The 55,999-nt window shown below is 64.6% G+C and carries 54 protein-coding genes and 2 pseudogenes; 28 read left to right on the forward strand and 28 right to left on the reverse strand.

The genetic code is table 11. The features are described from left to right. Positions 1-543: 543 nt before the first annotated feature. Entirely contained in the window at positions 544-1,386 is an 843-nt protein-coding gene (locus AWB83_RS31640; RefSeq protein WP_087049571.1) for an EamA family transporter, read from the reverse strand. Positions 1,387-1,497: 111 nt separating this feature from the next. Between AWB83_RS31640 and gcvA the strand changes: the two genes are divergently transcribed. The 4 genes from gcvA to AWB83_RS31660 all read left to right on the forward strand — a co-directional run bounded on the left by gcvA (position 1,498) and on the right by AWB83_RS31660 (position 4,591). Then, the gene (gcvA, locus tag AWB83_RS31645; protein ID WP_087049572.1) at positions 1,498-2,403 is read left to right on the forward strand and encodes a transcriptional regulator GcvA; all 906 of its coding nucleotides are present in this window, start codon (positions 1,498-1,500) and stop codon (positions 2,401-2,403) included. A 136-nt stretch (positions 2,404-2,539) separates the two neighbouring features. Next, positions 2,540-3,265, forward strand: coding sequence for a haloacid dehalogenase type II (locus tag AWB83_RS31650; RefSeq protein WP_087049573.1), 726 nt, complete (start codon positions 2,540-2,542; stop codon positions 3,263-3,265). Between the two features lie 48 nt (positions 3,266-3,313). Continuing rightward, on the forward strand, positions 3,314-4,039 hold the full coding sequence (locus AWB83_RS31655) for a haloacid dehalogenase type II (protein ID WP_087049574.1): 726 nt from the start codon (positions 3,314-3,316) through the stop codon (positions 4,037-4,039). A 57-nt stretch (positions 4,040-4,096) separates the two neighbouring features. Beyond that, positions 4,097-4,591: an Lrp/AsnC family transcriptional regulator gene (locus tag AWB83_RS31660; RefSeq protein ID WP_087049621.1), complete on the forward strand. Its 495-nt coding sequence runs from the start codon at positions 4,097-4,099 to the stop codon at positions 4,589-4,591. Positions 4,592-5,022: 431 nt separating this feature from the next. Here the strand turns inward: AWB83_RS31660 and AWB83_RS31665 are convergent, their stop codons facing one another. Together AWB83_RS31665 and AWB83_RS31670 are read right to left on the reverse strand one after the other, a co-directional pair. Beyond that, the gene (locus AWB83_RS31665; protein ID WP_087049575.1) at positions 5,023-5,559 is read right to left on the reverse strand and encodes a YbaK/EbsC family protein; all 537 of its coding nucleotides are present in this window, start codon (positions 5,557-5,559) and stop codon (positions 5,023-5,025) included. A gap of 165 nt (positions 5,560-5,724) precedes the next feature. Further along, positions 5,725-7,689 (reverse strand): oxidoreductase, encoded by a 1,965-nt coding sequence (locus AWB83_RS31670; protein ID WP_087049622.1) that lies wholly within the window; start codon positions 7,687-7,689, stop codon positions 5,725-5,727. 207 nt (positions 7,690-7,896) lie between these two features. Here AWB83_RS31670 and AWB83_RS31675 point away from each other — a divergent pair, with 207 nt between their 5' ends. Beyond that, positions 7,897-8,694 carry an SDR family NAD(P)-dependent oxidoreductase gene (locus AWB83_RS31675; protein ID WP_208636829.1) on the forward strand — a complete coding sequence of 266 codons (798 nt, stop codon included), beginning with the start codon at positions 7,897-7,899 and terminating at the stop codon, positions 8,692-8,694. Between the two features lie 18 nt (positions 8,695-8,712). Here AWB83_RS31675 and AWB83_RS31680 read toward each other — a convergent pair whose 3' ends face one another. The 4 genes and pseudogenes from AWB83_RS31680 to AWB83_RS31695 all read right to left on the reverse strand — a co-directional run bounded on the left by AWB83_RS31680 (position 8,713) and on the right by AWB83_RS31695 (position 13,068). Beyond that, complete coding sequence (locus AWB83_RS31680; RefSeq protein ID WP_244197953.1) at positions 8,713-9,645, reverse strand: LysR family transcriptional regulator; 933 nt, start codon at positions 9,643-9,645, stop codon at positions 8,713-8,715. A gap of 79 nt (positions 9,646-9,724) precedes the next feature. Then, positions 9,725-11,014 carry an acetyl-CoA hydrolase/transferase family protein gene (locus AWB83_RS31685; RefSeq protein ID WP_087049576.1) on the reverse strand — a complete coding sequence of 430 codons (1,290 nt, stop codon included), beginning with the start codon at positions 11,012-11,014 and terminating at the stop codon, positions 9,725-9,727. Between the two features lie 140 nt (positions 11,015-11,154). Beyond that, positions 11,155-12,369 (reverse strand): annotated as a pseudogene (locus AWB83_RS31690) (phospholipase D-like domain-containing protein); the annotation flags it as partial. A gap of 318 nt (positions 12,370-12,687) precedes the next feature. Further along, the gene (locus AWB83_RS31695) at positions 12,688-13,068 is read right to left on the reverse strand and encodes an NUDIX hydrolase (RefSeq protein WP_087049578.1); all 381 of its coding nucleotides are present in this window, start codon (positions 13,066-13,068) and stop codon (positions 12,688-12,690) included. 184 nt (positions 13,069-13,252) lie between these two features. Between AWB83_RS31695 and AWB83_RS31700 the strand changes: the two genes are divergently transcribed. Further along, complete coding sequence (locus AWB83_RS31700) at positions 13,253-13,768, forward strand: SLATT domain-containing protein (RefSeq protein ID WP_087049579.1); 516 nt, start codon at positions 13,253-13,255, stop codon at positions 13,766-13,768. 303 nt (positions 13,769-14,071) lie between these two features. Then, the gene (locus AWB83_RS31710; RefSeq protein ID WP_087049581.1) at positions 14,072-14,812 is read left to right on the forward strand and encodes a DUF2278 family protein; all 741 of its coding nucleotides are present in this window, start codon (positions 14,072-14,074) and stop codon (positions 14,810-14,812) included. A gap of 22 nt (positions 14,813-14,834) precedes the next feature. Here AWB83_RS31710 and AWB83_RS31715 read toward each other — a convergent pair whose 3' ends face one another. Continuing rightward, a complete protein-coding gene (locus AWB83_RS31715; RefSeq protein ID WP_087049582.1) occupies positions 14,835-15,776 on the reverse strand; it encodes a PLP-dependent cysteine synthase family protein in 942 nt (313 codons plus the stop codon). 54 nt (positions 15,777-15,830) lie between these two features. Then, on the reverse strand, positions 15,831-16,238 hold the full coding sequence (locus AWB83_RS31720) for an MAPEG family protein (protein ID WP_087049583.1): 408 nt from the start codon (positions 16,236-16,238) through the stop codon (positions 15,831-15,833). A gap of 126 nt (positions 16,239-16,364) precedes the next feature. Between AWB83_RS31720 and AWB83_RS31725 the strand changes: the two genes are divergently transcribed. Beyond that, entirely contained in the window at positions 16,365-17,327 is a 963-nt protein-coding gene (locus AWB83_RS31725) for a GlxA family transcriptional regulator (RefSeq protein ID WP_087049584.1), read from the forward strand. Between the two features lie 175 nt (positions 17,328-17,502). Here AWB83_RS31725 and AWB83_RS31730 read toward each other — a convergent pair whose 3' ends face one another. Next, a complete protein-coding gene (locus tag AWB83_RS31730; RefSeq protein ID WP_087049585.1) occupies positions 17,503-17,856 on the reverse strand; it encodes a MarR family winged helix-turn-helix transcriptional regulator in 354 nt (117 codons plus the stop codon). Between the two features lie 176 nt (positions 17,857-18,032). Here AWB83_RS31730 and AWB83_RS31735 point away from each other — a divergent pair, with 176 nt between their 5' ends. The 3 genes from AWB83_RS31735 to AWB83_RS31745 all read left to right on the forward strand — a co-directional run bounded on the left by AWB83_RS31735 (position 18,033) and on the right by AWB83_RS31745 (position 19,922). Beyond that, a complete protein-coding gene (locus AWB83_RS31735; RefSeq protein WP_087049586.1) occupies positions 18,033-18,347 on the forward strand; it encodes a hypothetical protein in 315 nt (104 codons plus the stop codon). A 76-nt stretch (positions 18,348-18,423) separates the two neighbouring features. Continuing rightward, on the forward strand, positions 18,424-18,996 hold the full coding sequence (locus tag AWB83_RS31740; protein ID WP_087049625.1) for a hypothetical protein: 573 nt from the start codon (positions 18,424-18,426) through the stop codon (positions 18,994-18,996). Between the two features lie 152 nt (positions 18,997-19,148). Further along, on the forward strand, positions 19,149-19,922 hold the full coding sequence (locus AWB83_RS31745; RefSeq protein ID WP_087049587.1) for a flagellar brake protein: 774 nt from the start codon (positions 19,149-19,151) through the stop codon (positions 19,920-19,922). Positions 19,923-19,946: 24 nt separating this feature from the next. On the opposite strand, the gene AWB83_RS31750 is transcribed toward AWB83_RS31745, so the two are convergent. Genes AWB83_RS31750 through AWB83_RS31770 form a run of 5 tightly spaced genes read right to left on the reverse strand, consistent with a single transcriptional unit; the run spans position 19,947 to position 25,133 of the window. After that, the gene (locus tag AWB83_RS31750) at positions 19,947-21,197 is read right to left on the reverse strand and encodes an MFS transporter (RefSeq protein WP_087049588.1); all 1,251 of its coding nucleotides are present in this window, start codon (positions 21,195-21,197) and stop codon (positions 19,947-19,949) included. 22 nt (positions 21,198-21,219) lie between these two features. Continuing rightward, complete coding sequence (locus AWB83_RS31755; RefSeq protein WP_087049589.1) at positions 21,220-22,176, reverse strand: N-carbamoyl-D-amino-acid hydrolase; 957 nt, start codon at positions 22,174-22,176, stop codon at positions 21,220-21,222. A gap of 29 nt (positions 22,177-22,205) precedes the next feature. Continuing rightward, positions 22,206-23,702 carry a dihydropyrimidinase gene (gene hydA / locus AWB83_RS31760; protein ID WP_087049590.1) on the reverse strand — a complete coding sequence of 499 codons (1,497 nt, stop codon included), beginning with the start codon at positions 23,700-23,702 and terminating at the stop codon, positions 22,206-22,208. 22 nt (positions 23,703-23,724) lie between these two features. Continuing rightward, entirely contained in the window at positions 23,725-24,471 is a 747-nt protein-coding gene (gene cuyB / locus AWB83_RS31765) for a cysteate racemase (protein WP_087049591.1), read from the reverse strand. After that, entirely contained in the window at positions 24,468-25,133 is a 666-nt protein-coding gene (locus AWB83_RS31770) for an aspartate/glutamate racemase family protein (RefSeq protein ID WP_159463096.1), read from the reverse strand. The genes cuyB and AWB83_RS31770 overlap by 4 nt, the downstream gene beginning before the upstream one ends. Positions 25,134-25,305: 172 nt before the next feature. Here AWB83_RS31770 and AWB83_RS31775 point away from each other — a divergent pair, with 172 nt between their 5' ends. From AWB83_RS31775 to AWB83_RS31805, 7 genes are all read left to right on the forward strand, one after another. After that, positions 25,306-26,265, forward strand: a complete 960-nt coding sequence (locus tag AWB83_RS31775) for a LysR substrate-binding domain-containing protein (protein ID WP_159463097.1) — start codon at positions 25,306-25,308, stop codon at positions 26,263-26,265. A 98-nt stretch (positions 26,266-26,363) separates the two neighbouring features. Then, complete coding sequence (locus AWB83_RS31780) at positions 26,364-27,026, forward strand: GntR family transcriptional regulator (RefSeq protein ID WP_087049626.1); 663 nt, start codon at positions 26,364-26,366, stop codon at positions 27,024-27,026. A gap of 223 nt (positions 27,027-27,249) precedes the next feature. Then, a complete protein-coding gene (locus AWB83_RS31785; protein ID WP_087049594.1) occupies positions 27,250-28,566 on the forward strand; it encodes an MFS transporter in 1,317 nt (438 codons plus the stop codon). Positions 28,567-28,723: 157 nt separating this feature from the next. Then, the gene (locus AWB83_RS31790; protein ID WP_087049595.1) at positions 28,724-29,509 is read left to right on the forward strand and encodes a short-chain dehydrogenase/reductase; all 786 of its coding nucleotides are present in this window, start codon (positions 28,724-28,726) and stop codon (positions 29,507-29,509) included. 11 nt (positions 29,510-29,520) lie between these two features. Further along, complete coding sequence (locus AWB83_RS31795; protein WP_087049596.1) at positions 29,521-30,654, forward strand: pyridoxal phosphate-dependent aminotransferase; 1,134 nt, start codon at positions 29,521-29,523, stop codon at positions 30,652-30,654. 11 nt (positions 30,655-30,665) lie between these two features. Next, entirely contained in the window at positions 30,666-31,547 is an 882-nt protein-coding gene (locus tag AWB83_RS31800) for an alpha/beta fold hydrolase (RefSeq protein ID WP_087049597.1), read from the forward strand. Further along, positions 31,544-32,857 (forward strand): hydantoinase/carbamoylase family amidase, encoded by a 1,314-nt coding sequence (locus tag AWB83_RS31805; protein WP_087049598.1) that lies wholly within the window; start codon positions 31,544-31,546, stop codon positions 32,855-32,857. The genes AWB83_RS31800 and AWB83_RS31805 overlap by 4 nt, the downstream gene beginning before the upstream one ends. Here the strand turns inward: AWB83_RS31805 and AWB83_RS31810 are convergent. Further along, positions 32,797-33,750: a quinone oxidoreductase family protein gene (locus tag AWB83_RS31810; protein WP_087049599.1), complete on the reverse strand. Its 954-nt coding sequence runs from the start codon at positions 33,748-33,750 to the stop codon at positions 32,797-32,799. The genes AWB83_RS31805 and AWB83_RS31810 overlap by 61 nt on opposite strands. 310 nt (positions 33,751-34,060) lie before the next feature. On the opposite strand from AWB83_RS31810, the gene AWB83_RS31815 reads away from it, so the two are divergent. Beyond that, the gene (locus AWB83_RS31815; protein WP_087049600.1) at positions 34,061-35,224 is read left to right on the forward strand and encodes a phytanoyl-CoA dioxygenase family protein; all 1,164 of its coding nucleotides are present in this window, start codon (positions 34,061-34,063) and stop codon (positions 35,222-35,224) included. A 76-nt stretch (positions 35,225-35,300) separates the two neighbouring features. Here the strand turns inward: AWB83_RS31815 and AWB83_RS31820 are convergent, their stop codons facing one another. Together AWB83_RS31820 and AWB83_RS31825 are read right to left on the reverse strand one after the other, a co-directional pair. Further along, positions 35,301-36,395: a lipopolysaccharide biosynthesis protein gene (locus tag AWB83_RS31820; RefSeq protein ID WP_087049601.1), complete on the reverse strand. Its 1,095-nt coding sequence runs from the start codon at positions 36,393-36,395 to the stop codon at positions 35,301-35,303. Between the two features lie 630 nt (positions 36,396-37,025). Next, positions 37,026-37,901 (reverse strand): LysR family transcriptional regulator, encoded by an 876-nt coding sequence (locus AWB83_RS31825; RefSeq protein WP_087049602.1) that lies wholly within the window; start codon positions 37,899-37,901, stop codon positions 37,026-37,028. 141 nt (positions 37,902-38,042) lie between these two features. Between AWB83_RS31825 and AWB83_RS31830 the strand changes: the two genes are divergently transcribed. The 3 genes from AWB83_RS31830 (at position 38,043) to AWB83_RS31840 (ending at position 42,374) form a co-directional block, all read left to right on the forward strand. After that, positions 38,043-39,797, forward strand: coding sequence for an acyl-CoA dehydrogenase family protein (locus AWB83_RS31830; protein ID WP_087049603.1), 1,755 nt, complete (start codon positions 38,043-38,045; stop codon positions 39,795-39,797). After that, positions 39,794-40,990 carry a CaiB/BaiF CoA transferase family protein gene (locus tag AWB83_RS31835; RefSeq protein WP_087049604.1) on the forward strand — a complete coding sequence of 399 codons (1,197 nt, stop codon included), beginning with the start codon at positions 39,794-39,796 and terminating at the stop codon, positions 40,988-40,990. Before AWB83_RS31830 ends, AWB83_RS31835 begins: the two co-directional genes overlap by 4 nt. A 67-nt stretch (positions 40,991-41,057) precedes the next feature. After that, the gene (locus AWB83_RS31840) at positions 41,058-42,374 is read left to right on the forward strand and encodes an MFS transporter (protein ID WP_087049605.1); all 1,317 of its coding nucleotides are present in this window, start codon (positions 41,058-41,060) and stop codon (positions 42,372-42,374) included. A gap of 49 nt (positions 42,375-42,423) precedes the next feature. Here AWB83_RS31840 and AWB83_RS31845 read toward each other — a convergent pair whose 3' ends face one another. The 8 genes and pseudogenes from AWB83_RS31845 to AWB83_RS31880 form a co-directional block, all read right to left on the reverse strand. Next, positions 42,424-42,639, reverse strand: a complete 216-nt coding sequence (locus tag AWB83_RS31845) for a hypothetical protein (protein WP_208636830.1) — start codon at positions 42,637-42,639, stop codon at positions 42,424-42,426. Positions 42,640-42,776: 137 nt separating this feature from the next. Continuing rightward, positions 42,777-43,148, reverse strand: a pseudogene (gene hpxZ, locus AWB83_RS31850) (oxalurate catabolism protein HpxZ); the annotation flags it as partial. Continuing rightward, positions 43,145-44,566 (reverse strand): AtzE family amidohydrolase, encoded by a 1,422-nt coding sequence (locus AWB83_RS31855; RefSeq protein ID WP_087049606.1) that lies wholly within the window; start codon positions 44,564-44,566, stop codon positions 43,145-43,147. The pseudogene hpxZ and the gene AWB83_RS31855, both read right to left, overlap by 4 nt. Then, positions 44,563-44,757, reverse strand: a complete 195-nt coding sequence (locus AWB83_RS31860) for an AtzG-like protein (RefSeq protein WP_244197954.1) — start codon at positions 44,755-44,757, stop codon at positions 44,563-44,565. Before AWB83_RS31860 ends, AWB83_RS31855 begins: the two co-directional genes overlap by 4 nt. 133 nt (positions 44,758-44,890) lie before the next feature. Further along, positions 44,891-45,787 (reverse strand): ABC transporter permease, encoded by an 897-nt coding sequence (locus AWB83_RS31865; protein ID WP_087049608.1) that lies wholly within the window; start codon positions 45,785-45,787, stop codon positions 44,891-44,893. 1 nt (position 45,788) lies between these two features. Then, entirely contained in the window at positions 45,789-46,703 is a 915-nt protein-coding gene (locus AWB83_RS31870) for an ABC transporter permease (protein WP_087049609.1), read from the reverse strand. A gap of 16 nt (positions 46,704-46,719) precedes the next feature. After that, the gene (locus AWB83_RS31875; RefSeq protein ID WP_087049610.1) at positions 46,720-48,009 is read right to left on the reverse strand and encodes an ABC transporter substrate-binding protein; all 1,290 of its coding nucleotides are present in this window, start codon (positions 48,007-48,009) and stop codon (positions 46,720-46,722) included. Positions 48,010-48,047: 38 nt separating this feature from the next. Continuing rightward, on the reverse strand, positions 48,048-49,085 hold the full coding sequence (locus AWB83_RS31880) for an ABC transporter ATP-binding protein (RefSeq protein ID WP_087049611.1): 1,038 nt from the start codon (positions 49,083-49,085) through the stop codon (positions 48,048-48,050). 273 nt (positions 49,086-49,358) lie between these two features. Between AWB83_RS31880 and AWB83_RS31885 the strand changes: the two genes are divergently transcribed. The 5 genes from AWB83_RS31885 to AWB83_RS31905 all read left to right on the forward strand — a co-directional run bounded on the left by AWB83_RS31885 (position 49,359) and on the right by AWB83_RS31905 (position 53,178). After that, a complete protein-coding gene (locus AWB83_RS31885; protein ID WP_087049612.1) occupies positions 49,359-50,276 on the forward strand; it encodes a polysaccharide deacetylase family protein in 918 nt (305 codons plus the stop codon). Next, positions 50,273-50,977 carry a GntR family transcriptional regulator gene (locus AWB83_RS31890; RefSeq protein WP_087049613.1) on the forward strand — a complete coding sequence of 235 codons (705 nt, stop codon included), beginning with the start codon at positions 50,273-50,275 and terminating at the stop codon, positions 50,975-50,977. Before AWB83_RS31885 ends, AWB83_RS31890 begins: the two co-directional genes overlap by 4 nt. 1 nt (position 50,978) lies before the next feature. Then, complete coding sequence (locus AWB83_RS31895; RefSeq protein WP_087049614.1) at positions 50,979-51,566, forward strand: flavin reductase family protein; 588 nt, start codon at positions 50,979-50,981, stop codon at positions 51,564-51,566. A gap of 318 nt (positions 51,567-51,884) precedes the next feature. Further along, entirely contained in the window at positions 51,885-52,148 is a 264-nt protein-coding gene (locus tag AWB83_RS31900) for a YlcI/YnfO family protein (protein WP_087049615.1), read from the forward strand. Between the two features lie 25 nt (positions 52,149-52,173). Next, a complete protein-coding gene (locus tag AWB83_RS31905; protein ID WP_244197955.1) occupies positions 52,174-53,178 on the forward strand; it encodes an FkbO/Hyg5 family chorismatase in 1,005 nt (334 codons plus the stop codon). Here AWB83_RS31905 and AWB83_RS31910 read toward each other — a convergent pair. After that, positions 53,170-54,039 carry a LysR family transcriptional regulator gene (locus AWB83_RS31910; protein ID WP_087049616.1) on the reverse strand — a complete coding sequence of 290 codons (870 nt, stop codon included), beginning with the start codon at positions 54,037-54,039 and terminating at the stop codon, positions 53,170-53,172. The genes AWB83_RS31905 and AWB83_RS31910 overlap by 9 nt on opposite strands. Positions 54,040-54,123: 84 nt before the next feature. Between AWB83_RS31910 and AWB83_RS31915 the strand changes: the two genes are divergently transcribed. Continuing rightward, positions 54,124-55,047: a DMT family transporter gene (locus tag AWB83_RS31915; protein WP_087049617.1), complete on the forward strand. Its 924-nt coding sequence runs from the start codon at positions 54,124-54,126 to the stop codon at positions 55,045-55,047. 13 nt (positions 55,048-55,060) lie between these two features. Here the strand turns inward: AWB83_RS31915 and AWB83_RS31920 are convergent, their stop codons facing one another. After that, positions 55,061-55,981, reverse strand: a complete 921-nt coding sequence (locus AWB83_RS31920; protein WP_087049628.1) for a LysR family transcriptional regulator — start codon at positions 55,979-55,981, stop codon at positions 55,061-55,063. Positions 55,982-55,999 lie beyond the last annotated feature (18 nt).

The raw sequence follows: 55,999 nt of genomic DNA on the forward strand, positions 1-55,999 counted from the left end.
GTGGATGCGACTAAAAACGAGTTTGAAGGTGCCGGAATTCATGTTCTTATAAGTCGGCCTGCGGTCGTGACAGGCGGGCAGCACGCAGCGCAGAAAAACAATGATTGTCAGCGTTCCTAATCGACAAACAAAGACCGAAAAATCTTAAAAACTATGCTCAGCGAAGAAACAGGGCGCGCCGTCCAAATGAAAAAAGTCCCCCGCGTGGCGGCGCAAAAGAAGCAGGTCTTCGAGTGAGGTAACACGAAGATCTGTGGGGCCAAGGACCCGTGTGGCCAAGTTTTGGTTAGGACGATTTACGCGTCGAGGTTTCCGCGTTCCATTGGTGCAAACGCCCTTCAATAGCGGTGCCTTCGCCGCGAATGGCATGAGCAGGGTGTCCACGGGCGCCACGCTGACGAACGCCGGTATGATCGCGGGCAATCAGCTTGCGCTTTCCGCGTATGACCTCGTCGACCGCACGGCACGATCACGCAAGCCGGCACGGGCGCCACGTTCTTCACGGTGTCCGCAATATCGTCGAAAGCGCGTCGAACAGGCGCCTCAAAGCCCCAGACAGACCGCGCCGGCCGCGACGACCACGCACGCGATCCAGCGCCTCGCATTGACCGTTTCACGCAGAAACGTCCGTCCGATCAGCGCCGCGAACACCACGCTGGTCTCGCGCAAGGCGGAAACCGCGCCCATTGCGCCCGACTGCATCGCCCAGATGACGATGCCATATGCCGCGATCGACACGAGGCCGCCCGCGATCGATGAACCGACGGACACCGGCGCCGTCAGCACCGGTTTCCAGAGCGCATCGGCGCCGCGTCTGGCGACGAAGATCACCGGCATCGTCCAGTAGAGGAGAAACATCCACGCCGTATAGGCGAACGCCTGACCGTTGGACAGGCGCACGCCGATGCCATCGATCACGGTATAGACCGCGATCGTCACACCCGTCGTCAGCGCGGCGAGCGCGCCCGCGCGCGACACGTGCCGTCCTTGCAGCGCGAGCGCCATGATGCCGCCCGAAATCATCACGATGCCGAACGCGTGCAATGCGCCGATCGCCTCATGCGCGAACAGCGCCGCGCCGAGCGTGACGAGCAGCGGCGACGAGCCGCGCGCGATCGGATAGGCCTGCGCCAGGTCGCCTCGCCGATATGAGCGCACGAGGCTCACGTTGTAGACGATATGCACGACCCCCGACGCGACGATGTACGGCCACGCCGCGGCGGCCGGCAAGGGCAGGAAGACCACGGCGACCGTCGAGACCGCGCCGATGGCGATGCTCATCCAGGTCATCGAGAGGAAGCGGTCGCGATTGCCGTGCAGCATCGCGTTCCAGCTGGCATGCAGAAGGGCTGCAAGGAGGACGACACCGCCGGTATAACTGAGCATGCGTGTTCTTGTAGATGAAGATTGCAGATATCGTATTAAGAAGAATATCTATCTTGTAATGCGGCGACAAACCACTTATCTTAGGATGTCACGTTAGAAAATCTCTTCCGAATGAACCGCACCTTTCCGCCGCTCAATGCGCTGCGCGCCTTCGAAGCCGCCGGGCGGCTCGGCAGCTTCAAGGAGGCCGCCGCGGAACTGCACGTGACGCACGGCGCGGTGAGCCAGCAGGTGCGCGTGCTCGAGGAGTGGCTCGGCGCACCGTTGTTCGAGCGGCATAACCGGCGCGTCGTGCTGACGCCCGCGGCGAAAACCTATCTCGCGGAGGTCGGCCCGCTGTTTGAGCAGCTCTCGCAGGCAACCGCGCGCTATGGCTTGTCCGAGGCCGTGTTCCGTCCGCTCACCGTCAACGCACCCGCGACATTCGTACTGCGCTGGCTCGTGCCGCGACTGGAGCATTTCCGCACCGAACATCCCGACGTCGAGGTCAGGGTGGAGACGTCCAACGAGCCGGTGGAGGCGCTGAAGGACAGCTACGACATCGTGATACGGGGCGGACCGGACACGTTCTATGGCTACTCGATGCGGCCTTTCCTGTCCGAGGAGCGGCTCCCGGTCTGCAGTCCCGCGCTGTTGCAACGCCTGCCGTTGCGCACGCCCGAAGACCTGGAGCGGCATACGCTGCTCCACACGTCGAGCCTGCCGCGCGTGTGGCCGGACTGGCTGGCGAAAGCAGGCATGCCGTTGCTGCGCCCGGCCGCGGTCCTGACCTTCGACCACTTCTATCTGACTTTGCAGGCCGCCGTCGACGGCATGGGCATCGCGATGGGACCGACCGCGCTCGTATCGGACGATCTCGCGGCCGGCCGGCTCGTCGCGCCGTTCGACTGGCCGCGCCTGCCGTCACGAAGCTATTGCACGTACGTTGCGGATGCGAAGTCCGCGGACGACCTCATCCTGCTTTTCTGCTCGTGGCTGGAGCGCGAGGGCGATGCGTTCGCGGGTGCCGGCCGTTGAGCGCGCCCGGCAGAATCTGCTGTCGCGAGCGGCTCAAACCGCACACGCTGCCGATGCGGACATGAACATCGGTTCTGAATGCCGGGGCGCCTCACTACACTGAGATCTCCATGATCCGATATCGACAGGAACGACTGTGGAACTGACCGACTTCGACACACTGACCTTTGACTGCTACGGCACGTTGATCGACTGGGAAACCGGCATCTTCGAAGGGCTGCGCCCGCTGCTGGAGCGCGTCAAACCCTCGCTGACACGCGACCAGGTGCTGGAGGCGCATGCCCGGCACGAGTCGTCGCAGCAGAAGTACACGCCGGCCAGGCGTTATCAGGAACTGCTGCCCATCGTGTACAAGCGTCTCGCCGAGGAATGGGGCGTCTCCCATACGCACGAGGAATGCGTCGCGTATGGCCGGTCCATTCGCAACTGGCCCGCGTTCGAGGATTCGGCGAACGCGCTGCAGTATCTCAAGAAGCATTACAAGCTGGTCATCCTGTCGAACGTCGACAACGAGAGCTTCACATACAGCAACGCGAAGCTGCAGGTCGAGTTCGATGCGATCATCACGGCGGAAGACGTCGGCTCGTACAAGCCATCGCCGCGCAATTTCGAATATATGATCCAGAAGATGAGCGACCGCGGCATCCGCAAGGAAAAGATCCTGCATACCGCCGAGAGCCTGTTCCACGATCACAAGCCCGCCAACGAATTCGGCCTGGCGTCGTGCTGGATCTATCGCCGTCACTCGCAACCCGGTTTCGGCGCGACGATGGATCCGGGCGCGCAACCGAAGATCGATTTCCGCTTCAACAGCATGGCGGATTTCGCTAAGGCGCATCAGGAAGCGCTGGCGAAGAACTGAGCCAGACGCAAGCGGCGCCGGGGATGGCCGAGTCACGAGGAGGAAGGTGTGCGGTTGACCGAGTTCAAGGCACTGACGTTCGATTGTTACGGCACGTTGATCGACTGGGAAGCGGGAATCGCCGCGGGTCTCTCGAAGCTGGCGGCGCGTCTTCCCGAGCCGCTCTCGCGCGACCGCATTCTCGAAGCGCACGCCCGGCACGAGTCGCATCAACAGGTGCTCACGCCCGACATGCCGTACAACCGGCTTCTGCAGGTCGTCTACAAACGGCTGGCCGAAGAGTGGGGCCTGGCTTACACCTGGGAGGAAGCGCTCGCCTACGGACAATCCGTAGGCGACTGGCCCGCGTTTCCCGATTCCGCGAGCACGCTTCAGTACCTGAAGAAGTATTTCAAGCTCGTCATCGTCTCCAACGTGGACAACGAGAGCTTCGAGGTGAGCAACCGGAAGCTGGATGTCGAGTTCGACGCCATCGTCACGGCGGAGGACGTCGGCTCGTACAAGCCGTCGCGCCGCAACTTCGAATACCTGTTCGACGTGCTCTCTTCTCTCGGCGTAAAGAAGGAAGAGTCGCTTCACATCGCCGACAGCAATTATCATGATCTTCAGCCCGCGGCGGAGGTCGGGCTGCGCTCCTGCTGGATTTACCGGCGATTCGAGCAGCGCGGCTTCGGCGCGACCGTGAAGACGCTCACGGAACCGTCCGTCGATTTCAAGTTCACGAGCATGGCGCAACTGGTCAAGGCGCATCACGATGAATTGGCTAATGGATAGCGCGGTGACTTCCGATTGTTTCCGATCGACGTCGCAGCCGAATCGACCACGCACGATATGAGCAATCGACAGAAGCTGGACCGCATCGACATCAAGATCCTTGCCGAGCTGCAGAAGAACGGCAACATGACCAACGCGAACCTCGCGAGCGTCGTCGGGCTGTCGGCCAGCCCCTGTCTGCAGCGCGTAAAGCGTCTCGAGGCGGCAGGCATCATTTCGGGCTACGGCGCCCATCTCAACCTCGCCAGGCTGACGAGCACGGTCACGGTCTTCACCGAGATCATGCTGCACGATCACCGGCGCGAAGACTTCGTGCGCTTCGAAGCGAATCTTCGCGACTTCGACGAGATCACCGAATGTCATCTCGTGAGCGGCGGCTACGACTATCTGCTCAAGTTTCTCGTCAAGGACATCGGGCACTATCAGGAAGTCATCGAAAAGCTCGTCGACCGGAACATCGGCATCGAAAAGTACTTCAGCTATATCGTCATCCGCACGCCGTTCGTCAAACATGCCGTGCCGCTCGAAACGCTTCTGTCGGACGATCGGTAGCATCGGCGAATGGCTTGATCGCTTATCCGGTCCGATGGACTCGCCATCGGCAGTGAACGCGGAAGATCACCTCGCGTCGCCGCTTTGTATTCCTGTCGTCCGCATCCTATCTGGAACTTCCTGCAGGACGGTGGACGGGAACCCATGCGCGCGCGAAAACGGGCCGTCCCGTTGTTGATCGTGTCGAGTCTGTTCGTGGCGGGCTGCGGCGGCGGTTCGTCGCAGGATCCCATCGAGCAGGTCATGAAGAAGCCGCGCTACGCCAGCGCGAATTCCCAATGGTCGATGGTGGTGATGGACGCGACCACCGGCGCGACGCTCAACACGATCGGTGCGGATTACCGCTTCGATACGCCGGTGTACCCGATATTGAATGCGCGGGCGGGACGTTCCCGCGAAGCCGGCTCGCCGGCGGCGCTGACGGCCCGCGCTCAGGTCGCGAGCGTCGCGACCGTCACGTTCGGCAGAGCCAGCAGGCGTTGCGGCGCGAGCAGCAGCTTCGCCTCGCGAACGCCCGCGCCCATCACGATGCGCTCGCGTTCCATCACCGCGGCCTCGACCAGCACGTTCCACGAATCGGGCACGCCGAACGCGGTGATGCCGCCGTACTCCATGCCGGACAGCTCCGTCGCCACTTCGCGCGACGCGAACGAGATCCGCTTCGCGCCGAGTTCGCGCTTGACCGCGCCGTTCACGTCGAGCCGACGCGAGGCGAGCGTGACGATCGCGGCGTACTGTTCGCCGCCGTCCTTCCTGTAGCGCACGACGATCGTGTTCGCGCAGTCGTCGAGATCGATGCCGTAGCGCGCGCTGCACGCGGCGGTTTCTGAGGCGTCGTCGGGCACGCGGAACACGGCGATGTCCGTGCCGTTCACGTTCGCGTGCACGGATTGAGGCAGCTCCGACGAGACTTCGTCGGCGGTCATGAGGTCGAGATTGAGCGCGTAGTCTTCTTGAGGCGTATTCATGAGCGTTCGAAAGGAAGCCGTCAGGCATGCGCCTGAAACGCAAAAAAGTCTCAGGGTAACCGAAACGGCCGACTCACGAACGAGACGCCGATCGCCTCGAATCATCGCGGCGCGATGTATCGAGCGTCCGAGACGCAGGCGCTGCCCCCGGGGCGGGCCCTTTCGTCACGTGATCGAACGCGCGGCGAAATGACCTTCGCGTATCGCCGGTTGTATGTCGCGCGCGGAAAGCGCATCGCCGACGAGGTGAAGCTGCGCGACGCGTCCGCGCAACGCCTGCCAGAGTGCGTTCTGCGATTGCCGGTATCCGACCACGACCACGGTGTCGGCCTGAACCGTCTCCGTGGCCGTGCCGAATATCGGCCTGATTTCCGCGCGTCCCTTGTCGATCGAGACCAGCTCGGACTGCGTGACGATGCGGAATCCGCCGGCCTTGTAGAAACGTTGCAGCGCAGCTTGCGTGCGCCCGGTCGCCTCCATCGCGGGCGCGAACATCAGGTGACGCGTCACGTAGGTCACGCCCAGTCCCTTGTCGAGCAACGCTTCGCAGCAGCCGATTGCTTCGTAATGGCCCACATCGTCGAGCACGAGCGCGGTGCTGCCGTAGTCCTTCGCGTGGCTCATGACCAGATCGTACGAGTCGAGCACGTTCGCATCGTCCGCGATCCTGACCTGCGATGCCGGGTCTGCGGTCTGCGTGATCGCGCGCGCGTCGGCGGGCTGCGATCCCGTTGCGACGATCACCACGTCCGCCGCTTCGGCGAGCACGTCCTCCGCCTCCATGTAAGTGGCGAGCCTGACATCGGCGCCGAGCCTGTAGATTTCGTTCGCCAGCCAGATGGCGATGTCTCCGATGGCGTGAAGCTTCGGCATGTGCCGCGCGACGTTCAGAAGCCCGCCGAGATCCGGCGAAGCTTCGACCAGCGTGACCGCATGCCCCGCGAGCAGGGCGACGCGCGCCGCCTCCATGCCCGCGACGCCGCCGCCGACCACGAGCACCTTGCGCGGAGTCGCGGTCCTGACGATGAGGCTTTCCGACATCGTTTCCTCATGACCGACCGTCGGATTCACCGCGCACCCCATCCGGCCGCTGAACACGCCGCCGATGCAGCCCTGATTGCATCCGATGCACGGCCGCACTTCGGTGCCGCGACCCTCGCGCGTCTTCACGACGAGCATCGGATCGGCGATCATGCCGCGCACGATGTTGACCATATCGGCGTGACCGGCCCTCAGCGTCTGCTCGGCGTCGTCGAGTGTGGCATAGCGGCCCACGACGATGCGCGGCACGGTGATGCCCTCGGCGATGCGCGCGGCAAAGGGCAGCTGATAGCCGACCGGCTGATCCATGCCCGCGTAACGATCGACATGAAAGTAGTAGTCGCCGTGCGTGATGTTCACGAAGTCGATCAGTCCTTCGTCTTGCGCACGCAACGCGATTGCATTGGCGTCTTCCGCCGGAAGGATGCGCTGATCCGAGCTGTCGCCGATCCGGATGCCGAGCCCGAAGCCCGACGAAGTCGCGGCGCGAATCGCGCGCAAGGTCTCGAGCAGCATGCGGATGCGGTTCTCGAACGAGCCGCCGTATGCGTCGGTCCGCTGGTTGAGCACCGGCGAAAAGAACTGCGAGAACAGGTAGCCATTGCCCGCGAGAATCTCCACGCCGTCCATGCCCGACTCCTCGACGCGCGCCGCCGCCTTCGCATAGGCGTCGACGAGCTCGCCGATCTGGTCGGTCGTCATCGGAATTGGCGGCGCGATGGAATATCGGCCCGGCATTGCCGACGGCGCCCACGGCAGGCCGCCATCCGCGGCAGGATCGGTATAACCGCCGTGCCAGAGCTGCTGGAACAGCTTCATGCCAGTCGGCGCGGTCGTCCGCGCGAGGCGCTTCATGTGAGGAATGGCGTCGTCGTCGCGCACGCTCAGCGCGAACGTCGACGACGCATGCACCGACGCGCCCTCGATGATCGAAAGGCCCGCGCCTCCCTTGGCGCGCTCGAGATGGTAGGCAATCAGCGCGTCGTTGATGTAGCTGCGTGAGTATGCGGTCGCGTGCGCCGTTCTGACGATGCGATTGGGTATTTCGATTGCACCGATCCTGATCGGCGAAAACACGCGCTCGAACATCTCCGTTCCCTGGTCCTCGTAGCTCGGCTCAAGGTAAGCGCGCGGTGCGGCGAATTCAATTTCCCTGTGACGAACCGGTGCTTCGCGATTCGAGAAGCGCACGGTGTCCGCACGGCTTCACGATCCGGGAAGCGCGGCTTCACCACTCGTCAGTTGAGCGCCACGCGTGGTGATCCTACGATCGACTCGACGTTTCGACTGACGAGCATGGAGAGCAAGGATATGCGGTATGCGGACTTTGACAACAAGGTGGCGTTGATCACGGGCGCGTCGGGCGGCATCGGCCTGCGCGTCGCGGAGAAACTGGCGGCGAACGGCGCGACGGTCGTCATCAACAGCCGCACGAAGGAATCGGCGGAAAAGGCGGTGGCGGGCTTGCGGGCGATCTCGGATCGCGTGAGCCATGTTCTCGGCGATTGCGCGGACTACGCTGCGGCGGCGCATGTCGCGGAAGCGGCCGCGAGCGCGGCGGGCGGCATCGATATCGTCGTCAGCGCGGGCGCACAAGGTGCGGTGAGCCCACGGCCCTTTGCCGAGATGTCCGGCGATCAGATCGTCGAGGCGTTCGAATCGCGTTTGTTCGCCCGGCTCTTTCCGGTGCATGCGGCGGTGCCCTATCTGAAGGAGCGCGGCGGCGCGATCGTCATGCTGGGCACCGATGCGGGGCGTCACCCGACGCCGGGCGAATCGATCATGGGTGCGGTCGGCGCGAGCGTCATCCTGCTCACCAAGGCGCTGGCGAAGGAGTTCGCGCGCTGGAAGATTCGCGTGAACAGCGTGGCGCTGACGCTGACATCCGATACGCCTTCGTGGGATCGGATCTTCTCGCAGGAGAATTTCCAGCAGCGCCTCTTTACCAGGCTGAACGACCGATTCCCGGCAGGACGTCCGCCGACCGCCGAGGAAGTCGCGCGGGTCGCGGTCTTTCTCGCGTCGGAGGAAGCCGCGCAGGTCACGGGGCAGACGATCAGCGCAAACGGCGGTCTGTCGTTCGGGGGATGGTGATTTCTCGCGTGGCTGCGCTCAGCGCGCGGCCGCGCCGCTCTTCGTCAACTGGTCGATCAGCGCCTGCGCGGCCGCCGTCGGCGCGCGTCCGCGCAGCGTGCCGATGCAATGACTCAATTGCGCCCAGTCGCCGGTGAGCGGAACCTTCGCGAGTCGAGCCTCGTCGCCGAGCGAACGCATGCTCTCGGGCCGCACCGTGACGCCCAGCCCGGCCAGCACGAGACTGCACGCCGACTCGACGGTCCGCACGCGATACGCGACGTGCAACTCGCGGCCCACGCCGAGCGCGGCGCGCTCGATGCCCGTGATGGCGGTCGTGCTGTGCGCGATGAAGTCGGGTTCGAGCAGCAGCTCCAGCGTGAGCGCCTCGTAGCCGGCCAGGCGATGATGCCTGGGAAGGACGGCCACAAGCCGGTCCGCGCGGTATCGGATGACATCGATCGTATCCGGCTGCACGTTGTTCGCGAGAAAGAGCGCGAGATCGACGTCTCCCGACGCGAGGGCGCGTATTGCGTTCGCATTGGTGTCTTCCTGCAACTCGAGCTTCACGAGCGGAAACCGCTTCGTGAATTCGCCCATCTCATGCCCGAGAAATCCGGTGATCAGAAGACGCGGTGCGCTGATGCTGACGCGTCCGCGAACGCCCTGCTTGATCTCGCCGATCTCGCGGCGCATGTCGTCGAGATTGGTCAGCATCATGCGGATGTGTGACGCCAGCACTTCGCCGGCGGCGCTCGGCACGACGCCCTTGGGATTGCGCTCGAGCAGCTTGAGGCCCGCAAGCTCTTCCAGATCCTGAATGCGCTTCGTGGCCGCCGACGCGACGATGTGCTCGCGCACGGCGGCGCGGCCGATCTGGCCTTCTTCGACCGTGGAAAGAAAGAGCTTCAGCGTGAAGAGGTCGATGCGCCTTACCAGGGCGTGCGCGCTCAGCCCATCGATCGTGTCCATGGCGTCTCCAGATTGAATCTCTAGTGGTTGTTCGGTCTGGAAACTACCAGCGCGCGAAATGGCGGTCAACAAATGGGTGTCAGGCCGCCTGAAGGGCAGCGCCATCGCGTCCGGTGCGCATCAGTTGCTCGCGAAAATCCGGATGCGCGATCGCGGCCAGCGCCGCCGCGCGCTCGCGCAGGCTCTTGCCGCGCAGCTCCGCCACGCCGTGCTCGGTGACGACGACATCGACATCGCTGCGCGCGGTGGTCACGGTCGCATCCGCGAGCCGGGGCACGATGCGGCTTGCCGTGCCGTTCCTCGCCGTCGATTGCAGCAGCATGATCGAGCGGCCTTCGGCACAGCCGTTCGCGCCGCGCACGAAGTCGACTTGGCCGCCCACGGCGCCGATGTATCTTCCGTGCACGCTTTCGGCGTTCACTTGACCGCTCAGGTCGATTTCGATCGCGCCATTGATCGCGAAGAAATTGCGCAGCGCGCGCAGCATGCCGATGTCGTGCGTCAGTTTCGGCCCGGCCAGGAGGACGGCCTCGTTCCTGTGCGCGAAATCGAGCAGGCGCCGGCTGCCCATGAGAAGGCCGGCCACGCTCGTCCCTCGAAACATGGGCTTGCGCGCATTGTTGACGATGCCGAGTTCCATCAGGCGCGCGACGCCATCGCCTAGCACGCCGGAATGAATGCCGAGATCGCGATGATCGCGCAAGGCGTCGAGCACCAGATCGGGCAGGGTGCCGATGCCGAGTTCGAGCGTCGCGCCATCCGGTATCAGCGATGCGACGCGGCTCGCGATCACGCGTTCCTCTTCGCTGGCGCGGCCGGGTTCCACGCGCGGCATCTGGACCGGCTCGCGAGAGCTGCGGACGATGACGTGCGGATGAATGTCGGCCGGCAGTTCGGCGCCATGAACCCACGGCCAGCGATCGCTGACCTCGGCTATCACGACGCGCGCCTTTCGCGCCGCATCGACGATGTAATCGTTGACCAGGCCGAGATTGAAGCGTCCGTGTTCATCGGGTGGGCCGAGCGTCATGAGCGCGACCTCGCAGCGAAGCACGCCGCGAGCGAACAGACGGCCTAGGTCCGAGTAGTGAGCGGGAATCGGGTCGAGGATCCTCGCGGCGTGAAGAAGCGCGTTGCGCGCCGTGCCGCAATAGCTTTTGAACGCGATGAAATCGCCGTGCGAAGGCCCGAACGTGTCGCCGTAGGTCGGGCCGATGAACACGTCGATCGGACCGATTTTCCCGCGCTGCCCGATGAGCGCGCGGGTCAGCGCGACGGGCTCCGCGACGCCCTGACCGCAAACGACCGAATCGCCCGCGCGGATGAGCGCGGACAGGTCGAGTGCGTCGATGCCGTCGTGAACGATCATGCTCGGTCTCTCCGGTGATTCGCCCATGCGGGACTTGATGCAGCGAATCGTAGAGAGCGGGTCATGCACATTCAACTTCTGCGTCGAGAAACGGCGTTTCGCCAGTCGCGAGTTGAACGGCCGTGCATCGTGCGGGATAGTCACGCGGACGGCTTTTTCGCGAGCGCGACACGCGCTTTGGATTCCGGGCTGCCTTCCACGTAATACTTGTCCGCCCAGTGCCTGTCCGGCTGGAGCTTCAGCTCCGGTTTGCTCTTCCGGCGCACGGCAACTTCGATAGCGAGCGCGCGAGCCCGATGGTGCTCGTAGAGCCGGAGAAATTCGGCGAGGTAAATGGCCGCGATTCGCCTGTCGCGGATCTCAAGAAGATTCTCGTCGTTGTCGTGCTCGGAGTTGTTGCTCATGTTCGCCGAGCCCGTGTATACGACGGGATTCGCCCCTTCCGCGTCGATCACGAGAAACTTGTGATGGATGATGACGGGTGGATACGGAGGACGCGTCTCGCCGGGAAAAAGCTGCATTTCCACGTCGAAGCCTTCGGGCACCGTTGCGCGGGAGAAACACTTCCCGTCGACGACATGGCGGTTCTGCCGGCTGCGGTGATAAAGCTCGATGCTCGCGAGTTCGGTCGCGTTCAGCTTCTCGCCATCCTTCTGCTTTTTCTCGCCAGATTCGGCGGCGTGCTGCGAGATCGCGTTGTCGAGGCCGAACATCATCAGTCCCTTGTCGCCGGCGGCGAAGCATGCGTCGCGCAACGGCTTGTCCGTCGGAGAGAAGAGGCAGAAGAGCACCGAGTGCTCCGCTTGGCCGACCGCATCGACGATCGTGTCGATCTGCGTGCGTCGATCGTTCGGCTCCGGCGAAAACGAAGCGCGCAGCAAGGCGCTGCCGATCCTGATCGAATCGCTCCAGCCGGCCGTCGAGTGCGCGTCATGCGTCTTCGCGAAGTCTTCGAGCGCCGGAATCGCCCACAGCTTGTCCGCGAGATGGTAGATCGCGGACGCGGCGGGCGAGGCTCCCTGGAATACGGTCGGGAAGCTTTGCTCGATGTCGTTGGCGAGCCAGCGGCGCAGCACGAGCGCCTTGCCGGCGAGCGGCGCCTTCTTCGGGTCGAGGCCCATTGCCGCGACTTTTCGCGTGAAGGCCTGCGAACTCACGACCGCGCGATTGAACCACGTGCCGATGCCGTCCTCGATATGCGCGGGCAGGGTGATCGCCAGTTGCGTACGCTGCGCCTCCAGCAATTGCGGCGCGCTCGCACTGCCCACGACGGGCCACGCGGTGTAGCTGAACGACGTCTCGCGGTCGGGCTCGTCGATGCGCGCGTCCCACCACATGAACTTCTGAATCGAGGCCACGCTTGAGGGCGCGTCGGGTTGCCCTGCCTCGACGGGGCCGTCGAATGTCAGGCGGTTGGGCAACCAGCTTTCCGTCGCGCGATGCTTGCCGTCAGCCGACCAGAAACCGGGCGCCCGCCTGATCGCGAACCCGAGGAAGTCGCTGCGCGTCCTGCCTCCGTCCCAGTCGAGCGCGGGCAGAACGAGGGTCGGTGACAGATATGCTCGAATGTCGATGGCCTTCTTTGCCTCTTTGGCAGAGTGGCCATGCTATGAGCCTTTTATGACAGAAAGCCGCGCGAGCCGCGATCGTTTCGCGGCCGCGCTTCGCCGTCGTCACTTTCCTCGCGTGCCGTTACGCTTGTCGCCGAGAATCTTCATGATGACTTTCGTCGGCGAACTGGTCGTCAGCCGGGGAATCTCGTCGACGTGAACCCAGCGGCAGCGGGCGATCTCATTGTTCGCGCGAGCTTTCGCGCGTTTCGACACATCGCAGAAAAACACATGATGGTGCTTCTGCGTGCCGCGATAGTTGAACAGGTATTTCGCCGACTTGCCCGAGAGCCGCGTCTCCTCCTTGAGCTCGCGAAGCGCGGCCTCCGGCAAGTCCTCGCCGCGCTTGAGGATTCCGCCGGGCAGCGCCCATTTCGACTCGCGTCTCGCGACCAGCAGAATCCGCTTGCCTCTTCGACAGATGACAGTGGCTCGTTTCCTCAAGTTCGCTCCCGATATATTTTTTTCTATGCGACCGTTCGCAGGGTGGGTCCCTGTCAGTGGCGAATAGTGTACCGAAGGTGAATTTTGTTGGGGAGCGGATTGCGCGAGGTCGCGCGGGCAATCGAGACACGTTTTGTCCGCAATCGGGCGCTACACTGCAGTTCATTCATACAGTGCTTCGAACATGACAGCTTCGTTACAGCAGCCGCAAGAGATCAGCGGTGCATATGAACCGCCGAGGGATGCGCGCGCGCTGGTGCTCAACTGGATAAGACGCGCCCGCGAATCGCAGATTCGCCACTACGCGATGGCGGACCGTCTGACCGCCTATGGCAGACGGCTCGGACTGGCCGTCATCGCCATCACGACGGCGACGGGCACGTCGGCATTTCTTTCGCTCGTGGCGACTGCCGTGTCGCCGCAATTGCGGGTGGTCATCGGCCTGACGAGCATCGGCGCCGCCGTGCTCGCCTCGTTGCAGACCTTCCTGCGCTACAGCGAGCGCGCCGAGCTGCATCGCAGAGCGGGTGCTCAGTACGGCGCCGTTCGACGTCGGCTCGAAGCGATCCACGCCGGCGATCGCTACATGCACGACATGCGCGACATCGATGTCGTGCGCGACGAACTGGACCACATCGCGCAGAACGCGCCGCATTTGCCGCGGCGTGTGTTCGGCCGCATCCGTGAGACCGCATCGTAGCGGCCTGCAATCTGCCGGCAATTGAACAGCAAGAAACGGAGCGCGACTGCCGGACTCCGGCAATAACCTGACGATGCCGAGCCGACAGGTTCACATCGAACGGAGTCCAGCCATGTTGCCGCTTCTCTCGTTTCACACTCTCGCAGCACGGCGCGGTGATGGCCTGAAGCCGGAGTTGCTCGCCCTGCTTGCGCGTCACGCGGAATCGGGCATCGGCCTCAGTGCCGGCATCGACGCGGAATCGACCGGAACACCGTCGCACGATACGCATCCAACGAGCGATCCACCTCAGGAGCAGTCGTCATGGCAAGCAACGAATACGTCCTCTTCAAGGGACAGGTGAGGCTAGGCGTTCCCTTTCTCGCAGGTTACAAAGGTGACCCTCATTACGTGATCGTCAGCGAAGACGAGAACGGCAAGGAGTTTCGCATCGTCACCAATGTGAAGTCGGACAGCTCGCTGACCGGCCCCGCGGGCTATCTCGTGCTGTATGCATGGAACCAGTATTTCGAGCACCCGATGACCGCCGATCTCGGCAAGCTCGCGGCCGGCGTCTCCACGTCGGGTTTCCCGAAGCTCGACTATGTGCACGACAACCGTCTCGTCGACCTGAGCGCGATGCGCCCGATCCCGATCGACACCAAAAGCGAGCACAACGATATCAACGCGCTGCTCAACGAGATGCTGCAGCTCGACATGTCCGGCGATGGCGTCGACTATGTCTATCCGACGCCCGGCTATAGCGACGAGCGCCGCGGATGGAAGCCGACGAAGGACGTGACCGTGTACGGCTTCGGCTTCCTCTTCCAGCCGGCGATGGACGGCTTGCACGAAACGCACATGAACCAGGGGAATCCGAAGCCGGCCAAGGGCAGCAAGGTGAAGGACCACTCGAACGAGAACGGCGTCTTTCAGGACGGCGCGGTCATGGTGGAAGTGGACGGCAAGTTCCAGGCGCTGTTCGTCGCGTTCCAGACTCAGCTCGTGCCGACCGACAATCGCGGCTGGCCGATTCCGGGCAAGTCTCATCCCATTCTGGGTTAGCGGGCGAGCGTGCCGTCGATGATCACGCATCCAGGCTTTGCGAGAACGTCTTCAGATACTTCATGCCCGTGTCGCACATGATGGTGACGACCGTCGCCTTCGGCCCGAGGCGCTCGGCCAGGCGCAGCGCCGCGGTAACGTTCGCGCCGGTCGACGTTCCGCAGAAGAGACCTTCTTCGGCCGCGAGGCGAAACGCCGTCGCCTTGGCCTCGTTCGTCGATACGCGCTCGATTTCATCGGCGATCCGGTCATGCCAGAGCGGCACGACATAGCCCGCGCCGATTCCGTCGATCTTGTGCGCGCCGCTCGGCCCGCCAGACAGTACCGCCGACTCCGCCGGTTCGACGCCGACGATGCGTACGCGTTCGTCGTGCTTGCGCAGCGTTGCGGAGATGCCTCGCAGCGACGCGGCCGTGCCGACGCTTTGCACGAAGCCGTCGATGCGGCCGCCCGCCTGCTCCCGGATTTCTTCGGCCATTTTCGTATAGGCCTGAAGTTGATCCGTGTTCTCCATCTGCGCCGTGATGTACGCGCCGGTACACTCCGCGATGCGATGCGCCTCGCGGATCATGTCGCGCGTGAGCTTCTCGGTCTGCTTGCCGTTGTCGCTCGGGATGAGCGTGAGCTTCGCGCCGAGCAGACGCATGTGATCGAGCTTCTCCTTCGAGAAGGCATCCGAGCTCACGAGATGCAGCGGATGCTGCTTGACCGCGCAAACGAGCGCCAGCGACACGCCCGTGCTGCCGCCCGTGTATTCGACGACGGCGCCGCCGGGCTTCAGCCGTCCGTCGCGTTCGGGCGCCTCGATCATCGCGAGCGCGATGCGGTCCTTCATGCTTCCGGTCGGATTCTGGCTTTCCAGTTTCAGGAGGATTCTGGCGCCGTTTGACGGAACGACATGGCGCAGGGTCAGCAGCGAGGTGTTTCCGATCGTGTCGAGAATGGATTGCGGAGTAGGGTTCATGTGCGTGCTCTCGCGGATAGGGTTGAGATCGATCGTTCTCGGGCAGACGTGCAGCTAGGCGACATGACCGAGAAGGGTGACGGCAAACACGAGCGTCGCGCCGAAGCCGACGATGAACGCGAGCGTTCGGACGACCGGAATGCCGGCGGAATAGACGCCGTAATGAACGAGCCTCGCGACCAGATAGACCTTGGCCGCGAGGACGGTTGCCGGCGTGCTCGTCCCGATCATGGCTGCGATCAGAACCAGCGGCGCGAAAACCGCGAGGTTCTCGATGGCGTTCGCATGCGCGAGCCGCGCCCGCCGGGCCCAGACGGGATCGGGCCGCTTCGCGTGATCGGGATTGGCCAGCGCCGCCGGCAATCCCCACCGCACGATTCTCGCGAGCGTATACGGAATCCACATCAGGGTCGTCGCGGCGGCGACGAGCGTGAGGAAATGAAGTTCCGCCGTGAGTTTCATGAGCGCGTGCCTCGATCGTATTCGACCTGCGGCCGCGAAAGGGAGCAGCCGGATTGCTTCGCAGTCTAGACGTTGCGCGCAGTGCGGGCTATAGTCGCAAATGACATTATTAGTATCATTTACGACATGCGACTATCGATCTTCGCACTCGATGGCGTTTTCGACACCGGCCTGACGGCGCTGCTGGACACCTTCGCCACGGCGAACGAGCTGGCGGCGGCCCAGGGCTTCGCCTCCCCGCCCTTCGACGTGAACCTCGTCGGCGTGCGGCGGCGCATCCGCACGGCTCTGGGCTTTTCCGCGCCGGTCGAGCCGGTCGACGCCGCTCGTCAGCCGAACTGGGTGGTCGTGCCCGCGCTCAATGCCAAGCAGCCGGAGCCCTTGATCGAAGCGCTCGGGCGCCGCGACGTGCGCGAAGCGATCGGCTGCCTGCGCGGCTGGCACGCCGCGGGCATCGGCATCGCGGCGGCGTGTACCGGCACCTTCGTGCTGGCCGAAGCCGGACTGCTGGACGACGGCAAGGCGACCACGACCTGGTCGCTCGCGCCGGCTTTCCGTCAACGCTATCCGGCGGTCGATCTGGACGATTCACGCATGGTCGTCGCATCGCGGCGTGTCGTGACGGCCGGGGCTGCGATGGGCCATCTCGATCTCGCGCTCTGGCTCGTGCGTCAGGCGAGTCCCGAACTGGCGACGCTCGTCGCGCGCTTTCTGCTCATCGACAAGCGTTCGTCGCAGGCCCAGTACATCGTCCCGGATTATCTGGCTCACGCCGATCCGCTGATCGCGCGATTCGAGCGATGGGCGCGCGACAATCTCTCGCTCGGGTTCTCGCTCCAGGATGCGGCGAGCGCATTGTCGGTCGGGCCGCGCACGCTGCAGCGTCGCACGGAGGCGGTGCTGGGCAAGTCGCCGCTGGCGTTCTTTCAGGACCTGCGCATCGAGCGCGTGCAGCATCTCGTTTCGGCAGGCTGCGATCTGGAGACGATCGCGAGCGAAGTCGGCTACGCCGATTCGGCTACGTTGCGGACGCTGTTGCGTCGCAAGCTGGGGCGTGGCGTGAGGGAAATGCGCGCGGACATGCGCTAAAGCAAAAAAAGCGCCCTCGCGAGTCGACCCGCGACGGCGCGCACGCAACGCACGAGTCGATCAGATCAGCCTGGTGAGCTCCGGCACGACATCGAACAGATCGCCGACGACGGCATGATCCGCGACCCCGGAGAGTGCGTTGCAGGAGATGCGATAAGCACCCGACGCGGAATACTCAGCGCTTCTTCGCCTCTTCGAGGCACGCCGCCAGCTTTTCGAAATATTCCAGCGCCTTGCGCGTCGGAACCACGGTCTTGATGCGCAGGTCGTCGCTGCTCTCGTCGACGGAAACGAGGCCTTGCTTCTTCAGGCTCGTCAACTTGCGATGAACGGTGGCAGGCGCGCCCGCCACCGATAGCGCCATCGTTTCCGTGACCGTCAATGTGTGCCCCGCATGCCAAGAGGCCGTGAGCGCCTCCAGTAACCGTTCCTCGGCGGCGTCGAGCTTCGGCACCGAAGGCAATGCCTGGACCGCCTGAGCCAGATTCAGGAAGCGAAAATAGGCATCGAAGACGCTTTTTTTGGCCATGAAAGGGACATCCGGGAGAACGACGAATCATATCATCCATGAAAAATGGTCCGTGATCGCACGCCGCGCGGTATTTATCAAGATGATAAGAAAGTGATAGGATCGCGTCAAAAGGCGAGGGGCGGGAAAGACGAAGGCGGCTTTTCTTTCCCCCGGCGAATGGCGGGAGCACGAGCGTGGCTGAACCAAGCGATTTCACGTACATCACGGCGCATTTCATCGAGCGGGAAATCGATCATCTCACGCGGATGATCCGCTCGCGGCACTGGCATCGAAGCGCGGCGTGGCCGGTTTCGTACTGGCGCGGGCGCATCGAGGCGTTGCAGCATGCGCCCGCCATCGCGCCGGTTCAGCGCGTGGCGCTTCGCTCGCTGCTCGACGAACTGGAGCGCATTGCCGCCGATCTCGCTCCTTCGCCGAAGTACGGAGACATCGCGCAAGTCGAGGGGCATGCGGCCGCGAGCGCGACCATCGGCAAGACCCGGCGATAAGCGTGGTGCGAGCGTGGCATCAGGGCGCTGCGGTAATATGAGCGTCCTGCCGTCGTTCAGCTGGCACGCCACGCCAATGTCTTCCTTTCAGCTTCGCTTGTGCTCCGTCGTCGGAACGGCGCTCGTCTTCATCGCTTCGCTCTGGGTCAATCAGGAAGTCTTCGTTCACTCCGAATTCGTGCGGGGCGTGAACTGGGTGTATCTGCCGGCCGGCATCCGGCTGCTCAGCACCCTGCTGCTCGGCGCGGACGGCGCGCTCGGGCTGCTGCTCGCCAGCTGGATCGTCGACTTCTTTTATTTCTTTCCCAGCGATCCCGTGAGATCGTTTGTCGGCGGCATTATCGCGACGGCCGCGCCTTATGCGGTCTATCGTCTGGCGCGCGAGATCTACGGGCTCAATGCGTCGCTGTCGAATCTGACGGCGGGCAGGCTGATGATGCTCACCGTCGCCTATGCGATCGCCGGCCCGCTGCTGCATCACATCTGGTTCTACCTGCAGGGCGACACGGAGAACATTGCGTCGAGATTCGTCGCGATGTTCGTCGGCGATCTCGCCGGAACTGTCATCGTGATCTACACGCTCAAGGTGGCGCTGCATTTCCTGCCCGTGCCGCGTCGTCCGGAAGCGGATGGCCAGTCGAACAGCTAGCCGGCGCCCCGGCTTTTTCCCGGGCGCGCCGGCCTCGTCTCTCAGGTTCGGGCTCGTCGTCCCGTGATGTTCGTCACTCTACCATTTGCTTATCAATTTGATAAGATGACGACACGAGACGCCGGGAGGCCGCCCGGCAAGATAACGACATCATGACAATTGCTGAAGCTTCCCTGAGCATCGAAAGCGTCGCGAAGACGAATGCGTGGGAGATCGACGACCGCTACGCTCAGCGGCATTCCCTGCAGATTGCGCTGTGCCTGCGGAGCCTGTTGGCGCGCGGCGACTTCCTGACAGTCCAGTTCGACGGCACGCAGTTCGTCACCCAACTGCTCGATGTCGATTCGGGCCGCGCGCATTTTCTCTTCGATTTCGGCAGCACGCAGCGCGACAACCGCGCGCTCGTCCATGCCGACAGCCTCACGTTCCGCAGCCAGCCTTCGGGCATTCGCACCCAGTTCGTGACGGAACGCGCAGCCGCGACTACGTTCGAAGGTCGTCCGGCCTTCGAAGCGCCTTTCCCCACGTTGCTCCATTACGTGCAGCGCCGCGATTTCTACCGCGTCGACACGCCGATGTTCGACCCTTTCGTCGCCAGCGGTCTCGATGAGGAAGGCGTCGCGTTCCGGCTGGAACTGCAGGACCTTTCGGTCGGCGGCGTGGCGTTGCGCACGCGGGACAAGCGCTTCGAATCGCTCGCGCAGGGATGCGTGTGGAATGACGTGACGCTGCAACTGGGCGGACTGGGCGCGGTGTCGGTCGATCTCGAGATCGTCGCGCCTCGCCAGATGCTCACGCCGACCGGCGAGCGCCGCATCGTTCTGGGCTGCCGGTTCATCGACCTGAAGGGGAATGCGGAACGTGTGCTGCAGCGTGCGATCACGCTGCTGGAAACGCGCCGTCAGGGACGCGCGGCGCGCGCGTGATGCGCGCCGCGACGAGCTTTCGCTCTATTCGAGCTCCGCGCCTTTCAGCTCCGGGATCAGGGCGACAGTGGCGATGACATCGACGAGATAGATGCACGCCAGCGCCGCGATCGCGATGCCGAACGAGTAATGACTCGCGACCGCGCCGATGGCGAGCGGCCCGAAGCCGCCGACCGCGCGCCCGATGCTCCACAGCACGTTCTGCGCGGTGCCGCGTGCATGCGTCGGATAGAGCTCGGCCATGAGTGCGCCGTAGCCGCCCATCATCCCGTTCACGAAGATGCCGACCACCATGCCGCCGATGAGCAGCGCCTCGGGCGTCGTCATGCGCGAGTACACGAACACCATCACGAGCGCGCCCAGCTGATACATCACGAACGTGGGCTTTCTGCCGATCCTGTCCGCGAGCTGCCCGAAGATCCAGATGCCGACGAGCATGCCGAGGATCGACGCGGCCGTCCACGTGGCCGACTTGGCGAGCGTGAAGCCGAATGCCTTCGTCAGATAGCCCGGCATCCAGATGATGAGGCCGTAGTAGCCGAAGTTCTGCACCGAGCACATGATGATCATGCCGATGCTGCGGCGCGTGGTTTCCCTGTCGCGAAAGAGCGTCTTGAGCGGAAACTCGTGGCGCTTCCTCACGGCCTTCTCGATGAAGATCTCCGATTCGCCGATCGCCTTGCGGATCACGAAGGAGAGCACGGCGGGCGCGAGGCCGACCAGGAACATGCCGCGCCAGCCGATGTGCGGCAACAGAACCGGCGTCACGAGCGCGGCGACCAGCACGCCGACCTGCCAGCCCATGCCGACATACGACGACACGCGCCCGCGCTTCTCGGCGGGCCACGCCTCGATGGCGAGCGCCATGCCGATGCCGAATTCGCCGCCGAGACCGAGACCCGCGATGAAGCGATACGCGAGCAGGTCGTGATAGCCCTGCGCGAGCGCGCACAGCCCGGTGAACACGGCGAACAGCAGGATCGTGTAGGTCAGCACGCGCACGCGGCCGAGATAGTCGCTCAGAATGCCGAAGACGATGCCGCCCGCGACACCGCCGACGAGCGTCCATGTCACGAGCGAGCCGGCCTGCGCGGACGTGAGGCCGAGATCCGCCGAGATCAGGCTCAGCATGAAGCCGAGGATCAGCAGATCGAAGCCGTCCATCGCGTAGCCGGAGATGGACGCGATCAGCGCGCGTACGTGCGGCTTGCCGAACATCGACTGGTCCGACGCGTCGCGCATGGCGGCGGCGCTCTGCTCAAGGTGTTGATTCATCGTGGGTCTCCTCGTGGACGCGTTAGTTGAGCGCGTCGGGATCGTGCGGCAGCGGCTCGCCCGCACCGGTTCTCTCGACGATCAGCCCGTAATGCTCCGGGCGGCGATGCTTCGCGAAGTTGAAGACGTGCTCGCGGAAGGTGTCGCCGAGCGCGAGATCGACGTTCGCGAAGATCACTTCGTCCTCTTCGGTCACGCTCTGCGCGGCGATCTCGCCGGAAGGCGCGACGATCACCGAGCCGCCGATCATGTGGAAGCCGTCTTCACGGCCGCACTTTGCCGCGGCGGCGATCCACATCGCGTTCTGATACGCGCTCGCCTGCAGCGTGACGAGATGCGTGTGCATGCGCAGATGCACGGGCTCCGGCCAATGGATGTTCAGCGACGGCGTGTTGTAGCCGAGCACGCCTAGCTCCGCGCCTTGCAGCGACATCGCGCGCCAGGTTTCCGGCCAGCGGCGGTCGTTGCAGATGCACATGCCGAGCTTCGCGCCCATCGTCTCGACAACGGGGAAGCCCGAGTTGCCGACCGCGAAGAACTTCTTCTCCAGATGCTGGAAGGGCGCATCCGGCTTGTGATCCGCGTGGCCCGGCAAATGCGTCTTGCGATACTTCGCGACGATCCTGCCGCTCTCGTCGACGATGATCGACGTGTTGAAGCATTCGCCCTTCGCGGTCAGCTCCGCATAGCCGAGATAGAAGCCGATGCCCGCTTCGCGCGCGGCGTCGAAGAGCGGCTGCACGTCGGGGTTCGGCATCGAGCGCTCGAAGAAGCGTTCGACGGCGGCTTCCTCGCTCATCCAGTAGCGCGGGAAGAACGTGGTGAGCGCGAGCTCCGGAAACACGACGAGCTTCGCGCTGCGCGCCTTCGCTTCGTGCAGCATTTCGACGAGTCGCCTGACGACGGCCTTGCGGTCGTCCGCGAGATGCACCGGTCCCATTTGCGCGACCGCGAGCCCGATTTTGCGTGACTTGCTCATGACTTCCTCTTTCGTTTTGAGTTTCAGTTTCAGTTTTGACGATCGGTGTAGCCGAAGCCGTTGTGCGCTCGTCCATCGGCGAGTCCGCGGAAGAACCGGCCGGTCGTGGATACTTCACGCTCGCTCTGGAAAGGCAAGGGCGTCGAGCGCGGGACGAAGCGGCCGCTGCCGGGCTGCGCATCGAACCTGCCGTCATCGACGATCACGCGGCCCGCGCTCACCACGGTGCGCGGCCATCCCGTGACCCGCATGCCCTCGTAAGGCGTGTAGCCGACGCGATCGTGCAGAGCGGACGCCGCGAGCGTGACTTCGTGACGCGGATCCCACACGGCGATGTCCGCGTCCGCGCCCACTTGCACGAGACCCTTGCGCGGCGCGATGCCGTACATGCGCGCGTGGTTCGTCGCACTCAGCGCGACGAATTCGGGCAGCGTCATGCGGCCCGTGTTGACGCCTTCGGAGAAGAGCAGCGGCAGGCGCGTTTCGAGTCCGGGCATGCCATTGGCCATCTGTTTGAACGTGGTCGCGTCGCCGTGGGGCAGCTTGCCGGATGCGTCGAAACGATAAGGCGCGTGATCCGAGGACACCGTCTGCAGCACGCCTTCCTTGAGCGCGCTCCAGAGCGCCTCCTGTGCATTCGCATCGCGCAGCGGCGGGCTGCAGCAATACTTCGCCCCCTCGACGCCGGGGAGGTCCATCGCGTCCTCGGTGAGCAGCAGATAATGCGGGCACGTCTCGCCATACACCCGCGCGCCCATGCGCTGCGCCGCGCCGATGGTCGTCAGGGCATCCTGCGCGGAGACATGCACGATCAGGACAGGCACATCGAAGAGCTTCGAGAGCTGAATGACGCGATTCGTCGCTTCGGATTCGGCCAGCGCGACGTGGCTCGTCGCGTGATACTTCGGCGCGGTGCGGCCGCTTTCCAGCAGTTTCTGCGAGACCCAGCGGATCACGTCGTTGTTCTCGGCGTGCACCATCACGAGCGCGCGTTCGCGTGCGGCGAGCGCGAGGACGTCGAGCATCTGATAGTCGTCAATTTTGAGTTGCTCGTAGGTCATGTAGACCTTGAACGACGTGATGCCTTTGCGGATCTGGTCGACGAGGTCTTCCTGAAGCGTCTTTTTGTCCGTCTCGGAGACGATCAGGTGATAGCTGTAGTCGATCACGGACTTCGCCGCGGCGAGCGCCGCGTAATCTTCCGCGACCTGCCTGAGCGAATGCCCGCGATGCTGCGCGGCGAAGGGCACGATCATCGTCGTGCCGCCGCAGGCTGCCGCGACGCTCGCGGAGTACCAGTCGTCCGCGCCCATGATGCCCATGCCGGAGCGCTGCTCGACGTGGCAATGCGTGTCGATGCCGCCGGGAAGAACGTATTGGCCGGTTGCGTCGATGTCGCGCTTGCCCGCGGGCAAACCGCGCGCCACTTCGACGATGCGGTCCCCGATGATGCCGACATCGGCCTCGAAGACTTCCTCGTCCGACGCGACGAGACCATTGCGTATCGTGAGGTCAAAGTGCTGCATGTGTTTTCATCCGCTTGAAGAATCAGAATTGCGCTTCGAGTTGCGCGGGTTCGTTGCGCGCGGCGAGCCACCAGTCGACACAGGCGCGCGCGAGCGCTTCGGTGGGATCGACGGCGGGCGCTTCCAATGCGACGCCGGCCAGCGCGACGGGGATTTCCGTGCAGGCGAGCAGCAGCGCGTCCGCGCCGCGTGCGATCAGCGCCCGCGCCGCGCCGGTCAGCAGCGCGCGAGATTCGTCGATGCGCCCGCCTTTCACGGCTGCGATGCCCGCCGAGACGTTCTCCGCCTGCATTGCCTCGTCAGGCTCGATCGCCTCGATACCGTTCGCGCTGAGTTGATCGTGATAGATGCGGGCTTTCAGTGTTGCGGCCGTGGCGAGAATGCCGACGCGTTGCGCATCGGGACATTGATGCGCGAGCGCACGAATTGCCGCTTCGCCGATATGCAGCACCGGCAGTGCCGTTTCCTTCGCAAGCCTGCGATGCCACACGTGCGCAGTGTTGCAGGGAATCGCGATGGCCGCGCAACCGGCCGCTTCGAGCGTGCGCAGGCCGTCGAGCAGATGCGGCCAGGGCGCATCCGATCCCGCGAGGAAAGCCGTGCTGCGATCCGGCACCTGCGGCACGTTGTGCACGATGACGGGCATGTGTTCCTGATCGGAGGTCGCGGGCGTCGCGTGAATCAGCTTGACGAGAAAGTCCGCCGTCGCGAGCGGACCCATGCCGCCGAGCACGCCGAGACGCGGAAGCGGCGTCGAAGTCGCGTTCATGCGATGCCTCGTTCACGGCAGATCGCGAACGCGAGCGACGCGGCGGTGGAACAGGGATCGATCACCGGCACGCCGAGCGCCGCTTCCATATCGGCGCGCAAGGGCGTCATGCCCGCGCAGCCGAGCACGATCACATCGGCGCCGTCCTGATCGCGCAAGGCGCGGCCCGTTGCGATGAGCTTGTCGAGCGCGACCGCGCGATTGCCGGATTCGTCCACGCCGAGATTCACCGCCTGCTCGCCGGCCACTGCGTCCGCGACAAGCGCCGCGTGATACGTGCGCCAGTGGCGCGGCATGCCGCGCGTGCTGGCCGCGATCACGCCGATGCGCGAGCCGCGCGCGAGCGCGACCGCCAGCGCCGCCGCGCCGATGCCGAGCACGGGCTTATTCGTCGCTTCGCGTGCGGCGTGCAGTCCCGGATCGCTGTAGCACGCGATGACGAAGGCGCTCGCCCGCGCTTCGTGCCGCGCGACGAAATCCGCGACGGCGACGGCGGCGCGGTCCGCATCGCGCTGCGTCTCGATGCCGCCATCGACGGCGAAGAGCGTCTCGAACGCCGCGGGCGCGTCCGTTTCGGCGCGCAGCGCGCGCACGGTCTTTTCGATGTCTCGCGTGACGTCCGCGAGACCGTTCGGGTTGAGAAAGTAGATGGGATCGGACATGACTCGACGTGGATGGATCGACCTTCTCCGCACGATATCAACGGCGATTGGCGCCGTGAAATAGTTCAAATTTGGTGTCCCATAGACGCAATGCATGGACGCGCCGCGCGGTCCGCTGCCGCGCTACACTGCGGAGCGACGAAAACCTATCGCCCGCAGCGGCAGATATCCGATGAACTACGACGATGAAATCCCTCACTCACGCACGATGAGCCTGCGTCAGATCGAGGTGTTTCGGGCAATCATGATGACGGGCTCCATCAGCGAGGCCGCGCGCTCGCTCTATGTCGCGCAGCCCTCGGTGAGCCGCGTGCTGCAAGTGACGGAAAGCCGTCTCGGCTTTCTGCTGTTCGAGCGCATGCGCGGACGTCTGTATCCGACGCCGGAAGCGAAACGCATTTTCGAAGAAGTGATGCGCGCGTATGAGGGTATCGAGCGCGTGGACAATCTCGTGCGCTCGCTGTCGGACGGCTCGAGCGGCAAGCTGAACATCGTGTGCAGCCCGAGTCTCGGCGTGCATCTGGTGCCGCTCGCCATCGCGCGCTTTCATGCGGAGTTCCGGCAGTTGCCGATCCAGTTCGAGCCGCTCACGCACAACCATCTCGTGCCGCGCGTGCTGTTCGGCAAGGGCTATATCGGCGTGTCGATGTTCGAGGTGGAGCATCCGAATATCGTGACCATGCCGATGGAAAGCGGGCAGGTGCTGTGCGTCGCGAAGAAGGGCACGCTCGCACGGCGGCGCGCGCTCGATCCGAAGCAGATCGCGGGCATGCCGTGGATCGATTACGAGCACGACACGCCGCTTGGGCGCATCGTCGGGAAGGTGTTCAGGAACGAGCGGCGGCCCGAGCCGATCGTGCGCGTGCGCTCGGCGATCAGCGCCTGCACGCTTGCGAGGGAGGGCGTGGGCGTCGCGATCGTCGATCCGTTCTGCATCGACGATGCCATGCGCGACGCGCTCGATGTCGTGCCGCTGCGCGCGGACGATGCGCATCGGCTGACGGCGAGCCTTCTGTATTCGCATATCGAGCCGTTGTCGAACGCGGCGCGGCGCTTCGTCGAGATTCTGCATGTCGTGTTGACGGCGCATCTCGCGCCGCGGCGTTCGGTGCGGTCCGGATGGGATGTCTAACTCCGGGCTTGTCAAGGAATCCGCGAGGCGGTGAACGCGCCGATTCATGCGACAATCGAGCCCGCAAGAAATACAAGCAACGGGCTTTGGAGATACAGATGACCACGCGAGCGGACGAGATTCTGACGACGCTTGAGAGCGAAATCCTGTCAGGGCGGCTTCCGCCCGGTTCGCGGCTGGAAGAAACCGAGCTTTCCGAACGCTTCGAATGCTCGCGCACGCCGATCCGCGAGGCGCTGCGCCAGCTCGCATCGGAGGCCTTGATCACGATGCGGCCGCGCCAGCCCGCGATGGTCGCGGCGCTGTCCGCGCGCAAGCTGCTCGAAATGTTCCAGGTGATGGCCGAGCTCGAAGGGCTGTGCGCGCGTCTCGCCGCGCGGCGCGCGACGCCGCAGCAGATCCAGCGCCTGCGCGACACGCAGGACGAGTTGCGCGCCACGCTCGACTCCGGCCAGGTCGACGCTTTCTACGAGATCAACCGGCGCTTCCACGAGATCGTCTACGAGGCGAGCCAGAACGAGTTCCTCGCGGATCAGACGCGCAGCCTGCGCAACCGCGTGTCGATCTATCGCAAGATGGTCACGCAGAAAGTGCGGCGACGGCTCGATACCGTCGACGAGCACGAGCAGGTGATCGCCGCCATCGAGCGCGGCGACGGCGACGCCGCCGACAAGGCGATGTCCGCTCACGTCAATCTGCTCGGCGAACAGATGCTCGATTTCATCGCGCTCTTCCCCGAGCCCGCCGAAGTCGCCGAATAGGCGCTTCTTTCGCGCGGCGCGTCCTGCTTCCGCGCGCATTTCCCGTCACCTCTCCGGAGCGAGCCGCCTGCGATTCATGGCAGGCTCGTCGCCGCGTTTCTGAAAAACTCCTTGCATTGTATTTTGTTTGAGTATTATCTGGATACAAGAAATTCGATCAAAGATACAGCAAACCGGATTTCCACTGACACCGACAACGTACGCCAGGAACAAGGAGCAGGTGATGAGCGACACGCTGCATGCCGCGAGCGACGTAGGGCAAGCACAGAAGATCGAAGACCAGACCTATCGGAAGGTGACGCTGCGGCTCATCCCGTTCCTGATCCTCTGCTATGTGGCGGCGTATCTCGATCGCGTCAACATCGGCTTTGCGAAGCTCCAGATGCTGAGCGACCTGCAGTTCAGCGAGACCATCTACGGGCTGGGCGCGGGCGTGTTCTTCATCGGCTACTTCCTGTTCGAGGTGCCGAGCAATCTCCTCATGCAGCGCGTCGGCGCGAAGGCGTGGATCGCCCGCATCATGGTGACGTGGGCGATCATTTCCGCGGCGTTCTTCTTCGTGCAGACGCCCACGCAGTTCTACGTCCTGCGCTTTCTGCTCGGCTCGGCGGAAGCAGGCTTCTATCCGGGCATCGTGCTGTATCTGATGCAGTGGTATCCGGCGCGCCGCCGCTCGCACGTGCTCGCGATCTTCATGGTGGGCATTCCGCTCGCTGGCATCATCGGCGGGCCGCTGTCGGGCTGGATTCTCGAGGCGTTCAACGGTGCGCACGGGCATCCCGGCTGGCGCTGGCTGTTTCTCGTCGAAGCCGTTCCGTCGCTGGTTCTCGGCATCGCCGCGTTCTTCTATCTGGAGAACCGCCCGGGCGACGCGCGCTGGCTCACGCGTGAGGAAGCCGCGGCCATCACGAATGCGCTCGATTCCAGCGCGGGCCGTCACGCGCGCATCTCGGAGACGGTCGGCCAGGTGTTCCGCGACCCGCGCATGCTGCTGATGGCGCTGGTTTACTTCTGCGTGATCATGGGCCAGTACGGCCTGACCTTCTGGATGCCCACGCTCATCAAGGCGTCGGGCGTCACGGGCGCGCTCCATATCGGCGTGCTTTCGGCGATTCCCTTCGTGTTCGGCGCGATCGCGATGGTCTCGTTCGGGCGGAACTCGGACCGCACCGGCGAGCGCCGCTGGCATCTGATCGTGCCGATGCTGCTCGGCGCGCTCGGCTATGCCATCACGGCGGGTGCTGGCGCGAACGTGCCGCTCGCGCTGATCGGCCTGTCGCTCGCCGCGGCAGGCGTGCTGACGCCGGGGCCGCTCTTCTGGGCGCTGCCCTCCGCGATTCTCGCCGGAACGGGCGCGGCGGCGGGCATCGCGGCGATCAACGCCTTCGCCGGGCTGGCGGGCTTCGTGAGCCCGTATCTCATCGGCTGGCTGCGCGATCTCACGCACACATCCGTGATTGCGATGTACGTGTCCGCGGGCGTGCTCGTCGCCGGCGCGGCGATGATCCTCCTGATCCCGGCGAAGCTGGTGAACCGCTGAGCCGCTTCATTCGCTGGACCGAAACGGCATGCCGCCCGCGTATGCCGTTTTTTTTGCCTGCGCAAACCATTCTGGCAAATTTTGATTCCTGTTTGTATTCCATTGTGCTAATTTATGTATTCAGTATAGTCTTATATAGATACATGAGAGGCGAAACATGGAACTGAACTTCAGAGGCAAGTCCGCGCTCATCACCGGCGCATCGAAGGGAATCGGTCTGGCGACGGCCTGGCGCTTCGCCGCCGAGGGTATCGAGGAACTGCATCTCGCGGCCCGCTCCGCCGATGCGCTGCATCGCGCGCAGGACGAGATCGCGACGAAGCACGGCACGCGCGTGCACGTGCATGCAACGGATCTGTCGGTGACGCAGAACGCCATCGATCTGGCGCGCGCCTGCCCGAACGCGGACATCCTCGTGAACAACGCCGCCGATTCGAGCCCCGGCCCGCTCGACAAGATGACGGACGCCGACTGGCGCGCGAGCCTCGACATGAAGATCTTTTCCTACGTCACGCTGACGCGCGAGCTGTATGCGTCGATGAAGCAGCGCGGCGGCGGCGTGATCGTCAACGACATCGGCAACTCGGGCGAGAACTGGGACGCGAACTACATCATCGGCTCGACGGGCAATGCCGCGATGATGGCCTTCACGCGCGCCATCGGCGGCTGGGCGCTCGATGACGGCATCCGCGTGGTCGGCGTGAATCCGGGGCCGGTCGCCACCGACCGCATGGTCAAGCTGATGAAGCGGCGCGCGCTCGACTGGTACAACGACGAAACCCGCTGGGAAGAGCTCTTCGACAAGTATCCCGGCAAGCGCGCCGCCCAGGCGGAGGAAGTGGCCGACCTGATCGTGTGGCTCGCGTCGGATCGCGCGGCGTACATCACGGGCACGATCGTCACCATCGACGGCGGCATCGCATCGCGCCGTTCCATCATCTGAGGGGGAACGTCATGCGTCGATTCGAGGAGCGCAACGCGTATTTCGACCGGCTGTGCAACAGCGAAGGGCTGATGTGGCTCGGCCAGAATACCAACCACTTCGAGCCGCATCCGGCAGTGCGGCAAGCCGTGATCGCCGTGCTGGACGGCGGCGAGTATCACGCCTACGCGCCGCCGCTCGGTTTCGAGGAATTGCGGCAACTGATTCGCGACGACGTCGGCCTGCCCGATGCCTCGGTGATGGTCACCGACGGCGCCGTCGAAGCGTTGTACAACGTCTGCCGCAACCTCTGCGAGCCGGGCAGGGACTTCGTCACGACCAACCCGAGCTGGGCCTGGCCGATGCAGTTCGCCGCGCGCGCGGGCTCGCGCGTGATCGAATTGCCCATCTATTCGCCCGAGCAGAAGTACAAGCTCACGCCCGCGCAATTGCGCGCGGCGGTGAACGAGAACACCGGTGTCATCTATCTCGTCGATCCGAACAATCCGCTCGGCACGTGCCACACGGAAGACGAGATTCGCGAGTTCGCGGAGATCGCGCGGGCGGTCGGCGCGTATTTCATTCACGATGCGACCTACTTCCAGTTCGCGGACAGCTTTACGCCGGCGTACCGTTTCTATCCGGAGAAGACCATCGTCACGTACAGTTTTTCGAAGTGGCTCGGTCTCGCGGGCATGCGTCTTGGCGCGGTGATCGCGCATCCGGACCTGATCGAGCGCTTTGCGTCGGCGCCGCCGAACAATCTCGGCAGCAACGTGCTGTCGCAGCGCGCGGCCATCGCCGGGCTGCGCACGAAGCGCGAATGGTTTCCGGACATTCAGCGGCGTCAGCGGCGCAATCAGGCGGCGGTCGTCGAAGCGGCGAAGAACGTCGAAGGGTTGAGCGTGCCAGTGTATCCGTCGCAGGCGAATTTGCTCGTCGTCGAGACGATCGGTGCGGGCATCGCGCCCGAGGCGCTCGTCGAGGCGTTCCAGGCCGAGCGCGTGATGATTCGCCAGGGCGCGTATCACACGAAGGAATTCGGGCATCGTTTCGTGAAAGTGAGCCTCACGGTGCCGGAGCATTGGGCCGATCGCTTCTGCGAACTGCTGCCTTCGATGGTCGAGCGCGCGCGTTCGATCAAGGAACCCGCGAATCAATTCTGAAGAGGGCGAGCATGCCGTATCTGAAAACGACAGACGATGTGAACCTGTACTACGAGGAAGCGGGCGAGGGCACGCCGATCATATTCGTGCATGAATTCGGCGGCGATCTGCGCAGCTGGGAGCCGCAGATGCGCTACTTCAGCCGGCGCTATCGATGCATCGCGTTCGCGGCGCGCGGCTATGCGCCGTCGGACGTGCCGGAGGACATCGAGCAGTACTCGCAGGCGATCGCGGCGCGCGATATCCGCGATGTGCTCGATGCGCTCAAGATCGACCGCGCGCATATCGTCGGCCTGTCGATGGGCGGCTTCGCGACGCTGCACTTCGGGCTCGACTATCCGGAGCGGGCGCGTTCGCTCGTCGTCGCGGGCGCGGGCTATGGCGCGGAGAAGGCGTTCGAGGACTACTTCCGCGAAGTGTCGCTGGAAGTCGCCAAGCAGTTCGAGGCGCAAGGCTCGCGGCAGTTCGCGCAGACGTATGCGCTCGCGGCGTCGCGCATCGCGTTTCAGGTGAAGGATCCGCGCGGCTGGCTCGAATTCGCGACGATGCTGGGCGAACATTCCGCACGCGGCTCCGCGTTGACGATGCGCGGCGTGCAGGCGCGCCGTCCGTCGATCTACGACCTCGAAGCGCGCCTGCAGTCGATGACGGTGCCGACGCTCGTCGTCGTGGGCGACGAGGACGATCATTGTCTTCAGCCGGGCATCTATCTCAAGCGCACGGTGCCGGCGAGCGGTCTTGTCGTGATGCCGAAGACGGGCCACACGCTCAATCTCGAGGAACCGGCGCTCTTCAATCAGCACGTTGGCGAGTTCCTCGCGATGGTCGAGCAGAACCGCTGGCTGCCGCGCGATCCCCGCGCCGTGGCCGCCCAGATCATGAAGACGTCATGAGCGCGAACACAACGACACGCGCAAGCACGTTCGTCGATGAAAAGCGGCTTGCCGGGCGGCTCGCTGCGATGGCGCGCATCGGCGCGACGGAGAAGGGCGGCGTGAACCGGCAGGCGTTGTCGAAGGAGGACGCCGAGGCACAGCGTCAACTCGTTGACTGGGGCAATTCGCTCGGCCTGAAGCCGTCAGTCGATGCAATCGGCAATCTGTTTCTGCGGCTCGAAGGCACGGACCCGAGCGCCGCGCCGGTGTTGTCGGGATCGCATCTCGACAGCCAGCCGACCGGCGGCAGGTTCGATGGCGTCTACGGCGTGCTGGCCGCGTTCGAAGCGGTGGAGGCGATCATTGCGTCGGGTGCGAGGCCGCGTGCATCGATCGACATCGTCGCGTGGATGAACGAGGAGGGCTCGCGTTTCGCGCCGGGCATGATGGGCTCGGCGGTATTCGCAGGCGCGCGCGAGCTGGACACGGTGCTCGCCGTCGCGGATGCGACCGGCGTCACCGTCGAAAAGGCGCTGGCGGACGTGCGCGAATCCCTGCGTGACGTGCCCGAGCGTTGGCTGGGCGAACGCGCCGCAGCATATGTTGAGGCGCACATCGAGCAAGGCCCGCAACTGGAGAAGGAAGGGCTCACGATCGGCGTCGTCACCGGCATTCAGGGCAAGCGCACGTTCAAGGTTCGTGTGGACGGCGAAGCCGCGCACGCGGGCACATCGACGCGCGCGGAGCGCAAGGACGCCTTGCTTGCCGCCATCGCGATGGTGCGAGCGCTCGCCGATGCATTGCACGACGCGGAGGACATCGTGAAGTTCACCGTGGGCCGCTTCGACGTGAAGCCGAGCGCGCCGTCGGTGGTGCCGAGTTCGGTCGACTTCTCGATCGATCTGCGGCACCCGGATTCGCAGGTGCTGCAAGCGCTGGGCGACAAGGTCCGGCCACTTTGCGAAGCGCATGCGGGCGTTTGTGCCGTGCAGGTGACGGAGTTGTCCACGGCGATGTCGCTCGAATTTCCCGCCTCGCTGCGCGGACTGATTCGCGATGCGGCGGCGCGGCTCGATCTGCCGCATCGCGACATCCTCTCGACTGCGGGCCACGATGCGCGTTATCTGCATCCCGTCTGTCCGACCGGCATGATCTTCGTGCCGTCGCATCTCGGGCTCACGCATTGCGAGGCCGAGTTCACGTCGTCGGCGGATCTGGCCGCTGGGGCGCGGGTGCTTGCGGAGGTGCTGATCGAACTGGCGTGCCGTCAAGCCGTCACGAACACGATGCGCTCCTTGCCGTTGTCGTCCCAATGCTCGCTCGATTGAGGCATCGCGATTGCCTTCGCATCAATCTTCAGGCCGCCCGCCGCAGCCGCATCCAGCACCGCCTGCGCCGCAGCCAGCAGGCGCGGCAACGCGATGCTGCCGAGGCCGCTTCCAAGCAGCGTGATCGCGCTCGAGCGCAGCACGGCGGCGGGCAAGGCGATCTCGCCGCCGCTGATCGAGCCGATCTGCACGAAGCGCAGCGCGCGCTGGTCCTCGGACGCACGCGCGGCGGCAATGAGCATGGCGCGCGCACTCGGCCCCCACAGATAATCGAACACGACATCGACGCCCTCGGCGAAGGGCGCTTCGAATGCGCGGCTCATCGCGGCTTCGTCGTCGCTGAGGACGAACGTCGCATCGGCGCCCAGGGAGCGCAGCTTGTCCAGCACGGCCGGGTTGCGTCCCGTCGCGATGATCCTGCCCGCGCCGAGGCGTTTCGCGACTTGCACCGCGAGCTGTCCCGACGCGCCGGTCGCCCCATTTATCCACACCGTCTCGCCTCCGACGAAATTCGCCCGCTCGGTGAGCGCGGCCCACGAGGACATGCCGGGAATCGCGATGGCGGCGGCGGTGGCGTCATCGAGCGCGTCGGATAGCGGGAGGCAATGCTCGCCAGGCACGAGCGTGCGTTCCGCCATCGCGCCGAACGGTGCGACGGGGCTGAAGAAATAGACGCGCTCGCCATTGTCGAGACGGCCGGCGCCATCGGCGCCCGCAACGAACGGATACGTATTCGACGACGAATAATGCTGGCCCGACGCCCTCGCGCGCGTCAAGTGACTGAGCGCCGATGCGCCGATGTGCACGAGGCGATGATCCTGCGAGGCAACGGGTTCCTCGAATTCCGTCCAGACGGGCTTCGTTCCCGCCTTGCTGACGACAGCGGCTTTCATGCTTGCTCCTTGTTCATATCGGTCGATTGCATGGCGACCCACGCGCGCAGCGCGGGATCGCGGATCTGGCTTGCTCGCATCGTTCCACCCCCGGGCGATACAAGGCGGCGCGAGCAGGCGAGGGCGACTGATTTCAGACGCCGCCGGCGATGGCCTCCGGAATGTTCTCCGGCGTCACGCCGACGGCGGCCGCTCGTGCCGCAGCGCGTCCACGACGTCTTCCGCCCCATTGCTTGATGGTCTTTTGATGCATTTATGATGGTTCGCTTCTCGCCGAAGCCGCTATGCTTGTTCAAAAGTGGAGCGAGACATGAACGACACGAACTGGTATGGCGAAAGCGGCTGCTCGCTCGATGAGCTTGCGCTTCTCGTGGAGCGGGCAACCGCGCCCGAGCTGACGTTCGCAGCCGACGTCCGGCGAAACATTCCTCTCTACGACTGCGGCGCGCTCGGCGAAGCGCTGATCGATGCATCGCGGCGCATGGCGTTGCAGGCCGAATGGGCCACGGTGCTGCGCGACGGCGCGGGCGTGCTGGTGCTGAAGAATGCGTATGCGGACGTCGGACCCGTCGATGAAGCCACCGCGATTTTCGAGTCGATCATCCGGCAGGAGCGCGAGCAGGGCGCGAGCGGTGCCGACCACTTCGCGAAGGCCGGCGCGAACGATCGCATCTGGAACGCGCAGGAAAAGCTGTGTCTGCAAGCGCCTCGCGTCTTTGCACACTACTTCGCGAATCCGTATCTCACGTGTATGTCGGAAGCCTGGCTCGGTCCCTGCTTCCAGATGACGTCGCAGGTCAACGTCGTGCGTCCGGGCGGGGAGGCGCAGCAGGCGCATCGCGACTATCATCTGGGCTTCCAGACCGCCGACGAGGTGCGGCGCTATCCCGCGCATGTGCACGCGATGTCGCCGTTCCTGACACTTCAGGGAGCGGTCGCGCACAGCGACATGCCGGTCGAGAGCGGACCGACGAAGCTGCTTCCATTCTCGCAACGCTATGCGCAGGGCTATCTGGCGTGGCGGCGCGCGGACTTTCGCGAGTACTTCGAAGCGAACTACGTGCAGTTGCCGCTCGCGAAAGGCGACGCCCTGTTCTTCAGTCCCGCGCTATTTCATGCGGCGGGCGCCAATCGCACGCGCGACGTGCAGCGCATGGCGAATTTGCTGCAAGTGTCGTCCGCATACGGCCGTGCGATGGAAACAGTCGATCGCGCGCGCATGTGCGAGGCCGTCTATCCGGTCCTGAGCGATTACATATCGACCGGCCGCATGAGCGATACGGCGATCGAGGCTGTCATCGCGTCGTGCGCGGAAGGGTACGCCTTCCCGACGAATCTGGACCGCGATCCGCCGGTTGGCGGCCTCGCGCCGAAGAGCCAGCAGGCGCTGCTTCGACAGGCGCTCGACGAGCAGTGGCCGACGGAAACGCTGGCGCAGGCATTGAAGGAGCACGCCTGGCGTCGCAGCACGTAATGGTGCCGGAAGAGCCGGCAACGCGCAGCCAACGTATCGCAGGCGTGCGCGATCCCTTCGTGCCCGGCGGCTGCGCTTACATCGGGTTGCTTTGCACGAAGTCCTTGTAAGACCAGTACGCGGGTTTCTTCGTCGTGCCATCGGCTTCGATGAGCCCGTAGTCGCCTTCACCATCGTCATAGAGCTCGAAGGCCTGGATCGACTGGATGTTGTACTTCGACGCCACGCTCACGTATTGCGCCATCATCGTGTTGCCGGTTATGTACGACGCGATCTGATTGTACGAGCCATAGTCCGGACGCACGCCGAACTCGTTGATCCAGATCGGTTTGCCCATGTTGTGAAGCACCGAGAGCACGTCGTGACAGCCCGTGCCGCCGCATGCGTGCGTGATGTCGCCTTCGTTCGAATACCAGTGCCATGCGGTGATGTCCCAGCTCACCGTCGGATGACCCCAGGTGCCGTCGGGCTGCGAGCCGTCCGCGAGCATCTGGTAGAACGCATAGTGCAGCCACGTGCCGCCCAGGACGATCTTCGCCGAGCTGTCGACCGACTTCACGCCCGCGATCAGCCCGCGAAGCACGCCGCGCGCGAGGGTGTACGACCAGTTGTTGTACTGGTTCCAGAGCACGCCGTCGACGTTGCCATTGAGCGTCTTGGCTTCCAGTTCGTTGCCGACCTCGTAGTACTTGTAGCGGTAGGCGCTCGCCGTCTGCTGGCCGAGCGTGAAGCCCGCATTGTAGGCATCGTCCTCGCTGTTGTAGTTCAGGCTCAGCAGCATCACCGGATAGACCGTCACGCCGCCGTCGGCCATCGTCTTGGCGATGCCCGCAAGCTTGTTCGCCGATGCCTGGTTGTACACCTCGTTGCGGTAGATCGTCGCGCCGAGGTCCTGCAACTGCGAGAGCTGCAACTGCGGGCTCGAGATGTCGTACGCGCCGCCGCCGTTGTTATGGCCGTTCATGCCGTAGAAGATCGAGCCATTGTTGCTCGCGGCCTTCACGGTGGATTTCGGTGAGGCGGCTTTGCCCGTCGCGGCATCGGTGGCGCTGTCGCCGCCGCCGCATGCGGCGAGCATCGCGCTCACCGCGACCGTCGCGACGATGGCAGCGGTCTTGCTTGTGGACAGAGAATGGGAGAACAGCGAGGAAGCCTGGTATCGATTCTTCATAACAATAAGGATGACTAAAGAAGATGCACGTTCTTGGCGAAAACAGGGCACCGCCGGGAATCATTCAATGATGGACAAAACGATGCGAGCATTGGTCGCAAAGCGAGCGGCCAATGTCACGACGAGCAGTCGTTAGTTATCCAGATGACTATTCGAAGTCGAATTCGATATCGACCTCGGGGCACGCCATGCGCGCCGGGAAAGCCAGGGCGGTACAGATTCATTGAAGCAATCCCGAAACGCATGATCGGCATGTGTTCGGGTAGCGGGGCCGCCGAGCAAACGATTGCGAGCGCCCGAATATGATCAACGAGATGCTCGTTGTGTCATCGGTAACATGTGCAGCGATTGCGAGTCGGTGACGTCAAATTTTCTGACTGTCAGGCGAAGGTTTTTCGCCGCTGGCAACCGTTGCCGGGAATCATCACAGCGGGGGAAAGGTTACTTTGTTCCGACATGGAAGTAAACCGAACAGCAGAAAAAACATCTTGCCTTGTTCAATGTTTCAAATGCTCTCTTCTTCGATTTATCGTTGCTGCCGCATCCGTTTCTACGAACACATCGCTGCGCAGTAGGTGTGTCATCCACCTGAGCGGGAGCGAGTGATTCACTCCTCGCGCCGGGATGGCGCTACGCCTCCCGTAGAAACGTCACGAAGCTCTCGGCGACATCCGAATGGCTCTCCGCGCGCGTCAATCGCAAGATCTGCGAAGGAAACGGATTGCGGGTGAGCGGCCTGAACACTGCCTGCTGCGATTGGGCGCTTGCCAAAGCCCGAGGCACGAGCGCCACCCCCATGCCGAACTCGACCATCGTCACGACCGTTTGCCACAGACGCGCTTCGTGGCGAATCTTCGGGCTAAAACCCGCGTCCACACACGTCGCGATGATCTGATCGTGATAGTGCGGGGAAACGGCGCGCGGAAACAGAATGAAGGGATCGCGCGAGAGCTGGCTCAGGTCGATGCGCCGTCGCTTTGCCAGCCGATGCTCCACCGGCAGGCAACAGAGAAACGCCTCCGATGACCACACATGTGTCTCGACCTCGGCCGGAAAATGCCCCCAGTGCGCGAAGCCGAGATCGATATGCAATTGCTGCAGCGCGCGCGCCTGTTCAGCCGTGTTCATCTCCTTCAGCACGATCTCGACGGAAGGATGATCGGCCTCGAAACGCTGCACCGCTTCCGGCAGGCCGCGATACAACATCGAATTGACGAAGCCGATGCGCAGACGTCCCGCGAGCCCGTGCGCGGAGCGTGTAGTGACCCGCTCGACTTCGTCGGCCTGTTGCAGGAGGCGCCGTGCTTCACCGAGCAGGACATGCCCTGCGTTGGTCAGTGCAACCGCCTTGTTGCTGCGCTCGAGGAGTTTCACGCCCAGTTGCTCCTCGAAGCGCCGGATATCGAAGCTCAACGCGGGCTGAGAGATGAAGAGCCGGCGCGCGGCGCGCCCGAAATGCAGTTCCTCCGCGACCGCGACGAAGTATCGAAGCTGCTTCAGTTCCATCGGCTTTGCTCCCGCGTGACGATAAATGCATCTTATCGTACATGCCATTAATTGTATTGGACGGTTATCGAGCACGAACGTAGTCTGGTCTTCGAATCGCGCAATTCCGATTGCGCCGCACAAGAAACCAGGAGACAGTCAATGCTCGGAAACAGCCGGGAAGACGGCACATCCAACATTCCGGACAGCCGCGGCATCAATTTCTTCGAGAGCGATCCGTCGTTCAGCGCGCTGCTCAGAAGCTATCTGGGCGAGACGGCCTATCGCGGCATCGAGGCAAAGCTCGTCGATCTCGGTCGGCGCGCATCCGACGAACTCGATGCGTGGGCAACCCGCGCCGACCATCATCCGCCGGAATTGCGGCAGCGCACGCGGCGCGGCGAAGCGCTGCAGCACATCGACAAGCATCCGGATTACGTCGCGCTCGAACGCGTGGCGTACAGCGAGCTCGGGCTCGCCGCGATGAGTCATCGCGATGACGCGCCGCCGCCGCTCGTCAAGTACGCGCTCACGTATCTCTTCGTGCAGGCCGAATTCGGCCTGTGCTGTCCCGTGAGCATGACCGATTCGCTCACGCGCACCCTGCGCCGCTTCGGCTCGAAGGAATTGATCGACCGCTATCTGCCGATGCTCGCATCGCAGGATTTCTACACGCTCTATCAGGGCGCGATGTTTATGACGGAACAGGCGGCCGGCTCCGACGTGGGCCGCATCGCAACGCGCGCGATGCGCAGCGTCGATGCCAAGGGCAATGAAGTGTGGAAGCTCACGGGCGACAAATGGTTCTGCTCGAATGCCGACGCCGATCTCGCGATGGTCCTTGCGCGCCCCGACGACGCCCCCGAAGGCATCAAGGGTCTTGCGCTCTTTCTGCTGCCGAAGACGCTCGAGGACGGCACGCGCAACGCGTATCGCATCGTGCGCCTGAAGGACAAGCTCGGCAGCCGCTCGATGGCGAGCGGCGAGATCGTGCTGGAAGGCGCGCAGGCGTATCTGATCGGCGAAGTGGGGCGCGGCTTTCATCAGATGGCCGACATGATCAACATGTCGCGGCTCTCCAACGGCGTGCGCGCCGCGGGCCTCATGCGCCGCGCGCTGACCGAGGCGCTGCACGTCGCACGCAATCGCGAGGCGTTCGGCCGCAAGCTCATCGACATGCCGCTGATGCAGCGCCAACTGCTCAAGCTGATGCTGCCCGCCGAACAGGCCCGCTCGATGTTCATGCAGATCGCGACCCTGCTCGCGCGCGCCGATCGCGGCGATGCGCTCGCGGCCAAGTGCGTGCGCATTCTCACGCCGCTCGTCAAGTTCCGCGCGTGCCGCGATGCGCGCCGCGCGACGGGCGACGCAATGGAAGTGCGCGGCGGCGTCGGCTATATCGAGGAGTGGGCCGATCCGCGTCTCGTGCGCGATGCGCATCTCGGCTCGATCTGGGAGGGCACGAGCAATATCGTCGCGCTGGACGTGGCGCGCGCGGCGCGGCGCGAAGGCGCGCTCGATGCGCTCGCGCAATACGTAGGTGCGCTGCTCGACGATGCCGCATTGCCATCGGCGAGCATCGCGTCGTTACGCGACGTGTTCTCGCGCGCCTCCATCGCCCTCGACAGCGTCGCCGAATGCGGCCGCGACGAATCCGTGCGCGAGGCGGCGAGCGCGCTGTACCACGCGACCACGGCCGTGTTCATGGCGGCGGAGGCGGCGCGCGTCGCGCCGGATCATCGCAGGCTCGGGCTCGCGCATCTGATCGTGCGCCACAAGCTGATGCCGCGCGATCCGCTCGCGCCGCAAGACGCGCGCGCCGATGCGCCGCTCGTCCGCAGGCTCGTCGACGAGACGCCCATCGCGCTCGATGAAGCCATGACGCTCTTGCCGCAACGCGAAGGAGCCGCAGGATGAGCACTTCCCGTGTGAACGGCGCGCTGCATGGCCTGCGCGTGATCGATCTGAGCCGCGTGCTCGGCGGCCCATACTGCACGCAGGCACTCGCCGATCACGGCGCCGAGGTCATCAAGCTCGAACCGCCGAATGGCGACGAAACGCGCGGCTGGGGGCCACCCTTCGTCGGCGAGACCGCATCGTACTTCGTCGGCGTGAATCGCAACAAGCAGGGCATCTGCGTCGATCTCTCGCGCGAAGAAGGGCGCGACGTGCTGTGGCAATTGCTCGAAGGCGCGGATGTGCTCGTGGAGAACTTCAAGCCGGGCACGCTCGCGCGCTGGGGCATGGATTACGAACGCGATCTCTCGAAGCGCTTTCCGCGCCTGATTCATTGCGCCGTTTCAGGCTTCGGTCCGGACGGCCCACTCGGCGGGTTGCCCGGCTATGATGCCGCGATCCAGGCGATGGCAGGCCTGATGAGTGTCAACGGCGAACGCGACGGCCCCGCGCTGCGCGTGGGCCTGCCCATCGTCGACATGGTGACGGGCCTCAACGCGCTGGCCGGCATCCTGCTCGCGCTCGCGGAACGCGAGAAGAGCGGGCGCGGACAGTCGCTCGATATCGCGCTGTACGACTGCGGCGTGTCGCTGCTGCATCCGCATCTGCCGAACTACTTCGGCAACGGTCGCACGCCGCAGCGCAGCGGCAACGCGCATCCGAACATCGCGCCGTACGACAGCTATCGCACGGCGACCGCGCCGGTCTTTCTCGCCGTCGGCAACGATCGGCAGTTCGCGAAGCTCTGCGCGCATCTCGACGCGCCCGAACTCGCCGACGATCCGCGTTTCGTCGACAACAAGAGCCGCTGCGCGCATCGCCCGGAATTGAAGGAGGCGCTCGAAGCGTTGCTTCGGGAGCACGCGTGCGAGCCGCTCGCGGCGGAGCTGATTCGCGCCGGCGTGCCGTGCGGCCCCGTGCAGACCATCGATGCCGTCGCGAAGCATCCGCATACGCTGCATCGCGAGTTGCTCGTCGAACTCGGCGCGTATCGCGGCACCGGTACGCCGATCAAGTTGTCGCGCACGCCCGCGACCTATCGCACGCCCCCGCCCGCGCTCGGAGTTGACACGCGCGCCGTGCTGAATGCGCTCGGCATCGACGCGCACACGCAGCAGCGGCTGCTCGAAGCGGGCGTGCTGAAGGGCTCATAAACGCGGCATCCATCAATCGACATCGTGAACCGGCGCCCACAGACCGGTCATCATCAGGAGACGCATCATGCAGACCAACGCTCACGGCGCAAGCGCCCGCCAGCCCGGACGCGCGGCGTTCGCCGCATTCATCGGCACGACCATCGAGTGGTACGACTTCTACATCTACGCGACCGCCTCAGCGCTCGTATTCGGCAAGCTGTTCTTTCCGTCGGGCGAGCCGTTCTACAGCACGCTCGCGTCGTTCGGGACCTTCGCAGTCGGCTTTTTCGCGCGACCATTCGGCGGGCTCGTGTTCGGGCATCTCGGCGATCGCATCGGCAGAAAGAAGGCGCTCGTCGCGACGCTCGCGATCATGGGCGTGGGCACGGTCGGCATCGGCTTCTTGCCGACCTACGCGACGGCCGGCGCGCTCGCGCCCACGCTTCTCGTGCTGCTGCGTGTGGCGCAAGGCATCGCGATCGGCGGCGAGTGGGGCGGCGCGGTGCTGATGGCGGGCGAGCATGCGCCGCAAGGCAAGCGCACGTTTCTCGCATCGTTCGCGCAGCTCGGCAGCCCCGCCGGGCTGATTTTCGCGCTGCTCGCGTTTCGCACGGTCGGGCATCTGCCACGCGAGGCCCTGCTCGACTGGGGCTGGCGCGTGCCGTTCATGGCTAGTGCGCTGTTGCTGCTCGTCGGCGTGTTCATTCGCGCGCGCGTCGCGGAATCGCCGGAATTCACCGCATTCAGCAAGCGGCAGAAGCCGGTGCGCTTGCCCATCGTCGATGTGTTGCGCAACGCCTGGCTCACGGTGCTGCTGTGTCTCGGCGCGAACGTGATTGGCGTGGCGGGCGCGTGGTTCGTCAACACCTTCATGCTCAACTTCACGACGGAAACGCTCGGGCTCGATCGCGCGCTGGTTCTCGACTGCCTGTTCGTCGTGGCGTTCATCCAGCTTTTCACGCAGCTCGCGTCGGGATGGATCGCGCAGCGCGTCGGCGCGGCACGCTTCCTCGCGTGGGCCGCGTCGCTCGCGATGCTCTCTCCTTATCCGATGTTCGTGCTCGTTTCGACGGGACGTCCCGTGGCGATCGTCATCGGCATCGCGATCGCGGTGATGTGCATGTCGAGCTCCTATGCCGTGATGGCCGGACTCATGACCGACGCGTTCGACGTCGGCGTGCGTTATTCGGCGATCTCGCTCTCCTATCAAAGCTGCGCGGCGCTCGCGGGCGGCTTGACGCCGCTCATCGGCACCGTGCTGGCGCATGCGTGGCCGGGGCAGTGGTGGCCGCTCGCGTTGTTCTACAGCTCGCTCGCGGCGGTGTCGCTCGTGTGTCTTCTCGGCTTGCAGCGGCGCGGGTTGCACGCGCGCGCCGCCGCGCCGATCGCCGTGGCCGAATGACGCGCCCCCCGTCGCTCTTACGGCAGCGACGGCGCCAGCGCATGGCCGCTCAGGGCGCCGCTACCGCCTGCGTCTTCGGGCTATACGACGTGTAGAAGCTCGATCCGGTGCAGGCAGGCGCCGCGTCGTTGTAGAGCGGGGCGCCCTGGGTCCAGTTCGCGCCGTCGTGCCAGTCGCCGTTGCCGGTGTACTTCGCTACCGCCGGATACGGATAGACGGGACGCGATGCCGTCACCCTGCTCGCCGAATCGGTCTGGTAGCTCATGACCGCATTTTGGCGCCGCGCTCCGTTCGACCCCGCCGGTGGTCTGCGAGACCAGGTCGATATTGGGGAAGCCTTCGCCGCCGCCGCAGTGGCCCGCGCCCGGCACCACATACATCAGTGGGTGCATCGCGACAGTGAATCCAGCTCACATGCGCACTGACCACGCGCCAGCCTTCAGGCATCTTCACCCACGTCTGGCTCTGCCTGCCGATACGCGGCTCGCCTTCGCGCCGGAACTCGATATGCGTGACGGCGAACGCATCGCCGTAAGTCGTCACGACGCGCGCCGTCACCGTTCGCGCGAGCCCCTTGCCGGGCCGTGCGGCGCGAAACGCGCGGATCGCCTCGCAGCCGTAGAGGTTCTCCGTCGCGCCGTAGCGCACTGTGTGCGGCGAATCGAAGAACAGTGCATCGAGCATGGCGACGTCGTTGGTGACGAGCGCTTTCTCGTACGCATCGAAGGCCGCGTCGACTTCGGCGAGCACGTCCGGCCGATCGATCTCGTTCATGCGTCCGCACCCGAGGCAAGCAGCGCTTCGTCGAACGGCGGCGGCGGACAAAACGCGACGTGAGCCGCTTCGAGTCTGCGCGCCGCTTCGAAGGCGAGATCCTCGCGCCAGGGCGGCGCGATCAATTGAACGGCGATCGGCAAGCCGCTCTTCGTGCGCATCGGCGCGGCGACGACCGGCAAGCCCAGGCACGAGACCGGCTGCGTCAGCAAGCCCAGGTTCGCCCGTACCGCGAGCCGCTCGCCGTTGATCTCCATGAACTCGTCGCCGATGTGCGGCGCGACCATCGGCGTGGCAGGCGCAATGAGCACGTCGTAGCGTTCGAACAACTCGAGCACGCGCCGCCTCAACGCCGCGCGCACGCGTTGCGCCTGCACGATCCACGCCGCGGGCAGCAGCGCGCCCGCGATCAGACGGTCGCGCGACAAGGGCTCGCGCTCGTCGTAACGCGCGCGCAGGTTCGCCATGTGCAGCTGGCCGGCTTCCGCCGCGGTGATGAGAAACGCCGCGCCGCGCGCCGCATCGGCATCGGGATACTCGACGGTCTGTGACGCGTCCAGCGCGTCTGCCGCCGCATGCGATGCTTCGCGCGCTTCATCGTTCGAGTGTTCGTCGAAGTAACCGCCCAGCCGTGCGACACGCAATGCGCCGTGCCTGGTGTTCGCGGATTCGAACGCGCGCTGCGCGCACGCCGGATCGAGCGGGTCGGCGAACTGCAATGCGTCATGGATGGCGGCGAGATCCTCGACATTGCGCGCGAACGCACCCATATGATCCAGGCTCGCGACGAACGGATACGTGCCGTGCCGCGACAGGCGTCCATACGTCGGCTTCACGCCGAACACGCCGCACAGCGACGCGGGCACGCGCACCGAGCCGTTCGTGTCGGTGCCGAGCGTGACGGGTACGAAGCCCGCTGCAACGGCCGCCGCGCTGCCGCCCGACGATCCGCCCGACGAGCGCGCGAGATCATGCGGATTACGGCACGGTCCCGCGTGGTGATTCTCTGTCGTGAAGCCGTACGCGAACTCGTCCATGTTGAGCGCGCCGACGAGGATCGCGCCATGATCGGCGAGGCGCGCGACGAGCGTCGCGTCGCGGGCGGCGGGCGGCGCGTTCGCGAGCACGCGCGAACCGGCGATCGTCGCGATGCCCTCGATATCGAAGAGATTCTTCGCGGCGAACGGAACGCCCGCGAGCGGCGGCAACGCATCGCCCCGCGCGCGGCGTGCATCTAGCGCGTCCGCTTCGGCGAGCGCGCGTTCACGCGTGACCTCGGTGAACGCATTGACTTGCGCGTCGTATGCATCGATGCGCGCGAGCGTCGCTTCGATCAGCGTGCGTGCGCTGAATGCGCCATCGGCATACGCACGCGCGATGGTGAGCGCGCCATACGAAGAGTAGTCATGCGCTGTCATGGGCGATACACCGGCGCGGGTTCGTCGCCGGCATCGACGGAATACGCGAGCACGGGTGCAGCGAGCTGCGCGATGCGCGCGAACTGCGCTTTCACCCGGGCGGCGGCGCCGTCGGAGAGCGCGGGAAAGTGCAGCGCGAGCGCGGCATCGGCATAGGCGTCGAGCACGGCATCGGAGGAGGAGGAGGACATGGCATTCATGCTCACGAAAGAGTGGGAAGGAGTTGGCGCATGCGCGATCAACGCGCGATCGCGCGGCGCAGGCGCATGCTCCGGTGCGGGCGTTTCTGCGGGTGAGCGGGTGCTCGAACTCACATAAGCCCTTTTAGCGAGCGATCTTTCTTCGTTTCGCGATCGACCCGACGATCAGCAATCCGCCGATCATCACCGCGAGCGACATCAGCGTCGTCAACGTGCCGAGCGCGTAGATCACGGGCGTCGTCACCGATGTCGTCAGGCCCTGCAATTCGAGCGGCAGCGTGTTCTGATCACCGATCGCCTGCGAAGTGCGCGCGATTTCATCCCACGAGAGCGTGAAGCCGAACATGCCCACGCCGATCACGGAAGGCCCGATGATCGGCAGCACCACATGCCTGAAGGACTGCCACGGCGATGCGCCGAGATCGCGCGCCGCCTCCTCGTAGGCGGAATTGAAGCGGTTGAAGACCGCGAACATCACGAGCAGGCCGAACGGCAGCGTCCACGTGAGATGCGCGCCGAGCGCCGAGGTGAAGAGGCCCATCGACGTGGTCCAGCCATCCGCGAACGACTGGAAGCCCCATTCGTTCGCCAGATACTTGATGAGCGTGTCGAGCAGGCGGAACGTCAGGCCGATGCCGAGCGACACGATGATCGACGGCATGATCAGGCTTGCCACCGACACGTAGAACACCGCCGTATCGCCGCGAAAGCGCCGTCTGAACGCGAGCCCGGCGCTCACGGAAAACAGCACGGTCAGCACGGTCGCCGCGAGCGCGAGCTTCACGGAGCGTCCGAATGCCGCCCAGATGTCGATGTCGCCGACGCCGTCGCGCAAGGCGGCGAACCAGTGCAGCGAGACGCCGCGCATCGGGAACGTGAGACCGCCTTCCGGACCCTGAAAGGACAGAATGAAGATCGTGATGACCGGCCCATACAGGAACAGCACGAAGAGGCCGAAGACGAGCGCGAGCCAGTAGAAGCTCGCCGGCCGGTGCTCCCGGTGTGCGATGGAACCCGCCATGTCACAACTCCTTTCTGATATCGACGACGCGCGTCAGCGCCCACACGATCATGAGCACGACGGCGAGCAGGATGATCGCGTTGGCCGCCGCGGCGGGGAACTGCAGGTAGCCCGTCTGCACCTGAATGATCTTGCCTACCGATGCGATCTGCTGTCCGCCCATTACACCCACGGTAAGGAAGTCGCCCATCACGATGGTGATGACGAAGATCGAGCCGATCACGATGCCCGTTTTCGAAAGCGGCAGCACCACGTCGCGGATGACCTGCCAGCCGCTCGCGCCGCCGTCGCGGGCCGCTTCGAGCAGCGACCGGTCGATGCGCATCATCGCGTTGAAGATCGGCACGATCATGAAGAAGGTGTAGAGATGCACGAACGCGAGCACCACCGAGAAGTTCGAGTACAGCAGCCATTCGAGCGGCCGGTCGACGAGATGCGCGGACATCAGCGCCTGATTCACGAGCCCGTTGCGGCCGAGCAGCGGAATCCACGAGATCATGCGGATCACGTTCGAGGTCCAGAACGGAATGGTGCAGACGAGGAACAGCACGGTCTGCATGGCAGTCGTACGCACGTGAAAGGCGAGGAAGTATGCGATCGTGAAGCCGAGCACGAGCGTCACGGCCCAGACGATGGCGCAGAACCTGAGCGTCGACCAGTACGTCTTGAAGGTCACGCAGACGTCCGTGAAGGAACCGCAGCCGTCGAATATCGCCGCGTAGTTCTTCAGCGTGAACGCCGGGATGATCTGATACTCGTTGAAGTCCCAGAAGCTCACGATCAGCGTGATCACGAGCGGCACGATGAAGAACAGCACGAAGGTCAGCGTGAGCGGCGTGGCCTGCAGCCATGCGCTCACGCGCCGGTGGCGCACCGGCGTTTGCTTCGCTTGCTCGAGATATTCGACGGAAGCCATCGTCAGGCGCGCTCCTTTATGCAGCGATGAACTCGTTCCACTTCTGGACCATGTAGATGTTCTCGTCCATCACCGCGTTCCAGCAGGCGATGGCGCCCATGCGCTGGGTGTACGAGCCGCCGTCGCGCACCGTGCCCGCCTTCTCCAGCAGCTGACCGTCGGGCGCCTTGATGTCCTGCGCGGCGGGCTTGCCTTCCATCCAGTAGTCCCACTCGTAGGCCTGCATGTGCGACTTCGCGGTTTCGGTCACGCCGGGATAGTAGCCCTGGCGCATCAGATAGGCGCCTGCCCAGCCGTCCTGGAACCAGTTGACGAATTCGTACGCGGCATCGAGCTTCTTGCCCTGCAGCGAACGCGGAAAGCCGAAGCCCGACGCCCACGAGCGATAGCCTTCCTTGAGCGGCTGGAACTTGCAGGCGATGCCCATCGTGCGAACCTTGGTGACGGCGGGCGACCACATCGACTGGATCACGACTTCGCCCGAGGCCATCAGGTTCACGCTCTCGTTGAAGTCGCGCCAGAACGCGCGAAACTGTCCGGCGCGCTTCGCTTCGATCAGCACTTTGATGGTCTGGTCGATCTCGGCCTTGGTCATGTTGCCCTTGTCGCCGTACTTCACCTGGCCCATCGCTTCGATCGCCATCGCGGCATCCATGATGCCGATGGCCGGAATGTTGAGCAGCGCCGCCTTGCCCTTGAATTGCGGATTGAGCAAGTCCGCCCAGGTGTTCACCGGACGCGAGATGAGATCCGGACGGATGCCGAGCGTGTCGGCGTTGTAAGTCGTGGGGATGAGCGTCATCCATTCCGTGGGCGTCGTGCTGAACTCGCTCGAGCGCGCGCCCTTCAGGAACATCACTTTCTTCGGCGCGGTGCCCTGATCGCCGATCTTCTTGCCGTTCACCTCGCCCTTGGTCAGCACGGGCGTGATCTTGTCGGCGAGCTTGATGCGCTTTGCATCCATGCCCGCGAGCGTGCCGGCCGGAATCAGCTTCTTCAGCGAGAAGTATTCGGTGTCGACGATATCGAACGAATTGGGCTGCGTGATGATGCGCTTGGTGACGTCATCGGTCGTGACGGGAATGTATTGAATCTCGATGCCCGTGTCTTCCTTGAACTTCTTTGCGATCTCCGCGCTCTGGTTCACCGCGGTGCCCAGATAGCGCAGCGTGATCTTCTCTTGCGCATGCACATAGGGAAATCCGGCGATGCCCGCCGCCGCCACCGCGCCCTTGATGAAGGTGCGGCGTGAAACGCCTTTGTTCGTGATGTCTTCTTCGCGTGCTCCGGCTTGGTCGTCGTTCATTGGACTCTCCTCGAATTTGAAGTTGTGAATGCCTGAGTTCATGCCGCGAGCGGATGCGCGTTCCGCTCGTCCCACCACACGGTCACGCGTGCGTTCGGGCCGAGCCGTTGCGGGTCGTACTCGGCGTCGCTGATCATGGAGACGAGTTCCGGCGAACCGTCGAGCGGATCGAGCATCATGCGCAGATGCGTGCCCTGGTATTCGGCCTCTCGCACCGTGCACGCAAGTCCGCCGTCGCCCGCGCTCGTGCCGGGCGCGGTTCCCTGCGGCGCGATGCGCAGCTGATCCGCGCGCACCGTGAAGAGCCGCCCGTTCGAGCCGAGCACGTTGTGGCCGCCGAGAAAGCGCGCGACGAATTCCGTGCGCGGCCGGTTGAATACTTCGAAGGGCGTGCCGCTCTGCTCGATATGACCGTGACTCATCACGACGACGAGATCGGCGAGCGACATCGCTTCTTCCTGCGAGTGCGTGACGTGCACGAAAGTGATCCCGAGCTCCTTTTGCCAGCGCTTGAGCTCGGCGCGCATCTGCACGCGCAGGAACGGGTCGAGCGCGGAGAGCGGCTCGTCGAGCAGCAGGCAGCGCGGCTGGTTGAGCAGGGCGCGCGCAAGCGCGACGCGCTGCTGCTGTCCACCCGAAAGCTGTGCGGGCTTGCGCTCCGCGTAGGCCGACATCGCGACGAGCTCCAGCAGTTCGCCCGCGCGCTTCCTGCGCGCTTCCTTCGCGACGCCGCGCACCTTGAGGCTGAACGCGACGTTGTCGAGCGCGGACAGATGCGGAAACAGCGCGTAGCTCTGAAAGACCATGGCCGTGCCGCGCGCGACGGGCTGCTCGCGCGTGACATTGCGGCCGCCGATCAGCACGTCGCCTTCGGAAACCCACTCGTGGCCCGCGATCATGCGCAGCGTCGAAGTCTTGCCGCAGCCGGACGGCCCGAGCAGGCAGCAATACGCGCCGCCGGGAATGCGCAGGTCGATCGAATCGACGGCGAGCGCGTCGCCATAGCGCTTCGAAACGTGCACGAGCTCGATATCGGCTGGGCTCGCGTGAACCACCGTGGATGCCGGCTGAACCATGAAGGCTTGTCCTGTGAGAAGACGCTGATGGAATACAGCGGGCAAGCCATTGCAAGACATATGCCATTCGTATCTGGCCGCGTGGTCCTTGCATACGGTGACGAGCGCGGCAACGCGCGCTGACGGTACGCGTCGACGAATTGGCGCGCATATTGCACACGATCGCGGACCCCGATCGTCAGCACTTGCGCATGTCTCACGTGTGCGATCGAGGTGCGGATAACGTCCGCGTTGGGGCATGACCTAACCAAACCGGTTCATCCACACTCGACAATGAACGACTTCAATCCGTTGAAGACGCATGGACGCTTCGACTATTGCCCGATTCATGAGGGCGATGCGTACCGCTGGCCGAACGGCGCGGGCCTCGCGGTCTATCTCGGCTTCAACCTCGAGCACTTCGCCTTCGGCGAGGGACTGGGCGCCGCGCTCGGCCCGCTTTCGCCGCAGCCCGATGTGCTCAACTACAGCTGGCGCGAGTACGGCAACCGTGTGGGCGCGTGGCGCTGCATCGAACTGTTCGATGCGCTCGACATGCCCGCGGGCACGATCGTCAACACGTCGCTCTACGATCACTGCCCCGCGCTCGTCGAAGCATGCGCCGCGCGCGGCGACGAGCTGATCGCGCACGGCCACACGAATGCGCAGCGGCAAAGCGATCTCGACGAAGCCGGCGAACGCGCGTTGCTCGCGCACTGCCGGGCGCGCATGGTCGAGTGTTCCGGCATGACGCCTTCGGGATGGCTTTCGCCATGGATCTCCGAATCGCATCGCACGCCGGACCTGCTCGCCGAGACCGGCTATCGCTACACGCTCAACTGGTGTCACGACGACCGGCCCGTGCGCATGAACACGCGTGGCGGCCCGCTCTGGTCGATCCCGTATCCGCAGGAGCTCAACGATCTGCCGATGATCATGGCGCGGCACATGGATATGCGCGATTTCGCGGACATGATCATCGATCAGTTCGACGAGATGCTCGAGCAGACGCAACGCGCACGCATGCCGCAGGCGCTCGTGATGGGCATCGCGCTGCATCCGTATATCGTCGGGCAGCCGTATCGCCTGCGGCATTTGCGGCGCGCGCTGACGCATATCGCATCCGCGCGCAGGGACATCTGGCTCACGACGCCCGGCGCGATCGCGCGCCATGCGGAAGAAGCCGTGCCCTTGCGGGCGCAAGCCGCATGAAGCACGAGAAGGAAAGCGCGGACGCGCGCATCTATCGATCGATCTTCGAAGGCGTGCTGAACCGCAGGCTCATGCCCGGCACGAAGCTGCCCGAGCCGGAGTTATGCGCGCTGTTCGGCGTGGGCCGCGCGGTGGTGAGGCGCGCGCTGGAAAAGCTCGCATATGACGGCATCGTCGTGCTGCGCCCGAACAAGGGCGCGGTGATCGCGCAGCCGACCCGCGAGGAGACGCGCGTGATCTTCGAGGCGCGACGCTCGGTGGAGCGCGCGCTCGTCGAACTGGCGGCGGCGCGCGCGAGCGCCGCCGACATCGCCGCGCTGCGCGAGCAGCTCGATGCGGAGCACGAGGCGATGCATCGCTTCGATCAGCCGTCGTGGGCGCGGCTCGCGAGCGAGTTTCATCTGCGCGTCGCGGCGCTTGCGGGCAACCCCATCCTCGAGCACTATCTCACCGAGCTGATTTCACGCTGCTCGCTGCTCGTCGGCGCCTACGAGCCGGTGGGCAACGCGCCGTGCGAGCACGACGAGCACACCGCCATCCTCGATTGTCTCGAGGCGCGCGATGCCGAAGGCGCGATCGCGCATATGACGGCGCATCTGCGCAGCCTGGAGGCGCGCATCGAGACATCGCGCATGCCGGGCGCGAAGGGGCTCGCGCATCTGCTCGGCATCGATCCCGCGCAACGAACCGCAGTGGAGTGACATGGAAATCGACTTCGAAGCGATCACCGAGTATCAGCGCTACAAGCTGATGGCGAGCCTCATCGTGCCGCGGCCCATCGCGCTCGTGACGACGCTCGGCGCGAACGGCACCGTGAACGCCGCGCCGTTCTCGATGTTCAACATGCTCGGCGAGGAGCCGCCGATCGTCATGATCAGCATCAACCGGCTGGCGGACGGCACGCTCAAGGACACGGCGGTGAACGTCCCGCGCGAAAGGGAGTTCGTCGTGCATCTCGCCGACGAGGCCATCGCGCAGCAGATGCATCGCTGCGGCGAACGCTTCGCCGCCGATGTCTCCGAGCTCGATCAAGTGGGGTTCACGGCGCTTCCCTCGACGCGCGTGAAGCCGCCGCGCATCGCGCAGGCGCCCGTCGCCTTCGAATGCGCGCTGTGGGAGACGCTCGAAACGGAGAGCCGTCATATCTTCATCGGCAAGGTGCTGATGCTGCACGCGCGCGACGAGCTCATCGATCTCGATACGTGGCGCGTGCGCCTGCAGCACTACTTTCCGGTGGGACGCTTCGGCGCGAGCGATTATGTGACGACGCGCGACCGCTTTCAGATGTGATTCCCGGATGATGCTTCGTCGCCGCCGGGGGGTGGCCCGCACCATCGCATCGGCGGCGGCGGGCGCGTTTTCGGGGCTTGCGACCGCGGAACGGTAAACTTCGGCGGCGAACGCGTGAAGTGCCTCGGGGGGGCGCACGTGGCGTGCGGCGTCGGAATTCCGGCTTTCATCCACCCTGCATGCCTCGGTGACCAGAGAATTGGCCGGATTCAGGGGAGCGCCCGACGTTTCCCCTTGCTGCGCCGCGAATCACTATGGTAGAAGCACCGCATCGACGCGCCCGCGTTCGGCGCGAATTCAACGTTACAGGAGCACGCAGTGAGAAGGACCGCCGAAAACAAGCTGAAGGTGGTCGCAGTACGGGTCGATCCACAGTTCGAACAAAGGCTGCGACTATTGGCGGAAGTGACGGGACGCAAGCAGTCGTTCTTCCTTCAGCAGATGATCGAGAACGGCATCGGTGCGATGGAGGAAACCTGGCTGCCGCCGGAGATTCTCGAACAGGTTCGCAGCGGCACGCTGCCAACGCCCAGGGAGCGCGCCGCGACGGCCGATTTGTTCGGCGGCGAGCTCTCCGAATAACGCAGATCTCGCACGGGAGAGGTGAGTGGCAGTGCGTTCATTGCAGCATGAGAGGATCGAGTCGCGCTTCGTCGGCGTCGGGCAGGACGAAGGAAGCGGCATTCTCGGCCGGATCGTCTTTGGCGTGACGAGCGCCGCGCCGCGTATCGAGAACGGCGCGCCGACGCTGCATCTGAAGATGACCGACGAAGCGCGCGACAGCTTCGCCGAAGTCTGGAGCGTGTCCGGTGAAACGCGCTCGGGAACCGTGAACGATCTCGTCTTCGCTCACAACGATGCCTATCTCTTCTGCGCGGGTTTCATCCCGGCTTCCGATCACTACACCGAAGCCGCGCGCAAAACCTATGCGGATGCCTTCGCGCTGGTCAGGGAACTGAGCTTCCCGAAGATCTTCCGCATGTGGAACTTCATCCCGCACATCAACGGCGAGAATCCGCACGGACTCGAGGTCTATCGGGACTTCTGCCGCGGGCGCGCCGTGGCATTCGAAGAGGATTACGCGAGCACGGCAGGCATGCCAGCGGCGACCGGCATCGGCACATGGGGCGAGGGCGTCGGCTTCTATTTTCTGGCGCGCCGCGAAGGCGTGGTGCGGCACATCGAAAACGCGCGCCAGACGCCGGCGTATCGCTATCCGCAGCGTTACGGTCCCAAGCCGCCCAGCTTCGCCAGGGCCACGCACATGCGCAATACGCTGTACGTGTCCGGCACGGCCAGCATCATCGGACACGAGACAGTGCACGAAGGCGATCTCGGGAAGCAGTGGGAGGTCGCGACCGGCAACATCGCTCATCTGGTGAGCGCGGAGAACCTCGCGGCGCAGGGCGTGACGGACGGCTACACGCTCCACGATCTCGATCGGATCAAGGTCTATTACCGGCGGGAGGCGGACTTGCCATCGGTAATGAAGCTATCGCGGGCCGCGTTTCATCCGGATGCAGACATCCGCTTCCTGAAGGTCGATATCTGCCGCGCCGACTTGCTGGTCGAGATCGAGGGCATCGCGACGCATCGACACGGATCAGACTGAGGCCGACTGGCGCAGCGTCTTGACCAGCAGGCTCTGCAGGCTATCCACCGCTTTCGAGCCGCGCGAGTCGCGACTTCGGTACACGGCGACTTCCATCGGTTCGAGCGGCCCCAATCCTTCTTCGCTGCCCAGGATCCGCAGGTGTTCGGGTGCGCTGCACTGAGTCAGCGCAGCCACCGCCAGCCCGCTCTCGACGGCCGCGATCTGCCCCGCCAGGCTCGAGCTGTTGTAGACCACCTTGTATCGACGCCCCTGCTGCGCCAGCGAATTGATCGCGCCGCGCCGGGCGAGGCTCGTGCTTTCGTAGACCGCGATCGGCATCGGGTCGCGTCGCCACGACTCGAACTGCGGGGAGCCCACCCAGACCATCGGCTCATGAAACAGCAGCGTGCCGCGCCGCGAGTGATCGCGCGAGACGAGCGCGAGATCGAGATCGCCGCTCGCCACGCGCGGAATGAGTGAGGTCGACTGCTCGCAGATCAGTTCGATTTCGACGCCGCTGTGTCTGGGCGCGAAGCGTTTGAGCACCGGTGTCAGGTATTTCGCCGCGTAGTCGTCAGGCACGCCGAGCCGCACGCGTCCCGTGAGTTGCTCGCCTCGCAGCGCGACCTGCGCTTCGGCATGCAGGTCGAGGATGCGGCGCGCATAGCCGAGGAGCGTCTGCCCGTCGAGGGTCAATTCGAGCGTACGCGAGCCCCGCTCGATGAGCCGCAAGCCGAGCGCGCTTTCCAGCTTCTTGAGTTGCATGCTCACCGCCGACTGCGAGCGATGAACTTCCCCGGCCGCGCTCGATAGCGAGCCCGCATCGACCACGGCGACGAAGCACTTGAGCCAGTCCGTTTGCAGATCGCGCTGATTCATCGTTTCCGCCGCTTTCGATTTTCGAATGGATGATCACTGAATTATGCGCTTTTCGTCCTGGCGGTTGCGGGACAAACTGCCCGCATGAATACGGACCAGCACATTCACGACGGCGCATCCGGTTGCGCGCAGGGCATACGCGGCCATACATCCGGTGCATTGTCATTCGTTCTCGGCTGCGCGCTGCTCGGCACCATCGGCGTGTTCGTGTACGAGGCTCACGCCGATCCGCTGACGGCGACGTGGTTTCGCTGCACATTCGGTTTGCTCGGCCTGACGCTGTGGGTGATGCTTCGTCGACAGACGCGCCATCTGCGCCTGACCCGGGCCACCGCGCCGTGGGTGCTGTGCGCCGGCGCGTTGATGGTGCTGAGCTGGGGCTTGTTCTTCAGCGCAATCGAGCGGACGTCGGCCGGCGTGGCGATCGTGCTCTTTCACGTTCAGCCGATGTGGGTGCTCCTGCTCGGAGCGCTATGGCTGAAAGAGCCCATCGGCAGGCGGCGCATCGCCTCGGTGTCGGCCGCCATGCTCGGATTGGTGCTCGCGACCGGAATGGCCGAGCGCACGGCAAGCGGCACGCTTGTGCCGGGTTATTGGCGCGGCGTCGTCCTGTGTCTCGTGGGCGCGTTCTGCATGGCGTGCGTCACGATCATCGCGAAGCGCCTGCGTGATGTCCCCGCCGGCATTCTCGCCTGGTGGCAATGCGCAATCGGCACGCTGACGCTGTGGATCTGGCCGGTGCAACGGGGCTGGCCTGCCTGGGGCATGTCATGGTTGTGGCTGGCGGGGCTCGGCGCGATACACACGGGCATTGCCTACACGCTGATATACGGCGGTATGGCGCGCCTGAATACCGGCCGCATCGCGGTGTTCCAGTTCGTCTATCCGGCGGTGGCGATCGTCGTCGACTGGCTGTTCTTCGATCAGCGCCTGAGCGGCATGCAGTCGTCGGGGATCATGCTGATGTCGGTCGCGATCGGGTTTGCCGAACGCGCGCCTCGCCGGTAAGGGCAATGCCCGATCAGCCCGTGCCCGCCGGAAGCTGCCTGCGTCCCGCCTTGTGCGCCCGGTCGAGCATGAAGTCGATGAACGCCAGCGTCGCACGGGTGTGATGCCGATTCGGCATGTAGACCATGTACATGTGCGTGCCGAAGATGCTGAGCCGCCATTGATCGAGCGCCGTCACGACATCGCCGCGGCGCATGTCTTCCATCACGACGTAATCCGGCACGATCCCCACGCCGAGTCCCGCGAGAATCGCGTCGCGCAGGAACGTGAAGTTCTCCGAGATCAGGCTCGGCTCGAGCAGCACTTCGTGACGCTCGTCGTCGAGATAAGCGGCCACGCGCGTCTGCTTCCCCACGACGGTCGCCGTGATGACCGGCACGACCCGAAGCTCGTCGAGCTGCGTCGGCATGCCGTGCTCTTCGGCATATGCGGACGATGCGCACGCGACATAGCGCACCGGTCCCATGTCGCGCGCGACGAGACTCGGAGGCGGCTCCGGCATCACGCGCACGGCGATGTCGACTTCGTCGCGCAGCAGGTCTTCGACGCGATTCTCGAACATCACATCCAGCACGATGTCCGGATACTCCCGCTTGAACGCGATGAGCCATTCCGACATCACGAGCTGCCCATAACCGCTCGGCACCGAGAGCCGCACGCGCCCCTGCAGCCGCTGGCCGAGGGTGGACACCGATTCCTGCGCCGCGAGCAGCGCGTTCTGGATCGAGCGGCCGTGTTCGTACAGCTTCAACCCGATTTCCGTCGGCTCGACGCGGCGCGTGGTGCGCCGCACGAGCTGCAAGCCGACCGACTTCTCCAGCTGATTCAGGTGATAGCTCACGTTCGCGCGGCTCATCTTGAGCCGCCGCGCCGCCTCGCTCAGATTGCCCGCATCGAGGATTTCGACCAGCAGGGTGAGTTCGTTGACGTCCACGGCCAAGTTGGCGCAATA

The sequence above is a fragment of the Caballeronia ptereochthonis genome, assembly GCF_001545075.1.
In the GTDB taxonomy this organism is placed as follows: domain Bacteria; phylum Pseudomonadota; class Gammaproteobacteria; order Burkholderiales; family Burkholderiaceae; genus Caballeronia; species Caballeronia ptereochthonis.

Excerpts from the sequence above, each read along its gene's own strand:
- AWB83_RS31640 (WP_087049571.1), bottom strand. The coding sequence starts at position 1,386 with ATGCTCAGTTATACCGGCGGTGTCGTCCTCCTTGCAGCCCTTCTGCAT.
- gcvA (WP_087049572.1), top strand. The coding sequence starts at position 1,498 with ATGAACCGCACCTTTCCGCCGCTCAATGCGCTGCGCGCCTTCGAAGCC.
- AWB83_RS31660 (WP_087049621.1), top strand. The coding sequence starts at position 4,097 with ATGAGCAATCGACAGAAGCTGGACCGCATCGACATCAAGATCCTTGCC.
- AWB83_RS31665 (WP_087049575.1), bottom strand. The coding sequence starts at position 5,559 with ATGAATACGCCTCAAGAAGACTACGCGCTCAATCTCGACCTCATGACC.
- AWB83_RS31670 (WP_087049622.1), bottom strand. The coding sequence starts at position 7,689 with ATGTTCGAGCGCGTGTTTTCGCCGATCAGGATCGGTGCAATCGAAATA.
- AWB83_RS31675 (WP_208636829.1), top strand. The coding sequence starts at position 7,897 with ATGGAGAGCAAGGATATGCGGTATGCGGACTTTGACAACAAGGTGGCG.
- AWB83_RS31680 (WP_244197953.1), bottom strand. The coding sequence starts at position 9,645 with ATGGACACGATCGATGGGCTGAGCGCGCACGCCCTGGTAAGGCGCATC.
- AWB83_RS31685 (WP_087049576.1), bottom strand. The coding sequence starts at position 11,014 with ATGATCGTTCACGACGGCATCGACGCACTCGACCTGTCCGCGCTCATC.
- AWB83_RS31700 (WP_087049579.1), top strand. The coding sequence starts at position 13,253 with ATGACAGCTTCGTTACAGCAGCCGCAAGAGATCAGCGGTGCATATGAA.
- AWB83_RS31710 (WP_087049581.1), top strand. The coding sequence starts at position 14,072 with ATGGCAAGCAACGAATACGTCCTCTTCAAGGGACAGGTGAGGCTAGGC.
- AWB83_RS31715 (WP_087049582.1), bottom strand. The coding sequence starts at position 15,776 with ATGAACCCTACTCCGCAATCCATTCTCGACACGATCGGAAACACCTCG.
- AWB83_RS31720 (WP_087049583.1), bottom strand. The coding sequence starts at position 16,238 with ATGAAACTCACGGCGGAACTTCATTTCCTCACGCTCGTCGCCGCCGCG.
- AWB83_RS31725 (WP_087049584.1), top strand. The coding sequence starts at position 16,365 with ATGCGACTATCGATCTTCGCACTCGATGGCGTTTTCGACACCGGCCTG.
- AWB83_RS31730 (WP_087049585.1), bottom strand. The coding sequence starts at position 17,856 with ATGGCCAAAAAAAGCGTCTTCGATGCCTATTTTCGCTTCCTGAATCTG.
- AWB83_RS31740 (WP_087049625.1), top strand. The coding sequence starts at position 18,424 with ATGTCTTCCTTTCAGCTTCGCTTGTGCTCCGTCGTCGGAACGGCGCTC.
- AWB83_RS31745 (WP_087049587.1), top strand. The coding sequence starts at position 19,149 with ATGACAATTGCTGAAGCTTCCCTGAGCATCGAAAGCGTCGCGAAGACG.
- AWB83_RS31750 (WP_087049588.1), bottom strand. The coding sequence starts at position 21,197 with ATGAATCAACACCTTGAGCAGAGCGCCGCCGCCATGCGCGACGCGTCG.
- AWB83_RS31755 (WP_087049589.1), bottom strand. The coding sequence starts at position 22,176 with ATGAGCAAGTCACGCAAAATCGGGCTCGCGGTCGCGCAAATGGGACCG.
- hydA (WP_087049590.1), bottom strand. The coding sequence starts at position 23,702 with ATGCAGCACTTTGACCTCACGATACGCAATGGTCTCGTCGCGTCGGAC.
- cuyB (WP_087049591.1), bottom strand. The coding sequence starts at position 24,471 with ATGAACGCGACTTCGACGCCGCTTCCGCGTCTCGGCGTGCTCGGCGGC.
- AWB83_RS31770 (WP_159463096.1), bottom strand. The coding sequence starts at position 25,133 with ATGTCCGATCCCATCTACTTTCTCAACCCGAACGGTCTCGCGGACGTC.
- AWB83_RS31775 (WP_159463097.1), top strand. The coding sequence starts at position 25,306 with ATGAACTACGACGATGAAATCCCTCACTCACGCACGATGAGCCTGCGT.
- AWB83_RS31780 (WP_087049626.1), top strand. The coding sequence starts at position 26,364 with ATGACCACGCGAGCGGACGAGATTCTGACGACGCTTGAGAGCGAAATC.
- AWB83_RS31785 (WP_087049594.1), top strand. The coding sequence starts at position 27,250 with ATGAGCGACACGCTGCATGCCGCGAGCGACGTAGGGCAAGCACAGAAG.
- AWB83_RS31790 (WP_087049595.1), top strand. The coding sequence starts at position 28,724 with ATGGAACTGAACTTCAGAGGCAAGTCCGCGCTCATCACCGGCGCATCG.
- AWB83_RS31795 (WP_087049596.1), top strand. The coding sequence starts at position 29,521 with ATGCGTCGATTCGAGGAGCGCAACGCGTATTTCGACCGGCTGTGCAAC.
- AWB83_RS31800 (WP_087049597.1), top strand. The coding sequence starts at position 30,666 with ATGCCGTATCTGAAAACGACAGACGATGTGAACCTGTACTACGAGGAA.
- AWB83_RS31805 (WP_087049598.1), top strand. The coding sequence starts at position 31,544 with ATGAGCGCGAACACAACGACACGCGCAAGCACGTTCGTCGATGAAAAG.
- AWB83_RS31810 (WP_087049599.1), bottom strand. The coding sequence starts at position 33,750 with ATGAAAGCCGCTGTCGTCAGCAAGGCGGGAACGAAGCCCGTCTGGACG.
- AWB83_RS31815 (WP_087049600.1), top strand. The coding sequence starts at position 34,061 with ATGAACGACACGAACTGGTATGGCGAAAGCGGCTGCTCGCTCGATGAG.
- AWB83_RS31820 (WP_087049601.1), bottom strand. The coding sequence starts at position 36,395 with ATGAAGAATCGATACCAGGCTTCCTCGCTGTTCTCCCATTCTCTGTCC.
- AWB83_RS31825 (WP_087049602.1), bottom strand. The coding sequence starts at position 37,901 with ATGGAACTGAAGCAGCTTCGATACTTCGTCGCGGTCGCGGAGGAACTG.
- AWB83_RS31830 (WP_087049603.1), top strand. The coding sequence starts at position 38,043 with ATGCTCGGAAACAGCCGGGAAGACGGCACATCCAACATTCCGGACAGC.
- AWB83_RS31835 (WP_087049604.1), top strand. The coding sequence starts at position 39,794 with ATGAGCACTTCCCGTGTGAACGGCGCGCTGCATGGCCTGCGCGTGATC.
- AWB83_RS31840 (WP_087049605.1), top strand. The coding sequence starts at position 41,058 with ATGCAGACCAACGCTCACGGCGCAAGCGCCCGCCAGCCCGGACGCGCG.
- AWB83_RS31845 (WP_208636830.1), bottom strand. The coding sequence starts at position 42,639 with ATGAGCTACCAGACCGATTCGGCGAGCAGGGTGACGGCATCGCGTCCC.
- AWB83_RS31855 (WP_087049606.1), bottom strand. The coding sequence starts at position 44,566 with ATGACAGCGCATGACTACTCTTCGTATGGCGCGCTCACCATCGCGCGT.
- AWB83_RS31860 (WP_244197954.1), bottom strand. The coding sequence starts at position 44,757 with ATGTCCTCCTCCTCCTCCGATGCCGTGCTCGACGCCTATGCCGATGCC.
- AWB83_RS31865 (WP_087049608.1), bottom strand. The coding sequence starts at position 45,787 with ATGGCGGGTTCCATCGCACACCGGGAGCACCGGCCGGCGAGCTTCTAC.
- AWB83_RS31870 (WP_087049609.1), bottom strand. The coding sequence starts at position 46,703 with ATGGCTTCCGTCGAATATCTCGAGCAAGCGAAGCAAACGCCGGTGCGC.
- AWB83_RS31875 (WP_087049610.1), bottom strand. The coding sequence starts at position 48,009 with ATGAACGACGACCAAGCCGGAGCACGCGAAGAAGACATCACGAACAAA.
- AWB83_RS31880 (WP_087049611.1), bottom strand. The coding sequence starts at position 49,085 with ATGGTTCAGCCGGCATCCACGGTGGTTCACGCGAGCCCAGCCGATATC.
- AWB83_RS31885 (WP_087049612.1), top strand. The coding sequence starts at position 49,359 with ATGAACGACTTCAATCCGTTGAAGACGCATGGACGCTTCGACTATTGC.
- AWB83_RS31890 (WP_087049613.1), top strand. The coding sequence starts at position 50,273 with ATGAAGCACGAGAAGGAAAGCGCGGACGCGCGCATCTATCGATCGATC.
- AWB83_RS31895 (WP_087049614.1), top strand. The coding sequence starts at position 50,979 with ATGGAAATCGACTTCGAAGCGATCACCGAGTATCAGCGCTACAAGCTG.
- AWB83_RS31910 (WP_087049616.1), bottom strand. The coding sequence starts at position 54,039 with ATGAATCAGCGCGATCTGCAAACGGACTGGCTCAAGTGCTTCGTCGCC.
- AWB83_RS31915 (WP_087049617.1), top strand. The coding sequence starts at position 54,124 with ATGAATACGGACCAGCACATTCACGACGGCGCATCCGGTTGCGCGCAG.